Below are 57671 nucleotides of genomic sequence, written 5' to 3' on the forward strand. Positions count from 1 at the left end.
CGACGCTGCACTCGATCGTGCGAGACGCCTGGACCGCCATCCGGTCGTAAAAACCCTGCTTCACGGGGGGAATTGTGATGGGATCTCACGTGTGAGAGTGGACGGGCTTTCTCCGCTGGTCATCCGGGCCGCGTTGGTGGCTCTGGTCCTGCTCGGCAGCATGGCGGCGGCCGCCGGCGTGGTGTTCGCCACCGGTGGTCCCCCGGCGGGCGTCACCCCCGAGCGCATGGCCAGGACCGCCGATCCGATCTGCGTCACCCACTGACTCGGCGGAGACCGCGCCGAGGCCCGGGGAAGCGTCCGGGCCCACCTCCGGCGCCGCTTCCGGCGTCACAGCAGGCGTCACGGCGGGCGTCACAGCGGGCCTCGCGGCGGGCGTCGCGGCAGGCTTCACGGCGGGCGCCACGGCGATCCGGATGGACGCCGAGTTGTTGGCCGGCCGCGGATCGCCCACCTTTCCGGCGTAGACCGTGGCCCGGGCGCCGACCGTGTCGACGGCCCGCCGCGGCGCCTGGAACGTCAGCTCGATCAGGCTCCTCGTCCCCGCGCTCATCAGCGGAAGCGCGCATCCCACGAACCCGGCCGCCTCCTGGCAGCGCGCCCCCGCCGCGGAGACGAATCGGGCCCGCCGCGGCTCCAGGAACACGTACGCGTCGCGCACCGTCTTCGGCCCCAGATTGCTCACGGTCGCCGTTATGGCGAACCGCCCGCCGGGCGGCGCCGTACGCGCCGCGGAGGCGAGCCCGACGGCGAGGTCGGCCCCCGCGGCGACCGGGGTGACCACTTCCGCGGTGTTGTTCTCCGGGTGCGGGTCGGCGATCTGGGAGGTCAGCTCCGCCTGGGCGCGAAGGGGGCCGTGCGCGGTGGGCCTTACCAGGCCGGTGATGACGACCTGGCCGGTGCCGGACGCGTGCACGTCGCGGGGCGTGCGGCAGACGACCTCACCGGTGCCGCGTCCGCGGCCGCATTCCCCCACGTTGACGTTGATGATCTTCACGTCTCTCGGAAGGCGGACGGTGAGCACGGGGAGCACCGCGTCCCCCGGGCCGTTGTTGCGCACCCGTACGTCGTAGACCACCGGCTGGCCGGGCTGGGCGGTTCGCGGCGACGCGGTGATCTCGACGCCGAGATCCGCCCCTCCCCACCGGGCCTCCGCGCGTGCGGCGTGCGGCGCTCCCGCGGCGATCAGACAGACGAGACCCGCGACAACCATGACGACCAGACGACCCATGCGTGCTCCCCCAGAAACGTAGGAGATCAATTCAATGGGGTGTCGCAGAGGCGCGGCAGCCCGACACGCCGTCCCGGCCGGAGGTCGCCTACATCATCCCACCTGCGCCAACGCCGCCTCCCCCTCGTCGCGTACGGTCGCGCTGCGGGTGATCTTGCGGTCGGGCATCAAGGCGAGCACGACGAGGGCGACGATCGCGCCCGCGACGCCGAGCCAGGGGATGACCGTCGCGCTCGCGGCGGCGTGCGCGGCGGGCAGGCCGTGCAGCGGCGCCTCGCGGGCGATCACGGAGCCGTACGCGGTGCCGGCCACGGCGAGGGCGACGGAGCCGCCGATCTGGCGGAAGAAGGTCAGGTTGGCGCTCGCGGTGCCGACGAACCCCGGCGGCACGGCGTTCTGGGTGGCCACGGTGAGCCCGGACAGCATCGGGCCCACGCCGAGGCCGATGAGGGCCATCCAGCCGATGAGCGCGGGCGTCGAGGTGCCGACGGTCAGGTTCACGCAGAGCAGCGTCCCCGCGACGAGGAAGAACGGCGCGGCCACCAGCCACGGCTTGTAGCGGCCGCTGCGGGAGATGAGCGCACCGGTGATCGCGCTGCCCGCGACCATGGCCAGCATCAGCGGGTAGATGCGCAGGCCGGACGAGGTGGCGCTCTCGCCCTGGGCCTCCTGGAAGTAGCGCGGCAGGAAGACCACCCCGGCGTACATGCCGAACGCGGTGGCGAAGGACGCGACGTTGACCAGCGTGTACGTCCGGTTGGCGAACAGGTGCAGCGGCATGATCGGCTGCGCGGCCCGCCGCTCGACCAGCACGAACACGACAACGAGCACGGCGGACGCGGCGATCGGGCCGAGGACGGAGCCGCTGGTCCAGGAGTTGCCGTCCAGCCCCTTCTCGGTCAGGCCGATGAGCAGTGAGCTGATGGCGGCGGTGAAGACGGCGATGCCGAGGTAGTCGGGCCGGGCTCCTCCCGTGCCGCCGGGGCGGTGCGGCAGCCGGAGCCAGATGATGGCGAGCAGCGCGACGCCGATGGGGACGTTGACGTAGAACGCCCAGCGCCAGCTCGCGTGGTCGGTGAACAGTCCGCCGAGGAACGGCCCGGCGATGTAGCTCAACGCCATCACACTGCCGAGCGCGCCCTGCACCTTGCCGCCGCGCTCGCGTGGGAAGAGGTCGACGACCAGCGCGAGGGAGAGCGGCAGCAGCGCCCCCGCGCCGAGGCCCTGCAGGCCGCGGAACGCGATGAGCTGGCCCATGTCCTGCGCGACCCCGCTCAGCGCGGAGCCCACCAGGAAGATCGCCACGCCGACCAGCATGAGGGGCTTCCTGCCGTACGCGTCGGAGAGCCGGCCGTACAGGGGGACGGTCACGGTGGACGTGAGCAGGTACGCGGTCACGACCCACGTGTACAACCGGGCGCCGCCGAGTTCGGCGGTGATCCGGGGCAGCGCGGTGCCGACGATCGTCTGGTCGAGCATCGCGAGGAACATGCCGCCGAGAACGGCGAACAGCAGTAATCCGTTCTTGTTTGTGTCTGTCTTCACATGTTGAAGATGACATGTAAGGAGTAACATGTCAACGCGCAGATATAGTGAGCCCATGTCGCTGCGTATCGCGCTCCTCGGCCTGCTGTCCGTCTCCGGCCCGGCCAGCGGGTACGACCTGACCAAGCGATTCGAGACGTCGCTCGCCCACGTGTGGCAGGCCGGGCACAGTCAGATCTATCCGGAACTCGGCAAGATGGCGGCCGACGGGCTGATCACGGTCGAGGCCGAGGGCGCGCGCGGCCGGAAGATCTACACGATCACGCCCGACGGCCGGAGCGAGCTACACCGCTGGCTCACCGAATACACCCCGACGACCGCGCCACGCAGCGAGATCGCGCTCCAGGCGTTCCTGACCCCGCTGCTGGACGCCGAGGAGGCCGTCGCGCTGGTGGAGCGCCTGAAGGCGAACTTCGAGAACCGGCTCCAGGAACTGCTGGCCGTGCGGGGCCTCGGAAAAGAGCCTGGATACGGCCGGTACGCCCTGGATCTCGGCATCCGCCAGGCCCGGATGGCGGTGGGGTGGGCCGCCGACACGATCGCCGACCTCAAGAAATCCGCGCCGTCGGACGCGGACGCCGGCCACGCGACCCGCGCGCCGGAAACCCCGGAAACCCGGGAACTCTCGGAAATCCGGGGAAACCGGGAAAACCGGGAAAGCCCGGCCCCGTCGGACCGCCGGGAAAGCGGCGGAAAGACCGCGGCCGCGGAAGCGGAATAGCAGGAAAACGGCCGAAGCCGCGCCGGCCGGAACATTCGTGCTGTTCCAGTCGGCGCGGCCCGGATTTCACGCCGGGTTCTCCACTCGGAGATCAGCCGGTCGTCACTTCGGGTAGTGGCAGATGGTTCCCCCGCAGTTGGTGCTGCCCCCGCCACCGCCGACCGGCGGCACGAAGCTGCTGTACGGCATCACGGTGCCGTTGGGCATGACGATGTCGGTCGCGGCGGCGTCGTCGTTGCTGGAGGCGATGGCCTGGTAGATCTCCCAGACCTTCTTGGCGAACGCGAAGACCTGCCCCCAGTCGATGCCGTTGTTCCAGTGGACGATCTGCACGGCGTAGGTCCGCGACGCGATGTCCCGCGACACCTGGCCGCTCCAGTTCTCGGTGCGCTTGGAATAGCCGAAGGCGGTGCCGTTCACGCCCCAGCAGTCGCCTCCCACCTCGGCCAGCGCGCCGCCGTCGCGGTCCATGAGCACGGCCTTGGCGCACAGGCGCACGCCGGTCAGCCAGACCCCCGACTCCACGGTCGACGTGCCCTGGACGGTGCCGTCGTCATAGACGGCCACGGTGGTGTCGATGGTCTTGTTCTGGTTGTTGTTGTGCCAGGAGTGTTTGCTGTTCTGCGCGACGACGGTGGCCGCGTGCGCCGCCGGCGTCAGCACGCTCAGCCCGGCCAGCGCGGTCACGACCGCCACCAGGCCGCCGAGCAGCCTCCTGGTCAGGGCGCTCATGCCCGCACGAGATCTCGGGGCATTCTGGGGGGTGAGGGATCGCAAGGCATCCTCCCTAGGTATGGATCAACTCCCCCACTATCGAGTCTTCTATTTCATCCGCGCGATGGGGGAAATTGCGTATAGACCGCCCCTACTATGATCTTGTGGCTCTGGGCGCATCCGATGTCAAACGTCTGTTGGACGCGCTGCGCGAATGTGAGCGCGTGCCCGGCGAAGAGGCGTTCCCGCAGTTATTGACCGTCGTTTCCAGTGTGGTGGCCGCCGACATCGTCGCGATCAAAACCGTGAACCCGCGCGGCCGCCATTTCGACCATCACCTGCATCCCCGGGTGGACGTCGGCACCGACCTGGGAGGCGCGCTGGCCCGGCTCTTCTTCCAGCACCCGCTGCTCGGGCACGTACGCCAGGCCGTGGGAAACGGCGGCCCGATCCGGCTCAGCGACGTGGTGCCCCGCGGCGCCTGGCACGGCCACGCGCTTTATCAGGAGTTCTATCGGCCGCAGGGCATCGAGCATCAGATGATGTGCGTGCTGAACGTCTATCACGGCACGATCACCTGCCTCGGGCTCAACCGCACCGGCGGCGACTTCAGCGACACCGACCGGGAGCTCCTGGAGCTGGCCCAGCCCTATCTGGCCGCCTTCCTCCGTGCCAGGCACGCGACCTCCTGGCTGGAGGCGGCGCTGGCCACCCTGGACGGCGCCGACGGCAGCGCCCACGGACTGGTGCTCCTGGGCCCGCACGCGACGATCAGCGCCATCAATCGCGCCGCCCGCGTGCTTCTGGCCGCCTACTTCACCGGCCCGGCGAGCGAAGGCCGCGTGCTCCCCGGCGAACTCGCCGCCTGGCTGGCCGCGCGGCACCGGCCGTCCGACCCGACGGCGCCCTTCCTCGCCACCGACTACGTGACCGAGCGGGGCGGCCGGCGCCTGACGATCCGGCTCTTCCCCCACGGCGCGTGCGGGGCGCTGCTGCTCACCGAATCCGCGCCCCACCTCACCACGCCGCTGACCGCCCGCGAATCCGAGGTGTTCTGGCTCGTCGCGCACGGCCGTACCAACGTCCAGGCCGCGCGCACGCTGCGGATCAGCCCGCGGACCGTGGAGAAACACCTCACCAACATCTACGCGAAGCTCGGCGTCGCCAGCCGTACCGAGGCGGCCCTCCGCCTCTTCGGCCAGACCGGGGCCCCCGACGTGGCGGACACCCGCGTCCCCCCACCCTGATCGCCCGGCGAAGCCGCGGCGCACGGATCGACGCTCAGGAGCCGCAGGTGAGGGGCGCGGGAAGTTTGTCCTCGGCGTCGAAGTCGACGTCCCCGAAATGCCGCTCAAGCAGCTTCTTCAGCGTGCCGTCGGCGTACATGCGGGAGATCGCCGCCTGGACGGCCTCGCACGTGCGGGCGTCTCCCTTGGGCATGCCGACGACATAGCGCTGGTCGGTCAGCTTGAGACCCGCCACGGCGAGCCGGAGGCCGCGCACCCGGTTGGCGAACCCCGCCAGGATCAGGTCGTCTCCCGGTACGGCGTCCACCTGGCCGGTGACGAGCTTGTCCATGCAGGTCGCGTAGTTGTCGGCGGCGACCGGCTCCACGTCGACCCGGTCCTGGATGAGCGCGACCGACTGGCTGCCGCTCGGGGCGCACACGCGCTTGCCCGCCAGGTCCTCGATCCGCCGGATCGGCGAGCCCTTCGGCACCAGCACGTCGGTGTGCGCCACGTAGTACGGCCCGGCGAAGCCGACCGGATCCGCCCCGTTGTCGTCGTACGCGTAGGTCGCGACGACGAGGTCGACGTCCTGGCCGGTCAGCACCTTGGCCCGCTCGGCCCGGCCGATCCTCTTGAACGTGACCCCGCCGGCCCGTACCCCGAGCTCGGTCGCGATGTACTTCGCCACGTCCACGTCGAAGCCGGCGAAGGAGCCGTCGCTCCCGCCGAGTCCGACCCCGGGGAGGTCGCCCTTCACCCCGATGGTCAGCCTGCCCGTCTGCAGCGCCTTGTCCACGACGGAGGAGGAGGTTGCGGCGGCCGACGAGCCGCGCGCACCGCCCCCGCCCGTCGACGTCGGATCCGGCAGGCCGGAGTCGCCTCTCAGATACACGGCCGTCAGCGTCCCGCCCGCGACAAGTGCGGCGGCCGCCGCCAGGACCGCGACGATCAACCGCCCGCGGCGGCGACGCCGCCCCGCGCCGGCGGGGTGCGTTTCGCCGTCATTCCCCACATCCTGGCGACCGGCGTCGTGGCGTCCGGGGTCCGATGAGCCGGTCCGGTGGGTCGCCCAGGTCTCCGTGCTCCACGTGTGGACGTCCCGCACGTAGATGTCCTGGGCCAGCTCCCGCCCAGGAGGTAGGTCCGGGGCGTGCGGCTCCTCCATGTCCCGCCCCCGCGCGCCCCCCGCGGGGCCGTCCCCTGGCCCGGCCTCCCACGCCTGGGGCGCCGGTTCATCGGGGGCGTGTTCCCGGCTGATCCGGGATTCGCGCTCCGGCAACCGGCTTTCGCCGGATCGGGAGGCGCGAGACCGGGGCGCGCTCCCGGGGCTCTCCCCGGTCGCCGCCACCTGGGGCAGCCGCATCTCCCGGGTGATCTCGCCCGGCTCCGGGGCGGCCGCGGTGGCCCCCTCGGACAGCACGACGGTGGACGCGTCCCCCGACTCGGGACGGCCGAGCAGGCGCAGCAGGATGCTGTCCGCCGTCGGCCGGGCGGCGGGAAGCTTGTTCAGGCAGGAGCGCACCACGCCGCGCAGCGGCTCGGGCAGCATGCTCACGTCGATGTCGTGGTTGAGCACGCGGTTGAGCACGACCGCGATCGAGTCGCCGCCGAACGCCACCGCGCCCGTGGCCGCGTACGCGATGGTCGACGCCCAGGCGAAGACGTCGGAGGGCGGCCCCACCATGTCACCCGAGATCTGCTCCGGGGACATGTAGGCCGGTGTGCCGATGGCGCGACTGGTGATCGTCCCGGTCGAGTCGATGATCCGCGCGATGCCGAAGTCGACCACGCGTGGCCCGTCGGGGGCGAGCAGCACGTTGTCCGGCTTGAAGTCCCGGTGGACGATGCCCGCGTGGTGGATCGCCGTCAGCGCGGTCGCGGTGCCCACGGCGAGCCGCTCCAGCGCGGGCCCGCTGATCGGCCCGTTCTCCTCCACGACCTCACGCAGCGACCGCCCGTCGATGTACTCGCTCGCGATGTACGGCGTGTCGCCTTCGAGGTCGGCCGCGATCACACGGGCGGTGCAGAAGCTCGCGACCCGCTCGGCGGCCCGCAGCTCGCGGCCGAACCTGGAGCGCGCCATCGCGTCGCCGCTGAACTTGATGTGCAGCAGCTTGACCGCCACCGGCTCCCCGGACTCGCCGTGGCCCAGGTAGACCACGCCCTGTCCGCCCTCGCCGACGCGCCCGGACAGCACGAACGGCCCGAGCCGGAGCGGGTCCCCCGGGCCGAGCGGCGCGACGTTCGGCATCCAAAGCCCCCACGATTCGGCAAAGTTTCGACCAACAGAACTTTACGGCTCCCATGACCGTTTCCCAGCCCCCCGATACCGTGCCGTGACCAGGCCCGCGGCCCCCGCCCCACGACCACGCCGGCCACGCTCGGCGTGAAGGGCGTGCCGAGCCCCTTCACCACGCGGGCGGCAAGGGCGTGCCGAACGCGCCCCTGCGACAGCGAGGGACACGCCCACGCCCCGGAAACGACGAAGGGCCGCCCGCCAGAAAGGCGAGCGGCCCGTCACCGGGGCGGCATGGTCAGCCGGCCATCTTCTTCTTCAGGTTCTCGTCCAGAGCCGCGAGGAAGTCCTGGGTGGTCAGCCACTCGGCGTCGCCGCCCACCAGGAGCGCCAGGTCCTTGGTCATCTGGCCGCCCTCGACGGTCTCGACGCAGACCTGCTCCAGCTTCTCGGCGAAACCGATCACCTCGGGCTGGTTGTCCAGCTTGCCGCGGTGCGCCAGGCCACGGGTCCACGCGAAGATCGAGGCGATCGGGTTCGTGGAGGTCGGCTTGCCCTGCTGGTGCTGGCGGAAGTGGCGGGTCACCGTGCCGTGGGCGGCCTCGGCCTCGACCGTACGGCCGTCCGGGGTCATCAGCACGCTGGTCATCAGGCCGAGCGACCCGAAGCCCTGCGCCACGGTGTCCGACTGGACGTCACCGTCGTAGTTCTTGCACGCCCAGACGTAGCCGCCCTCCCACTTCAGCGCGGAGGCGACCATGTCGTCGATCAGGCGGTGCTCGTAGGTGATTCCGGCCTTCGCGAACTCCTCCTTGAACTCGGCCTCGTAGACCTCGGCGAAGATGTCCTTGAACCGGCCGTCGTACGCCTTGAGGATCGTGTTCTTGGTCGACAGGTAGACCGGGTAGTTCCGGGCCAGGCCGTACCGCATGGAGGCGCGGGCGAAGTCGCGGATCGAATCGTCCAGGTTGTACATCGCCATCGCGACGCCGCCGCCGGGGAAGTCGAAGACGTTGAGCTCGACCGGCTCGCTGCCGTCCTTCGGGGTGAAGGTCAGGGTCAGCGTGCCCTCGCCCGGCACCTTGATGTCGGTCGCGCGGTACTGGTCGCCGAACGCGTGACGGCCGACCACGATCGGCTTGGTCCAGCCGGGGACGAGCCGCGGCACGTTCGACATGATGATCGGCTCGCGGAAGATGACGCCGCCGAGGATGTTGCGGATCGTCCCGTTCGGGGACTTCCACATCTTCTTCAGGCCGAACTCCTCGACCCGGGCCTCGTCCGGCGTGATCGTCGCACACTTGACGCCGACACCGTGCTGCTTGATGGCGTTCGCGGCGTCGATCGTGACCTGGTCGTCGGTGGCGTCGCGGTGCTCGATGCCGAGGTCGTAGTACTTCAGGTCGACGTCGAGGTAGGGAAGGATCAGCTGGTCCTTGATGAACTGCCAGATGATCCGGGTCATCTCGTCGCCGTCAAGCTCGACGACCGGACCCGCTACCTTGATCTTGGGCATGCGTGTGGTTCCCCTTCTGAACTAACACTGGCCAGACGGTCCGTTTTGCGGCTCACTGGCCGTTGAGGCTATCGGACGGGCGGAACGCGCCCGTGGCTAGGTGCTGTGCAGACGCAGCAGCAGGCTCAGCGAGCCCGCCACCAGGGCCGCGCCGAACACCAGGAGCACGAGGGCGTCCGTCCGCCGCGTGCGGACGCCCAGCAGGCCGGCCCGGTCCTCCGGGACGATCAGCCGTAACGCCGCGCCCGCGATCAGCGCGAACCCGATGACCGCGCCGCCCACCCAGATGGCGACGCCGTAGGCGATCAGGCCCAGCCCGGCGACCGCACCCGCCACGACCAGCAGGTACGGCCCCAGGGGCTTACCGCTCACACTCACCAGCGCCTATGGTGACCCTCGCTCCTCGTCCGGTGCGGCGCCCGTTCGGTCGCCCACCGTTTGTGTTCGCACTCCCGCTCGCCGGGCAGGCTCGCGGGCACGTTCATGTGCGCTCGCCGCGCGTTCCGCCGCCGTGCGCCCGCTCGGGCTCGCCGCGGCGGTCGCGCCGCTCACCGCTCGTCGATCGGCTTCCACTTCTGGTCGCGCTCGCCGATGTACTCGCTGTCCGGACGGATCAGCCGGTTGTCGGCGTGCTGCTCGATCACGTGCGCGGTCCACCCGGACATTCTGCTGACCGAGAACACCGGGGTGAACAGGTCCGTCGGGATGCCCAGGTAGTGGTAGACCGTCGCCGCGTAGAAGTCCACGTTCGGATACAGGCCCTTCTCCGCGAAGACGACCTCCTCCATCTCCTTGGACATCCGGTAGTACGTGTCGTCGCCGGACGCCTCGCCCAGCTCCCGCGACATCTTCCGAAGATGTGTCGCCCGCGGGTCCTCCGTCTTGTAGACCCGGTGCCCGAAGCCCATGATCTTCTCACCCGCCGCGAGCTTGTCCCGTACCGTCTGCGCCACCCCGGAGGGGTCGATCGCTTCCAGCGTACGCATGACCTGCTCGTTCGCGCCTCCGTGCAGGGGGCCCTTCAGCGTGCCGATGGCCGCGACGATCGCCGAGTGCATGTCGGAGAGGGTCGCGGCGCAGACGCGGGCGGCGAACGTGGAGGCGTTCATCGTGTGGTCGGCGTGCAGCACCAGGCACGTGTCGAAGATCTCGACCTCGCGCTGGGACGGCGTCCTCCCGGTGATCTGCAGCAGGAAGTTCGCCGCGATGCTCAGTTCGGGGTCGGGGTCGGGGATCGTGGCGCCGGTGCGGGCCGCGTGGTAAAGAGCGACCAGGAGCGGCTGCTGCGCCGTGAGGCGGGCGGCCTTGCGCAGGTTGGCGTCGGCCGCGTTGGAATCCTTGTCCGCGTCGTCGGCGCCGGCGAGGGAGACGAGCGTGCGTAGCGCCTCCATCGGTTCCTGCTTCGCGGCGATCTCCGGGATGTTGCTCGCGACCAGCCCCCCGAGGGTCCGCCCCCGGACGAGTTCCGCCCCGTATGCGGCCAGCTGGTCGCGGGACGGCAGTGAGCCGTGCTGAAGCAGATGCGCGGTCTCTTCGAAGGTCGTGCGGCCGGCCAGATCGTGGATGTCGTAGCCGCGATAGAAAAGCCGGCCGGCCTTCCCGTCGATGTCGCTGAGCGCTGTCGACGCGGCGACGACATCGGCGAGGCCTTTCGTGGGCTTGTCCGCCATGAGTGTTTCCTCCGCTTATCTTCGCCCGAAGTCTACCCGTGAGCAGGCAAAGCGCCTCGCAGAGGTCCAGACCAATTTCAAGCGTGATTCTCCTTGCGGCAAAGGAGATTCCCGATCCCCACGTCTGGGTAAGCCGGATCTGTAGCGAAAGTAACGGCGGGCTACCTGGGGAGGAACTGCCGTGGAGGGGCCGTTCATTCGGATCGAGGACAGCGGCGAGGTCATCGCGCTGCGCCCCGAGATCACCACGATCGGTCGGGGCAAGGGCGTCGACATCCGGCTGACGGATCCGAGCGTTTCGCGGCTGCACGCCGAATTCGTCCGGCGCGGGCCCTATCTGTACGTCGTCGACCTGGGGCTGTCCCGCAACGGCACGCGGGTGAACGGCAGGCCGATCGCCCGGAGGGTGCTCGACGACGGCGACGTCGTCTCCTTCGGCGCCGCCAGGGCGCGGGTGGGCGGCATCCCCCGCGAGGACTTCACCCCCGAGGTCGAGCTGCGCCGGGCCGCCGCGCCCGAGCTGACCCGCCGCGAGGTCGACGTGCTGACCTCGCTGTGCCGTCCGGCACTGTCGGACGAGGCGTTCGTCGCCCCGGCGACCGCGCGGGAGATCGCCGACGACCTGGTGGTGACAGAGGCGGCGGTCAAGCAGCACCTGCTGCGGCTCTACCAGAAGTTCCGCATCCCGGAGGGGACGAACCGGCGCACCCGGCTGGCCAACGAGGTCGTGGCGCTCGGCCTGGTGCGGCCGACCCCGGTGATCCCGACCCAGCGGCCCACCGATCCGGCGCACCACCACACCCCGCCGACGTCGAGCCGCCGCGCGAGCTGACGCCGTACGCCCGCACGCGGCGTGGCGTGCGGGCCCGCCGTGTCGGCGCACCGCGCCGGTGAGCCCGCATGTCGTGCCGGCTCACCGGATCGCACCACCCACCTCGGCCCCCCTCCCCCGCGGGAACGGCAGGCCGCGCAGGTCCATGGTGAGGAACGCCTCGGCCTGCAGCACGGAGACGCCGATCCGCGGCAGGTCGCGGGCGTGCGGATACACCAGGAACCTCGGCTCCCAGATGGGCCGGAACTTGGCGTTGAACTTGTACAGCGACTCGATCTGAAACCAGCGGGAGAGGAAGACGAGGAGGCCGCGCCACGCGCGCAGCACCGGGCCCGCCCCGAGGCGCTCCCCCCTGGCCAGCGCCGCCCGGAACATGGCGAAGTTCAGGGAGACCCGGGCGATGCCGAGCTGCGGCGCCGCCTGCAGCGCCCGGACGATGAGCAGCTCGTTGAGCCCCGGGTCGGCCTCGCGGTCCCGGCGCATCAGGTCGAGCGAGATGCCGTCCGCACCCCACGGCACGAAGTGCAGGACGGCGCTGATGTCGCCGCCGGGCCGGTCGGCGCCCTCCCCACTTCCCGCGCCCTCACCACTGTCGCCGCTCGTCTTGTGCGCCGTCACCACGACACAGCCGGCGTCCGACGAATCGCCGAACCGGCCGAGGGCCATCGAGAAGCCGCGTTCGGTCTCGGTGCCGCGCCAGAAGTCGGCGGCGTCGCGGATGTGCGCCTTCTCCTCCTCCGACAGGTCCCCCACCCGCCGGACCCGGCAGGTGTAGCCGAGGCGCTCGACCCGGTTGACCATCTGCCGCACGTTGCGCATGGCCCGGCCCTCAAGCGTGAAGTCGGCGACCTCGACGACGGCCTCGTCGCCCAGTTCGAGCGCGTCCAGGTCGCCGACCCTGGTCCACACCTGACCTCCGGTCTCGCTGCATCCGATGACCGAGGGGACCCAGGCGTGCCGCCGCGCCTCCGCGAGGAAGCGGTTGATCGCGCCCGGCCACGCCTCGACGTCGCCGATCGGATCGCCGCTGGCCAGCATGACCCCCGCCACGACCCGGTACGCGATCGCGGCCTTCCCGCTCGGGGAGAAGATGACGCTCTTGTCGCGCCGCAACGCGAAGTAGCCCAGGGAGTCCTGCCCGCCGTACTTGCCGAGCAGGGCGCGGAGCCGGTCCTCGTCCTCGGGGCTGAGCGCGGCGACGGGCCGCTCGGGCCGTAGCACGAGATAGATCGTCGTGATGGCGGTGAGCGCGCCGAGCCCGGCCAGCGAGTAGTACACCAGGTCGGATACGTGCTCCGAGGAGTACTGCACCGGCCCTTCCAGGCCGAACAGACCGAGCACCACGTGCTCCATCTGGTCGGCCAGCGTGGGCGTGCCGATCACCGAATGGGTGTGCATGGCGACGAAGAGCCAGCCGATGACGAGGTTGAAGGCCCCGAGGATCAGGAAGTTCCACAGCGCGCGCCAGCGGGAGCGCGGATCCGAGAGCGCGTAGAACTCGCGCCGGTTGACCAGCAGCACCACGAAGAGGGCCAGGCTCACCGCCGCGGCGGCCGGATGGCGCCAGCGCAGGGCCTCGACGGCCGCGCCGACCGGCAGCAGCACCACCACGGCCCGCCAGGCGCGCACTTTGCGTCTTCGCAGCGCGTGCGCGAGCATGATCAGCAAGATGCCCACGAGGAGCGTTCCCGCCTGCGCCAGCGTGGTGACGCTGCCCGGCAGGACGCTGGCCACCTCGTTGAACCGGCTCGTCCGGACATGCGGCACGACCGCCTTGACGATGTCCAGGACGCCGATGACCAGCGCGGCGTATCCCGCCGCCGCCGGGACCCACGGCCGCGAGACCCCGCCCCGCAGAAGGCTCATCTGAGTAGCCACGAATGCACAATAGGTGATGAATCACAGTCTGTATCGGACTAACGACAGCCTTACCCAGAGTGAGTACCTTTAACGATGCGTGCCCCATGCCGGCGATGATCGAGCATCATGGCGGCGTGGGGCGACGCGAACCGCGCCCGGAGAAGCCTCCGGGTGGGGCGGAACCATGAGGGATCGGCGCGTCCGGGAAACCGCAGGGGGACGGTCTTGGCACTGACATCGATCACGCTGCAGGTGTTCGTCGCGGCGCTCGCCGTCGCCGCGCTCGCCGCCACGGTGTGGCTGTGGCCCCGGCTGAGCGGCCGGGGATGGCTTCCGGTCACGGGCCGGATCGGCGTCCTCGTCGCCGACCAGATCCTCACGCTGGCCGCGCTCGGGCTGGCACTCAACTCGTACTTCGCGTTCTACGCGTCCTGGAGCGACCTGCTGGGCACGGACACCTCGACCGCGCCCATCATCCCCGCGGCGGGCGCGGCGGCCGGCGCGGGCGAGGTCCAGGTGCTCAACAGCACGCCGGTGGCCTCGGCGCGCCCCGGCTCCGGCCGTTCGGGCGGACGCCTGGAAGAGGTGGTCGTGTCAGGACCGCGGAGCGGGCTCAGCGCCCCCGCGTACGTCTACCTGCCGCCGCAGTACTTCGAGAAGAAGTACGCCACCGCCCGCTTCCCGGTGATCGTGGGCCTGACCGGATATCCCGGGGACGCCAAGAACCTGGTCACGCGGCTGAACCTGCCGCAGCGCGCCGCCGGCCTCATCGCCGGGCACCAGATGCATCCGACGATCATGGTGCTCATGCGGCCCACCGTCGCGCCGCCCCGCGACACCGAGTGCGTGGACGTCCCGGGAGGGCCGAAGGCCGAGACCTTCCTCAGCACGGACCTGCAGCACGCGATCTCCACCGCCTTCAGGACCGGCACGGACGCCCAGAGCTGGGGCGTGCTCGGCGGCTCCACCGGCGGCTACTGCGCCCTGAAGCTCGCCATGAAGCACCCCGAGGTGTTCTCCGCCGCGGTGTCCCTGTCGGGCTACTACCACGGGCTCATCGACGTCACCACGGGCGACCTCTTCGGCGGCGACAAGCGGCTGCGGGACGAGCACGACCTGATGTGGCGGCTGGCCCACCTGCCCGCCCCGCCGGTCTCGGTACTCGTGACGAGCAGCGAGCACGGCGAGGCGAACTACAAGGCGACCAAGGCGTTCATCGCCGCGGTCAAGCCGCCCATGCAGGCGTCGTCGCTGATCCTGCCGAGCGGCGGGCACAACTTCGCCACCTGGAACCGGGAGGTGCCCCAGGCCCTGCCCTGGCTCGCGCAGCAACTGCACGACCCCGGGCGGGCCTGACCCCGGCTCAGCCGGCCGCGCGCTCGGCCGCCTCGACCACGTTGGTGAGCAGCATCGCCCGGGTCATCGGGCCGACGCCGCCCGGGTTGGGGGCGACGAACCCGGCCACGTCGCGGACGTCCGCCGCGACGTCACCCGCGATCTTGCCGTCCACCCGGGAGACGCCCACGTCGAGCACCGCCGCGCCGGGCTTGACCATCTCCGCCGTGATCAGGTTGGGCACGCCGGCCGCGGCGACGACCACGTCCGCCTTGCGGGTGTGCCAGGCCAGGTCCTGGGTGCCGGTGTGGCAGGTGGTCACCGTGGCGTTCTCGGAGCGGCGGGTCAGCAGCAGGCCGAGCGAGCGCCCGACCGTGATGCCGCGCCCGACCACGACGACCTCGGCGCCCTTGAGCGGCACGCCGTACTCCTGCAGCAGGTGGACGATGCCGCGCGGCGTGCACGGCAGCGGGGCGTCGACCATGTGGACGAGACGGCCGAGGTTGACCGGGTGCAGGCCGTCGGCGTCCTTGGCCGGGTCCATCCGCTCCAGCAGCGCCATCGTGTCGAGGTGGCGTGGCAGAGGGAGCTGCACGATGTACCCCGTGCACTCCGGGGACGCGTTGAGCTCGTCGATCGCCGCCTCGACCTCCGCCTGGGTCGCCGTCTCCGGCAGGTCCACGCGGATGGACGCGATGCCGACCTCGGCACAGTCCCGGTGCTTGCCCGCGACGTAGATCTGGCTGCCGGGGTCGGCGCCGACGAGGATCGTGCCGAGGCCCGGCGTGACGCCCTTGGCGGCCAGGGCCGACACCCGCTCGGCGAGGTCGGCCTTGATCTTGGTGGCGGTCGCCTTGCCGTCCAGAATCTGCGCGCTCATTGCTCTCCTAACGGTGATGACCGTGCCGATCAGTGGAAGAAGTGGCGGGTGCCGGTGAAGTAGAGGCTGATGCCGGCCGCCTCCGCGGCGGCGATGACCTCCTCGTCCCGGATCGAGCCGCCCGGCTCGACGATCGCCTTCACCCCCGCTTCCGCCAGCACCTGCAGGCCGTCGGCGAACGGGAAGAACGCGTCGGAGGCGCCCACCGAGCCCGCGGCGCGCTCGCCCGCGCGGGACACTGCGAGACGCGCGGAGTCGACCCGGTTGACCTGGCCCATGCCGACGCCCACGGTGGCGCCGTCGGCGGCCAGCAGGATCGCGTTCGACTTCACCGAACGGCACGCCCGCCAGGCGAAGGTGAGGTCGGCCAGCACCTCGTCCGGCACGGCCGGGCCCGCCTTGAGCTCCCACGTCGCCGGGTCGTCGCCGGGCGCGTCCACCCGGTCCGCGGTCTGCACCAGCAGGCCGCCGTCGATCCGGCGGAACTCCGCCGCGTTGGCCGGGCCGGACGGGCAGACGAGCAGCCGGAGGTTCTTCTTCCCCTTGAGGATGTCGAGCGCCTCGGGCGTGAACGACGGCGCGACCAGGACCTCGGTGAAGATCGGCGCGACCTGCTCCGCGAGCTCCCGGGTGACCTCGCGGTTCACCGCGATCACGCCGCCGTACGCGGAGACGGGGTCGCACGCGTGGGCCTTGCGGTGCGCCTCGGCGACGTCCGCGCCGACCGCCACGCCGCAGGGGTTGGCGTGCTTGATGATCGCCACGCAGGGCCGGTCGAAGTCCCACGCGGCCCGCCACGCGGCGTCGGCGTCCACGTAGTTGTTGTAGGACATCTCCTTGCCGTGGAGCTGCTCGGCGTTCGCCAGGCCGGCCTCCCGGCCGGAGTAGAGCGCGGCGCCCTGGTGCGGGTTCTCGCCGTAGCGCAGCGGCGTGCGCAGCTGCCACGCCGCGCCCATGAAGGACGGCCACTCGCCGTCGGGGGCGTACACGTTCGCGAACCAGGAGGCCACGGCCACGTCGTAGGCGGCGGTGTGCGCGTAGGCCGTGGCGGCGAGCCGCCGCCGCTCGGTGACGGTGAAACCGCCCTCGGCCACCGCCGCGAGCACGCTGGTGTACGCGCGGGGGTCGACCACGACCGCGACGGTGCTGTGGTTCTTGGCCGCGGCGCGGATCATCGCGGGGCCGCCGATGTCGATCTGCTCGACGCACTCGGCGTCCGAGGCGCCGGAGGCGACCGTCTCGGCGAACGGGTAGAGGTTGACCACCGCGAGCTGGAACGGCTCGATCTCCAGCTCGTCGAGCTGCTTGACGTGCGACGGGTTCGCGCCGTCGGCGAGCAGGCCCGCGTGGACCCTCGGGTGCAGTGTCTTGACCCGGCCGTCCAGGCACTCGGGGAAGCCGGTCAGCGACTCGACCTTGGTCACGGGAACGCCGAAGGACGCGATGGCGGCGGCGGTGCCGCCCGTTGAGACGATCTCGACGCCCGCCGCCTCAAGGCCCCGGGCCAGCTCTTCGAGCCCGGTCTTGTCGTATACGGCGATCAGCGCGCGCCGAATGGCGATGCGGGTCACTTCGTGATCCTCTCTGTTCCGTTTTCGCCCAGCTCATCTGCTGGGTCGTTCTGCCCGGAAACCGGGGTCAGGCACGCCCCAGGCGTACCCGCCGGCCGGAGACCGTCCAGCCTTCGCGTGCCATGCGCCCGACGACCTCGACGAGCAGCCTGCGCTCGACGGTCTTGATCCGCTCGTGCAGCGTCTCCTCGTCGTCGCCCTCGCGCACCGGCACCGCCTCCTGCGCGATCACCGGGCCGGTGTCCACCCCGGTGTCGACCAGGTGGACCGTGCAGCCGGTGACGCGGACGCCGTAGGCCAGGGCGTCCCGTACGGCGTGGGCCCCGGGAAAGGAGGGCAGCAGCGCCGGATGCGTGTTGACCACCGGGAAGGAGTCGAGGACGCGACGGCCGAGGATCTTCATGAAACCGGCGGACACCACGAGATCCGGCTTGTAGGCGGCGATCTTCCCGGCCAGCGCCTCGTCCCACTCGTCGCGGCCGGCGTGGTCGGCCACCCGCTCGACGAACGTGGGCACCCCGGCGCGCTCGGCCCGGGCCAGCCCCTCGATGCCGTCGCGGTCCGCCCCGACGGCGACGATCACAGCGCCGAACGACGGGGTCGCCGCGTCGAGAAGGGCTTGTAGGTTGGTTCCGGAACCGGAGACGAGCACCACGAGCCGGGCGGCCTCTGCGGAATGGTGAGGTCCGGATGGCACCGGGCTGACTCCTTCGGGACGGCTGGTGAGGAGGCGCAGGCAGCGGGCCCTCGCCGGTAGAAAGGGTATCGGGCTCCGGCCACAGGATTCGAAGGCGGCCCGGCGGAAAGCCGGGGCGCCGCGGCAAGGAATTGCGCGGAAGGCAAAGGTGGGGATCGTGACGGCACCACTGCAGACGCCGGCCTCCGATCTGGGGGGCCGCCGGGCGTTGTTGCTCGCCCTGGCGGCGCTGATCTGCACGTTCATGCTGCCCGCTGCCGGGGTCGTGCTGGCGGTCCTCGGTTTCACGGTCGCGATCCGCGACGTGCGCACGCTGAGCCGGGTCCGCCGTCCGGTCGGCGCGGCGGTCACGGCGCTGGTCGTGTCGGCCGTCGCGTTCATGTTCGGCGGCCTCCTTGTGGCCACCCAGCTCTTCTTCTCCACCGAGATCAACGCGTACGTGGAGTGCGGCAAGGGTGCGGGGACGGTCACCGCCGAGCACGACTGCATGAACGAGCTCAAGAACTCCGTGGCGCGCAAGCTCGGCGTCACCTGGCCGGCCGACCTCCCCTTCCCCGGCTAGCGACTCCCCCACAGGCGTGTCAGGAGTCGCGTTCCCAGGCGTAGGGATCGACGTAGATCACGTGGCCGCCGCGGTCGTCGGACTCGTCCACGATGTCGTTCCGCGGCGGCCGTACCGGCTCTGAGCGGGCGGCCCGGATCGCGGCGAACGTCTCCGCCGCCGCGGCGGCGTGCTCGTCGGTCCAGTCGTCCTTGATCACGGGGATGGGCTGGGTGTCGGCCTCGGTCGCGTCCAGCCAGTGGCCGGGAAGGGCGCGGGCCGCCTTGACCTTCTCGGCGCGCCGGACCTTCCCCGCCGCCTTGGCGATCACGGCGCTCGCCTTGCGTACCGGCTCGGGGGTCGCCGGGCGGCGCGAGATCAGCAGCCAGTTCGCGATGCCGGCCGAGATGCCGGCCGCCACACCCACCTCCAGCGCCACCGACAGCGCCACCTCCCACGGGGAGGGCCCGACGGCGGACAGGCGCGCCCCGCCGAGCGGGCCGCCCGAGAGCGCCGCGAACAGGCCCGCCGCCGCTCCCGAGGCAAGGCCGCAGCAGAACCCCCACAGCGGTGCCGCCTCGATCGTCGGGGTCGGGGCGACCCGGGCCACGACGACCCCGGCGACCGCCCCGGCGAGGAACGGCAGCGCGATCACGCCCATGATCCAGGTGGGGGCGACGCCGGACTCCGGCAGCGCGCCGAGCAGCGGCACGGTGGGGACGGCGCTCAGCTTCACCCCGGTCGGCGCGACGAGGGTGCCGGTGCCGATGGCGAACCCCGGCCCGGCGATGTACGCCATGCCCCAGATCGCGGCGTTGACGAGGTAGAGGGCCTCGACCAGCAGCAGGAGAAGCCCGCCGACGAACCCGGGGCTGAGCGTCTCCGAGAGCTGCCGGATCTCGGGGAACTTCACCGCGATCGCCACCAGGACCAGCAGCAGCCCGGTGGCGAGCATGATCGACAGAGCGACGGCCGTACCGGCGACGACCGAGCGGGTGCGGTCCGGGAGCAGGCGGAGCATCGACTTCCACGGGCCGATCGTGCGGGCGGTGGCCAGCGACCCGGCCAGGAACGCCAGCACGAAATGGCTGGCCAGCGCCTCACCGAGGAACGGCTGGGTGACCTCGTTCTGCGCGACGAGGGAGATCATCCCGGCGAGCAGCGCGTACGGCGCTGCCAGCGAGACGCCGGCCTGGGCGACGAGCGCGAGCTGGGCCCGGCGCCGGGCGTTCTCGACGTCGCGCGGCGTCCCCTTGGGCAGCCGGGCGGGCATCCGGAGCCGGAGGTCGGCGTCGCGGGCCATCCACAGACCGGCCCGGTAGAGCAGGACGCCCGGCAGGATGGTCAGGCCGAGCGGCAGCAACCCGACCCTGCCGCCGGGGATCGCGAACCCGGCGTGGTGGGCGGCCAGCCAGAGCTGGCAGGCGGCGCGGAAGACGCCGGGCAGCCCCTGCCCGAACGCGCCCCGTGGGGCGGCGGCCCAGCCGATCAGGGTGAGGGTCGTCAGCACCGCGAGGCCGACGCCGAGGGTGCCCGCCCCGGCGAGCATGCCCGACACGGGGAGCGGCCTGCGGGTCTCGTCGTCGTCGCCTTTGGGGAAGCGGCTGAGAACGGCACGGGGGGCTGTCCGCAGCTGATCGAGAAGAGCCGTCACAATAGTCGATGTTCTCAGGAAGGTACGGCTTCGCCGTGCTGCGCCGCCCGCGTGTCGCCCGTTTCGTCCGCCCGGGCGGGTGTTTCCGGTCCCGGACGCGAATCACCCCGCGGGATCCTCGGCTGAGGACCCCGCGGGGTGATTCGATCGCGACGCTACGGCGTCAGCGGGACTGCATGATCTCGCGCATGAGGCGCGCGGTCTCGCTGGGGGTCTTGCCGACGCGGACGCCGACCTTCTCCAGCGCTTCCTTCTTGGCCTGGGCCGTACCGGCGGAGCCGGAGACGATCGCGCCCGCGTGGCCCATGGTCTTGCCCTCGGGGGCGGTGAAGCCCGCGACGTAGGCGACGACCGGCTTGGTGACGTGCTCCTCGATGTAGGCCGCGGCCCGCTCCTCGGCGTCGCCGCCGATCTCGCCGATCATCACGATCGCCTCGGTGGCCGGGTCGTCCTGGAACGCCTGGAGAGCGTCGATGTGGGTGGTCCCGATGACCGGGTCGCCGCCGATGCCGACGCAGGTGGAGAAGCCGAAGTCACGCAGCTCGTACATGAGCTGGTAGGTCAGCGTGCCGGACTTCGACACCAGGCCGACGCGGCCGGGGGTGGTGATGTCCGCCGGGATGATGCCCGCGTTGGACGCGCCGGGCGAGGCGATGCCGGGGCAGTTCGGCCCGATGATGCGGGTCTTGTTGCCCTTGGCGCCGGCGTAGGCCCAGAACTCGGTGGTGTCGTGGACGGGCACGCCCTCGGTGATGACCACGCAGAGCGGGATCTCGGCGTCGATGGCCTCCTTGACGGCGTCCTTGGTGAACGCCGGGGGCACGAAGACGACCGACACGTCGGCGCCTGTCTGCTCCATGGCCTCCTTGACCGTGCCGAACACGGGCAGGCCCTCGTGGACGGTGCCGGCCTTGCGGGCGTTGACACCGCCGACGACCTTGGCGCCGGAGGCGAGCATGCGGCGGGTGTGCTTGGTGCCCTCACCGCCGGTCATGCCCTGCACGATGATCTTGCTGTTCTCGGTCAGCCAGATAGCCATTACGCACCTACCGCAGCAAGCTCGGCGGCGCGCTTGGCCGCGTCGTCCATGGTGTCCACCAGCTCGACGCGGGGCAGCCCGGCGTCGGCCAGAATCTGCCGCCCCAGAGTGGCGTTGTTGCCGTCCAGGCGCACCACCAGCGGGTGCGTCACGGCCTCGCCCCGGCTCTCCAGCAGCTGGAACGCGGAGACGATGCCGTTGGCGACCGCGTCGCACGCGGTGATGCCGCCGAAGACGTTCACGAAGACCGACTTCACCGACGGGTCGGAGAGGATGATCTCCAGGCCGTTGGCCATGACCTCGGCCGAGGCGCCGCCGCCGATGTCGAGGAAGTTGGCCGGCTTGGGCTGGCCGGGGAAGGCCTCGCCTGCGTAGGCGACGACGTCCAGCGTGGACATGACCAGGCCCGCGCCGTTGCCGATGATGCCGACCGTGCCGTCGAGCTTGACGTAGTTGAGGTGCTTCTCCTTGGCCCGCGCCTCGAGCGGGTCCTCGGCGGCCTTGTCGACGTACGACGCGTGCTCCGCCTGGCGGAAGTTCGCGTTCTCGTCGAGGGTGACCTTGCCGTCGAGGGCCTTAACCTGGCCGTCGGCCGACAGGATCATGGGGTTGACCTCGACGAGCGTGGCGTCCTCGTCGACGAAAACGGCCCAGAGCTTCTCGATGAGGGCGGCCGCGCCGTCCAGCGACTGCTCGGGCAGGCCGCCGGCCTGCGCGATCTCGCGCGCCCTGGCGAGATCGACACCCTCGATGGGGTTGACCGGAACCTTGGCCACCTTCTCGGGTGCGGTGTGCGCGACCTCTTCGATGTCCATGCCGCCCGCGGCCGAGCAGATGGCCAGGAACGTACGGTTCGCACGGTCGAGGAGGAAGGAGAAGTAGTACTCCTCGGCGATCTGGCTGGCTTCCTCGATCAGGACCTTGTGGACCGTGTGGCCCTTGATGTCCATCCCGAGAATCTGCTTCGCCTTTGCGTGAGCGTCGCTCGCGTCGTCGGCCACCTTCACGCCGCCGGCCTTGCCGCGGCCCCCGGTCTTGACCTGGGCCTTGACGACGACACGCCCGGTGAGCTGCTCGGCAGCCGCGCGCGCATCGTCTGCGGTGTGCGCCACGATGCCTCGCGGCACCGGGATGCCGTACTCCGCGAAGAGCTCCTTCGCCTGATGTTCGAACAGGTCCACGAGGGTCCGTCCTTCGGCTGATCTTCGTAATGTCGAGGGCCAGGCGGGGTGACCTGCCTGGCATTTCCGCGCATGAAGCCTAGCCCCAGCGAGGAGGTGAAGGCGTCATGGGGTACCGGTAAGTCCTTGCCAAGGACTGACGGATAGGGCAAAGTTACGCAAAAGATCCTAAATCCCTGTCGGGATGGCGGACCGTACCCAGCCGACGATCTCCTCTGTCGTCGCGCCCGGCGTGAAGATGGCGGCCACCCCCATTTCCCGGAGTTCGGGGATGTCGCCCTCGGGGATGATCCCCCCACCGAAAACCACGATGTCCTCGGCGTCCTGCTCCTTGAGGACCTCCAGCAGGCGGGCGAAGAGGGTCATGTGCGCGCCCGACAGGATCGACAGCCCGATCGCCGCGGCGTCCTCCTGGATCGCAGCCCGCACGATCTGCTCGGGGGTCTGGTGCAGGCCGGTGTAGACGACCTCCATGCCCGCGTCGCGCAGCGCCCGCGCCACCACCTTGATCCCGCGGTCGTGCCCGTCCAGTCCCGGCTTGGCAAGAACGATCCGAATTGCCCCCATCGCGACCTCCTCGCAACACGACCGCTTTCACATCCTCGCCGACTCGCGCCTGGCCGTCCACGCACGGAAGCGCCGGTCCACGGGGCCGCAACGGGGCCTGACGGCGTACGCGGACCGGGGGCGGGCCGTCACCCCGCCGCCGCCGCCACGGACGGGACGACGGGACGACGGGACGGCGCAGCGAGGAACGATCCACGACGCTCCCGGAAACCATTGCGGAAATCCACAGGAAATGTCGATTTTCGTGACTTTCCTGTGATCACCGCGCGGCAGGATGCAGCATGATCACCTAATCTTGATCACCTTCTCCGCGTCAGGGGAAGGCATCCAACAGGAGGACCCCCCTTATGAGGCGAATTATCGCCACTGTTGCCTGCGCGGGAACCGCGGCGCTGGTGGCCCCCGTGATCGCCGCCCCCGCGTACGCGCAGACGCCGCGTGCCGCGGACCCGGTCTCGGCCCTCGTGAAGCAGGTCAAGCCCAAGCAGGGTGTTCAGGTGACCTCCGCCGCGAAGGTCACCATGGAGGGCATGACCGCCTTCAAGTTCCGCTCCGAAGGCCAGCTTCAGTTCGGCAGGTCGGGCGTCGCCGCCTCCGACATGACGTCCAAGTCCGACTTCGGCGGTCTGTTCGGCAAGGACGACACCCTCGACGGGATGAAGAACCCGCTCCGTACGATCATCATCAACGGGACCTCCTACCTGTCCGGCGGCGTCTACGACGACCTGCTCCCCGACGGCAAGAGCTGGCTGCGCATGCCGGGCGGCAACGCGGCCAACCTCGACGGAAACCTCGGCATCAACACGTTCGACCCGGGCATCCTCAAGGCCGTGCTCGCGACCGCCAAGGGCAAGAACAACGGCGGCACGCTGGACGGCGTCCGCACCACGCGCTACCGCGGGTCGATCACGCTCCGCCAGCTCTACGCGGCGTCCCCGGCGACGAGGAAGCACCTCAAGGGCCTGAAGCCGGCCGACGCCAAGACCGTGATCAACTGGAACCTCTGGATCGGCGCCGACCAGCTCGTCCGCCGGCTGACGACCGCGACGACCATGTCGTACAAGGTCAAGAAGTCCAACTTCGAGGTGTCCATGACGGGCGACACCAAGTTCACCAAGTGGGGATCGAAGGTCTCCATCACCGCTCCCCCGGCCAGTGAAGTCGCCTCCGTGGGCGACATCGCCGGCGACGTCCCCGAGGTACCGGACGTCATCAACCTGGGCGACTGAGCGGCACGTTGTCCGGGCGCCGTGTCCGGGTCACGGTGTCCGGTCATCCCGCCGGGTCCGGCCGAAAGGCTCGTGACCCGGCGGGCCCCCTCACCCGGCGGGCCTTCCGTTCGGCTGGACGCGCTCGACCGGCCGCCTTCGCCGCGGCCCCGTGGTCAGAGCTTCTCGACCTTGGCGTAGGCCAGCATCAGGGTCTTCTCACCGTCGGAACCGAAGTCGATCTTCACGCGGGTCTTCTCCGCCTGGCCCTCCACCGCGACGACCGTGCCGAGACCGAAGCTGTCGTGGGTGACCCGGTCACCCGGGGTCAGGCTCGGGATCGGCCGGCCGGTCTTCTTGGGCGCGGACGCCGTACGGCTCTCGCGTGAGGTGGCCGCCCCCCACGCGGTCTTCGCCGGGTCGCCGCGCCACTCGACGAGCTCGTTCGGCACCTCGGACAGGAACCGCGACGCCGGGTTGAACGACGGCGCCCCCCACGCCGAACGCACCGCCGCGCGGGACAGGTAGAGCCGCCGCTGGGCGCGGGTGATGCCGACGTAGGCGAGGCGGCGCTCCTCCTCCAGCTCCTTGGGGTCGCCCATGGAACGCATGTGCGGGAAGACGCCGTCCTCCATCGCGGTGAGGAACACCACGGGGAACTCCAGCCCCTTCGCGGTGTGCAGGGTCATCAGGGTGACGACACCGCCGTGGTCCTCGCCCTCGGGGATCTGGTCGGCGTCGGCCACCAGCGAGACCTGCTCAAGGAAGTCGACCAGCGTGCCCTCGGGGTTGCCCTCCTCGAACTCCGCGGCCACCGCGATCAGCTCGTTGAGGTTCTCCAGGCGGCTCTCGTCCTGCGGGTCGCCCGACGTCTCCAGTTCGGTGCGGTAGCCGGTGGCGGCCAGCACCTCCTCGGCGAGATCGGACAGCGGCAGCTCCTTGGCCCGCAGATCGTCGAGCAGGGCGGTGAACTCCCTGATCGCGTTCAGCGAGCGGGTGGCCAGGCCGGGGGCCTCGTCGGCCCGGCGCAGGCCCTCCCAGAAGCTGATCCGCTCGCGGCTCGCGAACGCCTCGATCATCGCCTCGGCCCGGTCGCCGATGCCCCGCTTGGGCACGTTCAGCACGCGGCGCAGGGAGACCGTGTCGTACGGGTTGGCCAGGACCCGCAGGTAGGCGAGCAGGTCCTTGACCTCCTTGCGCTCGTAGAAGCGCACCCCGCCCACCACCTTGTACGGCAGGCCGGTCCGGATGAAGACCTCCTCGAAGACACGCGAGGCGGCGTTGGTGCGGTAGAACACGGCCACCTGGCCGGGGGTGGCCCCCTCCTCGTCACAGAGCCGGTCGACCTCCTGCGCGACGAACGTGGCCTCGTCGTGCTCGGTGTCCGCGACGTACCCGATGATCTTGGGACCGGCCCCCTGGTCGGACCAGAGGTTCTTGGGCTTGCGGCTCTCGTTGCGGGCGATGACCGCGTTGGCGGCGTTGAGGATGGTCTGGGTGGAGCGGTAGTTCTGCTCCAGCAGGATCGTCTTCGCGTCCGGGTAGTCGCGCTCGAACTCCAGGATGTTGCGGATCGACGCGCCGCGGAAGGCGTAGATCGACTGGTCGGCGTCGCCCACCACGACCAGCTCGGCGGGCTCGACCCGCTCGTCGCCCGCCTCGTCCGGGCGGACGAGGTCACCGTCGGCCGTCCGGAGCGCGGGCCGCCCCACCAGCTCGCGAACCAGCACGTACTGCGCGTGGTTGGTGTCCTGGTACTCGTCGACCATCACGTGCCGGAACCGGCGGCGGTAGTGCTCGGCGACCTCGGGGAAGAGCTGGAACAGCGCGACCGTGAGCATGATCAGGTCGTCGAAGTCCATCGCGCCGGCCTCGGTGAGCCGCGTCTGGTAGGTGCGGTACGCCTCGGCGAGCGTGCGCTCCAGATGCGTCTGCGCGTTCGCCGCCGCCGTCTCGTAGTCGATCAGCTCGTTCTTGAAGTTGCTGACCTGGGCGGAGAACGTCTTGGGCGGGTAGCGCTTGGGATCGAGGTCGAGCTCGCGGCAGACCAACGCCATGAGCCGCTGCGCGTCGGCCTGGTCGTAGATCGAGAAGTTGCTGGTGAAGCCGAGCCGCTTCGCCTCGCGCCGCAGGATGCGCACGCACGCGCTGTGGAAGGTCATCACCCACATGGCCTTGGACCGGGGACCGATGAGACGGTCGACCCGCTCCTTCATCTCCTTGGCGGCCTTGTTGGTGAAGGTGATCGCCAGGATCTCGCCCGGCTGGACGCTCCGCTCCGACAGCAGGTACGCGATGCGATGGGTGAGCACGCGCGTCTTTCCCGAGCCGGCCCCGGCGACGATGAGCAGGGGACCGCCCTGATGGAGCACGGCCTCACGCTGATGCGGGTTGAGACCGTCAAGCAAAGGATGGGTGATGGCTCGGGTGGACACGTCCCTAGCGTATGGCCGCCCACCGACATCCAGCACCCGGATCGGCCACTGGACGGGCCCGCCTCCCCGTACCCGCCGCACCGACCTGCGCGCCTCGTCTCCACCTGTGGGTGGAGATCGGTTTCTCCACCCGCGCGCCGATCCGCGACGGGGTGGCCGGTTTCTACGGTGTCGTGCATGGAATCCACGCAGATCGCCGCGCTGAGTGTCGCCGTCGTGCTGTTCGTCGTCTACCGCCAGATGATGACGCGCCGTACCGAGAGGCGAGGCCTCTTCGTCTTCGCCGGGGTGATGATGCTGGTCGGGCTCGCGGGCGGCGGCGTCGTGGACATCCGGCATCCGGCTCTCGGCGTGCTGATGCTGATCGTGGAACTGGCCGTCGCCGTGGGCTTCGGCTTCCTGCGCGCCGCGACCGTACGCGTGTGGCGGGACGAGGCGGGGGTGACCTGGTCCAGGGGCACCTGTTGGACCGCCGCGGCCTGGCTGGCCTCGCTCGCGTCGCGGGTCGCGCTCTTGGGCGCCGGGTACGCCCTGGGGCTCTCCCCCGCGCCCACGTCCGTGCTGCTCTTCGTCGGCCTGACCATCGCCGTCCAGTCCGTCGTGGTGACCCTGCGGGCCCGGACTCTGCCCCGCGTCCCCGCACGACCGGCGAGCAGCCCCCTGACGTCGTGAGGGCCACCACAGTGAAAAGGCCAACGGTGGGTCCGCGAGGGGCGCGGCGGTGTCTGGACTGAGGAACGAGCGGGCCCGCGCGAGCACCATCAATCTCTACGGCACCCAACCACCACGCTCGGGGCGCGGCGGTGTCTGGACTGAGGAACGAGTGGGGAGCGAGGGACGAGCGACCCCGAGTGACGAGGGAAGACATCGACTGAAGGCGCCCCGAGCCCGCGCGAGCGGAGCGAGCGCAATAGACACAGTAACGTCATGGCGTGACGACGCCCGGCAAGACGACACGTGCCCGCGCCGTCCTGCGGGTGGGGCTGATCGTGCTGTTCGTGATCGCGCAGGCCGCGTCCCGGCCCGGCTTCGGCCTGTCGGGCCTCGGGCTCGCGGTCGCGGGCCTCACGCTCGCCGTCGCCGTCACCGTGGCCGCCGGGGTCCTGCCGGCCGATCGAGAAGGGACGCCCCGGAGGGTGGTCCTCGGAATCCCCGTCAAGGTCCTGTCACTCTGCCTCGCCGCCGTGGCGTCGGTCGTCCTGATCGAGGCGGCGGATGCGAGCAGCCCGGCCATCGCCGCCCTGCTATTCGTCGTCGGGGCCGCCGCCGTCCGCCACCCGCCGCGGCACTCGGTGCCGGTGGCCGTCGTCGCGCTGGTGGGGCTGCTCGCCGGCGGCGCGGCGAGCGGTGACATGGCACAGGATCTGAGCCTGTGCCTGAGCGTCTGCTCGGCGTACCTCATCATGCACACGATCGCGCTGCGCCGGGCCACCAGGAAGGCCGAGGCGCGCGAGGCGGTGCTGGCCGAGCGTGCCCGCATCGCGCGCGAGATCCACGACATCCTGGCCCATTCGCTGTCGGCCCAGATCGTGCATCTGGAGGGCGCCCGGCTGCTGCTGCGCGCCGACCGGGCCGGCGAGGCTCTGGAACGCGTGGACCGCGCCAGGGAGCTGGCCAAGAACGGCCTCGAAGAGGCGCGCAGGGCCGTCGCCGCCCTGCGGGAGGATCTGCCGCCGCTGCCCGTCGCGCTGCGCGCCCTGGCCGGCGAGTTCGGTACGGCGACGGGCCGCGAGTGCGCGGTCGAGGTGTCCGGGCCGGAGCGGCGGCTGCCTCCGGAGACCGAGCTCGCGATCGTTCGCACCGCCCAGGAGGCGATCACGAACGTGCGCCGCCACGCGCCCGGCTCGCCGGCGCTCGTCCGGCTCGGGTTCCGGGACGGCGCCTGCGAGCTGGAGGTGGTGAACCCCGCCTCCGAGGTCTCCGGCACGCCTGGGGGAGGATACGGGCTCGTGGGGATGCGCGAGCGGGCCGAGCTTCTCGGCGGGACGCTGGAGGCGGGCGAGTCGGACGGCGGTTTCCGGGTGCGGCTGCGGGTGCCGGCGTGACCGCCCGCCTGCCCCTTCACCTGGCTGCGCGAGCGGGCGCGTTCTCGGTCGTCGCCCCGCGTACGGCGAAGGAGGGCGGCGCGTGACGGCGCGTGTTCTGGTGGCGGACGACCAGTCGGTGGTCCGCGAGGGGCTGGTGCTGCTGCTCGGCCTGCTGCCCGGGATCGAGGTCGTCGGGTCGGCGGGTGACGGCGAGGCCGCGCTGCGGCTGGTCGCCGCCGAACGCCCTGACGTGGTGCTCATGGACCTGCGGATGCCCCGCATGGACGGCGTCGAGGCCACCCGGCGGATCCGCGCCGAGTTCCCGGGCACCCAGGTCGTCGTCCTGACCACGTACGCGGACGACGAGTCGGTCTTCGCCGCGCTCCGGGCCGGCGCGCGCGGTTTCCTCACCAAAAGCGCCGACGCCGACGAGATCGCCCGGGCCGTGGAGGCGGTCATGAACGGCGACGCGCAGCTCGATCCGGGCGTGCAGCGCCGGCTGATCAGCACGGTGACGGCCCTTCGGGTCCCTCCCGACGCCTCCGCGCCCGCCGCCGCGCGTACTGCGGGTGGCCGGGGAGCGGCGCCCGCCGGGCTGACGCCGCGCGAGCTGGAGGTGCTGCGGCTCATCGCGCGCGGTCTGTCGAACGCGGAGATCGCGGCCGCGCTGTACGTCAGCGAGGCGACGGTGAAGACCCACATCAACAACCTCTTCGCGAAGACCGGCCTGCGGGACCGGGCGCAGGCGGTCGCCTACGCGTACCGGAACGGGCTCGCCGACCCGTCCTGACGCACCCGTGGGATGGGCCCGGCTACCTCCGGTCGCGGTCGAGGCGGCGGGCCAGGCGCGCCGCGACGTAGCCGAGGGAGTTGGTCCCCAGATGGGTCAGGGCCGGGGCGAGCAGGCCACCCCGGCGGCGCAGCTCCCCGAAGAGCAGACCGGCCACCGTGGTGGACGCCACGGTGGCCGCGACCAGACGGACGGCGGTCGCCGCCGGGGAGCCACCCGCCGGGGAGCCACCCGCCGGGGAGCCGGACGTCGGATGGCCGGGGGCCGCCGCGGAGGAGCCGGACGCCAGGTGGCCGAGCGCCGGGTTGGCCCGCGCCATGTCGATCGCCGGGAGGACGTGCCACAGCCCGAAGGACGCCGCCGCCGCGACGCCGGCCGTCCCCGCCGGGAGGGACCGGCCGAGCAGCGCGGGCAGGACGCCCCGGAAGGCGACCTCCTCCAGCAGGACCGTGCCGATCGGCACCTGGACCAGCGCCTCCTCCAGGAGCCGGGCGCGGGACAGCGCGAGCGCGCGCTCGTCGAGGAAGAGCGGGCGGGTCCGAGGGAGGACGACCCCGGCGGCGTACGCGGCGGCCACCCCGGCCGCGAGCGCCCCGCCGAGACGCGTCCCGCGGCCCGCGCCCGAGAAGCCCAGCTCCGCCCAGGTCAGGCCGTCGCGGCGGGCGATCGCGAGCAGGACGGCGGTGGCGGCCGCCGAGGTCACAGGCGCCCAGCGCCGCGCGATCCGGTTGTTCGACACGTTCGCCAGCGCCAGCACGCCGAGCGCCGCGGCCACCGGGCCGACGCGCGACCTCCCACGCCCCATCGGGGACTCCACCGCCCTCCCGAACGCGTCCCGGCGCCCCCCGGCGAGCCGTCCGGGAGACGGCCCCACTCTCTCAGCCGGTCAGTCCCACAGGTGGACCGGCTCGTTGGTGTGCATGTACTCGATGTAGCGCAGGGTCATCCGGCGCAGCGCCTCGTGGTCGCCGCCGAGCGCCCGCGCGGTGTCCACCTGCCAGGTCGCGCCGTTGCGCGCGGTCAGGCAGCGCTGCTCGATGATCCCGAGCAGCCGGTCCCGATACGGCGCGCCGACGCCCGAGAGTTCGAGCCCCTGGTCGGCGAGCGGCAGCAGGCGACGGCAGACGAGCTCGACGGCGGGCACCTCGCCGAGGTCCGGCCAGTACAGGTGGGCGTCGAGGCCGTACCTGGCGGCGTTGAGCAGGTTCTCCTCGGCGACGGCGAAGGACATCCGGGTCCACACGGGCCGCTCGGCCGCGGCCAGCATCCGCAGCAGACCGTAGTAGAAGGCGGCGTTGGCCGTGATGTCCGCGACCGAGGGCCCGGCGGGCAGCACCCGGTTCTCCACCCGCAGGTGCGGCATGCCGTCCACTACGGCGTAGACGGGGCGGTTCCAGCGGTAGATCGTGCCGTTGTGCAGGGTCAGCTCGCCCATCTCGGGTATGCCGCCGCTCTCCAGCACCTCGCGCGGGTCCTCCTGGTCGCAGATCGGCAGCAGCGCTGGAAAGTATCGGACGTTCTCCTCGAAAAGGTCGAAGGCCGAGGTGATCCAGCGCTCGCCGAACCACACCCGCGGCCGCACGCCCTGGGCCTTCAGCTCCTCGGACCTGGTGTCCGTCGACTGCTCGAACAGCCTGATCCGCGTCTCGCGCCACAGCTCCTTGCCGAAGAGGAACGGCGAGTTGGCCGCGATGGCGACCTGCGGCCCGGCGATGGCCTGCGCCGCGTTCCAGTGCGCCGCGAACTCGGACGGGCCCACCTCCAGGTGGAACTGCAGGCTGGTGCAGGCCGCCTCCGGCGTGACGCTCGCGGCGTACGTGTCGAGCCGCTCGACGCCCTCGATCTCGATGTGCAGGTCCTCACCGCGGGCGGCCAGGATCTGCTCGTTGAGCAGGCGGTAGCGGGCGTTCGTCGACAAAGACGACACTTCGACGTCACTCTCCCGCAGCGTCGGGAGGATGCCGACGAGCACCAGGTGCCCGCCGACGGTCGCCGCCCGCTCCTCCGCCCGGTTGAGCCGGTCGCGAATGCTCTCCTCCAGCCGCAGCGACCCGTCCCGGTAGAGCCCCTGCGGCTGGATATTCATCTCGACGTTGAACCGGCCCAGTTCGGGGCCCCAGTTGGGCTCGGCGATGGCGGCGAGGACCTCGTCGCTCTTCATCGTCGGCTCTCCCCGGTCGTCGACCAGGTTGAGCTCGATCTCCAGACCTGCTCGCGGCCGCCGCAGCTCGAACCGCGACTCGTGCAGCATCTGGGCGAAGACGTCGAGCGACCGCCGGATCTTGTCGCGGTACCGGCGACGATCCTCCCCGGTGAACACCATGGCGGGTACGTCACGCCCCATCAGACCAGCGTACGCACCCTCAAGCGGGTCAGACCAGCCTGCGGGCGGTGGCCCAGCGGGACAGCTCGTGCCGGTTGGAGAGCTGGAGCTTGCGCAACACGCTCGACACGTGCGTCTCCACGGTTTTCACCGAGATGAACAGCTCCTTGGCGATCTCCTTGTACGCGTACCCGCGCGCGATCAGCCGGAGCACCTCGCGCTCGCGCTGGGTGAGCGAGTCCAGCTCGGGATCGATGGGCGGGGCCTCGGAGGAGGCGAACGCGTCCAGCACGAACCCGGCGAGGCGCGGCGAGAAGACCGCGTCGCCGTCCGACACCCGGATGATCGCGTCGGTCAGCTCGGCGCCGCTGATCGTCTTGGTGACGTAGCCGCGCGCGCCGCCGCGGATGACGCCGATCACGTCCTCGGCCGCGTCGGACACCGACAGCGCCAGGAACCGCACCTGCGCCCCGGACCCGAGGACCCGCCTGAGGACCTCCTGGCCGCCGCCCCCGGGCATGTGCACGTCGAGCAGCACGACATCCGGCTTCAGCTCGGCGATGGACGCGACCGCGCTCTCGACGTCCTCGGCCTCGCCGAGCACCTGGATGGACGGCCCCAGCTCCGCGCGGACGCCGGACCGGAACAACCGATGGTCGTCGACGATCAGCACGCGTACGGTCTTCATTGCTCTTCACCATTCCTTGCTCGTCCCGCGCGGCCCGGCACCGCGCGGGTTCGTCCGCCGCCTTCGCGACGCCCGATCAGGACTCCCTCTTCATCGTCAGCATGACCTCGGTCCCGTCGCCGGGCTCGGTCCTGACCCGGGCGCTTCCGCCGTTGCGCTCCATCCTGCCGATGATCGACTGCCGGATGCCCATCCGGTCGGCGGGGACGTCGTCCATATCGAACCCCTTGCCCCGGTCCCGGACAAACACGGTGACCTCGTCGGGCTCCACCTCGGCGTACACCGAGATCACCGAGGCGCCGGAATACCGGGCCGCGTTGACCATCGCCTGCCGGGCGGCCTGCAACAGTGCGCCCAGTCTCTCGTCCAGGTCGCAGTCGCCGACGCAGACGATCTCGATCGGGACGCCGTGGGCGTCCTCCTCCTCGGCGGCGACCCGGCGTACGGCCGCGGCCAGCGTGGCGTCGGCGTCCTGCTTGGGCTGATAGAGCCAGTTGCGCAACTCCCGCTCCTGGGAGCGGGCCAGCCGCGTCACCTCGCGGGCGTCGTGCGCGTTGCGCTGGATCAGCGTCAGCGTGTGCAGCACGGAGTCGTGGACGTGCGCGGCGACCTCGGCCCGCTCCTCCTGGCGGATGCGCTCGGTGCGCTCCCGCTGCAGTTCCTTGACCAGGGAGGCGAGCCACGGGGCGGCGATCAGCAGCATGCCGCCCACGACCACGGCGGTGAACACCAGACCGGTCTTGGCCTTGGCCAGTTCGCCGCTCGCGGCGAGGAAGCCGAAGGCACCGACCACGACGAGCAACGCGCCGATGAGGGTCCGGACCCAGCCCGTGTTGACCTGGCGCACCGCTCCGGACATCCAGCGCTGTCGCCGGCTCGGGTCGGCCTGCTGCCAGAGGATCAGCGCGCCGATGCCTCCGGCGGCGATCGGCCACGTGCCGATGCCTCCGTCGAAGGCCCCGGTGATCCAGCCGAACCCGGCGACGGCCACCCAGAGCACGCCGTACGCGGCGAACTGCCCCCAGTCGCGAGCCGGTTCGGGGCCTTTGGCCTCTTCCTTGGGCGTGAACATCCACAGCGCCGCGTAGGCGACGACGCCGAGGCCGTTGACAACGGTGAGCAGCAGGAAACCCAGGCGGAGCACGACAGGATCGAGCCGCAACTGGGCGGCGGCACCCTGCGCGACGCCCGCGACGACACGGCCGGAGGCGGGCCGGACAAGGCGGGGCCCGGCATCGGGAACAGTAGGCGTTTCAGACATCTCGCGAAGCATCGTCACACGATGTGCACCATGGTCGCATCAGGGCGTGCCCTGATACGCCCCCTGAGGGGTCGGGGGCGAGTCAGGGGTTCCCCCGATGGCCGACGCCGGTGGCGAACCGCCACGATGGGACCATGACCGAAGCACCGCCCACCTCCACCGAAGACCCCGCACCCGCTGACGAGCGGGTGCTGCGGCGGTCCGCCGAGGGCCGCATGATCACCGGTGTGTGCGCGGGCCTCGGACGCTACGCCGGCATCGACCCCGTCCTGCTCCGCGTGGGTTTCGCCGTACTCGTCCTCGGATCCGGCATCGGCATCATTCTCTATATAGCCGCCTTCCTGCTGATGAAGGACAGCGCGGGCCGGCCCGGATACGTGGAGCAGTGGACCCGCCGCATCTTCGACACCGAGACCGTGCTGGCGCTGCTCGCCACGGTCTTCGCGTTCGGCCTGATCATCAACGTGGCGTCGGGCGGGATCGACATGGGCACGATCGTCGTCGGCACGCTGCTCGCGATCGCGCTGCTCGCCGCGCACGCGCGCGGCGTCGACCTGCTGCCGCTGGCCAAGTCGCTGCCCGACCGGATCTTCGGCCGCCGCGGCACGACCCCCGCCCATGAGAACGCCTTCCCCTGGCCCGGCGCCCACGCCACCCCGTCCGGCCCGTACGGCATGCCGCCCCAGGCGCCGTACGAGGGCGGCCCGTACCCGCCCGGTCAGTACCCGCCCGGCTCTTACGGCCATGGCTCGTACGCGCCCGGCTCCTACGACCGGCCGCCACACCCGCAGGCACCGTACGCGCAGGCGCCGTACCAGCCGTACGGGCAGGCGCCGCAGGGCCAGGCCGCGTACCGGCAGGAGCCGAACGGGCAGGGGCCGCATGCCGCGGCTGGTACTGCGGCGTTCGCCGGGCCGCCGCAGGCCCCGGGCGCCCCGGTGCCGCCCGTCACGGAGCCGACCTGGGCCGCCGAGCCCGCCGCCGGCGCATCCGTGGGAGGCGCGCCCGACGGCAAGGCGGGCGGAGACGGCGCGCCCGACGCGACCAAGCTCCTGACGTCGCCGGTTCCCCCGGCCGCTTCGCAGGCGGAGCCCCTGAACGCTTCGGACCCGGACTCTTCGAACACGCGCGTGGCGGAGGTGCCGTCGGCCGACTCGGCCGCGCCCGACGCACACCAGGCGGAAGCTCCATCGGTGGCCGCGGCGGCGGCCCAGGCTTCGCCGACCGCCCACCTGACGGACGTCCCAGCGGGGCCGGAGGCGTCGGTCCCGTCCTCGGCTGAGGCGCCCCTGAGCTCCCCGGTCGCGGCGACGCCACCCACGCCTGGTACCCCACCGCCCGCCGGGACCGGTTTCCGGCGGCTGTCCGACCTGGCCAGGGAGGCCGGGCGCGGCCCGTACGACTACGGGGCGAGCGAGCCGTTCGCGCCGCACGGTCCCTACGCGGGATCCGGGCGCACGCCCTACCCGCCCGTCGACCCCCCGTACCTGCGGGACGTGGAAAGAAGCGCCGCCCGGCAACCGGCCCGGCAACCGAAACCGAAATCTTTCATCGGCGGATTGACCATCTGCCTCGCCCTGATCGTTGGAGGGATCATGGTGGCGGTGCAGCAGAGCACCGGTTCTCCCAGCATGCCGGTGATCGGCGGGGCTGTCCTCGCCACGATCGGGACCGGTCTGCTGATCGCGACGTGGTTCGGGCGGGGAGCGGGTCTGGTCGCCGCCGGGGTCATCGTGTCGCTGGCCCTCGTCGCGGGATCGACGCTGGGCGGCATTCCCAAGAACATCGGCTCCTTCTCCTGGCACCCCAGCGAGGTCACCCAGCCCGGCAGGGAGTACGCCGTCGGCGTGGGCGACGGCACGCTCAACCTGACCGATCTCCCGCTGGCCACCGGCTCGCGCGTCCGCTTCGACGCGTCCGTCTCGATCGGGCGGATCACGGTGATCGTGCCGACCACCGCCCGGGTCGAGGTCCACGGGTACGCAAAGGTGGGCGAGGTCATGATCGGCAACAAGGTCGAGGACGGCATGGACGTCCAGTTCAGCCGGGTCCTGGAGCCCGACAAGGCCACCGGCGACGCGCCGACGATCGAGCTGCACGTGAAGGCCGGCATCGGCGATGTGGAGGTTCTCCGGGGCGACGACGCGACGGCGCCCGAGCCTGTCGTGCCCAGCAGGGTCGGCGGCGGGGATCCGCACCGCCCCACCGACCCGCCGACGGCGCCACCGCGCATGCCCAACGGGGTCGACGGCGTGCCGGCGCCCCGCGGCGCCGACGCGCCCGCGATGGCACCGCTTCTGCCCGCGCTGGTCGGCAACGCGGAGGTGCGCGGTGGCGCGTGACCCCGAGCGGCGTCCCGGACGGACCCACCCGACCGACTGGCTCGCCCTCCTGTGCGGCCTGCTGTTCATCGGGGTCGGCGTCCGCTACATGATCACGCCCGCCCCCGACTCGGTCATGATGCTGCTGCTCCTCATCGTCGGCATGGGGTTCTCCGCCTTCGTCGCGATCCTCTCGAAGGTCGCGCGCAAGCGCTGAGCAGCGCGCTCGTCTCACGGAACATCCTGCGATCACCCGTTAGACTGGAACGATGTTGGCCCTGGAGTTCGTCAGCACCGTCCGTGCGAACCGTACCGGCCGGGTGGACGACCTGACCGACACCGACGGCACGACGGCGTGGGTACGAGAGCACGCCGAGCCGCTCGGGATCGACGCGGCCTCCTTCGTCGCCGACGAGGCTCTGCGGGCCGAGGTGGTCGAGCTGCGCCAGGCGGTGCGCGCCCTGTTCGCCCGCGCCGTCTCCCCGGAGCAGCCCAGCAGCGCCGACGCGCACCTCCTGCCCTCGTTCGCGGAGGCGCTCCACCTGGTGAACGCCACGGCGGCGGCGGTGTCGCTCGCGCCCCGGCTCGACTGGCCCGCCGACGGCGCGCCGAACATCGCGATCGTCCCGGCGAAGCCGGCGAGCGTGTCCGCGCGGGTCCGCGCCGCCCTCGCCGCCTCCGCCATCGAGTTGCTCGCCGGTCCCTGCCGCGAGCGGCTGCGGACCTGCCACGCGCCACGCTGCGTGCTCTACTTCCTCAAGGAGCACGTCCGGCAGGAATGGTGCTCCGTCGGCTGCGGCAACCGCGCTCGTGCCGCACGGCACTATCGGCAGCACAAGGCCCAGTGAATCCACCGCACATCGCGCGGCGACGCTCTACCTGAACGCCGCACGCCGCCCCCCGCACGGGACGCACCACCACCAACGCCCTCGCCTGGGTTGCCCTCGCCGAGCACCCCGTGCCGGCGCCCGGCCTGAACACTCCTAGAGGTCGTGTCCGACCCGCGCGCCACGCGCGGGCGCCCTGACGCGCCGCCGGCCTGCTCCCCGGCGGCTCCTCCACGCTTCCCGGTGATCCGCGTCCGAAGAACGACGCCCACAGTTACCGCTCACCGGTTGTGTGATCCATATCACTCATGACATAACGGACCTAGGCCATTAGTTCCGTTATATTTCTAACGGAACAACCCGTTAGAACTGTGAGGAGAAACCCCCATGACCTTCAAGACCGGCCACGTCGGGCTCAACGTCTCCGACCTCGACGCGTCCACGGCGTTCTACGTCAAGGTGTTCGGCTTCGACATCGTGGGCGAGTCCCGCGAGGAGGGGCGCCGCTTCGCCTTCCTCGGGCTCGACGGCACGCTGGTGCTGACCCTCTGGGAGCAGAGCGAGGGCAGGTTCGGCACCGGGACCCCCGGCCTGCACCACCTGTCCTTCGAGGTCCCGGACATCGAGGCGGTGCACCGGGCCGAGGCCGCCATCCGGGAGACCGGCGTCACCGTGTTCCACGACGGCGTCGTGCCGCACGGCGAAGGCGCGTCCTCGGGCGGCGTCTTCTTCGAGGACCCCGACGGCATCCGCCTGGAGATCTACACGACCACCGGCGCCGACGAGCGGCCCGCCCCCACGTCGGGCGCCCCGACCTGCGGTTTCTTCTAAACAACCGGTATCCGGGCAACGGACATCGAACAGCCGTCGGGGAAGGAAGACGAGGATGCGGCACATCGGAGAGGTCGCGGTCCAGCGCCGTGCGGGCGTCCAGGCCGAGAACTGGGGGTCGGCGAACGCGCGGCCGAACATCCCTGAGGTGGCGGCGGGCTTCCTGACCGCCCAGCGCATGCTCGTCATCGGTACGGCCGGCCCCGACGGCCGCGTCTGGGCCGGCCCGCTGACCGGGCCCGCCGGTTTCGCCAGGGCGTCGGGGACGCAAACGATCGTGATCGACGCGCTGCCCGGCTCGCAAGACCCGCTTTCCGGCGTGTTCGACAGCGGGCACGCCATCGGCATGCTCGCCATCGAGCCGAAGACCCGGCGACGGATGCGGATCAACGGCCGGGCCCGGCGAGAGGGGGACGGCCTCCTCCTCACCACCGATCAGGTCTACGCGAACTGCCCCAAGTACCTGCAGACTCGCGAAATCGCCGATGAGCCCGCCGTCTCGACAGCCGCCACGTACCGGACCGCGGCGCTCAGCCCCGAGCACCGGGAGTGGATCGAGAAGGCGGACACGTTCTTCGTCGCCACGCACGTGGACGAGTTCGGCTCGGACGTGTCCCACCGGGGCGGCAACCCCGGCTTCATCCAGGTCGTGGACGAGCGCCGGCTGGTCTGGCCCGACTACGTCGGCAACTCGATGTACATGACGCTCGGCAACCTGCAGCTGAGCCCCGCCGCCGGGCTGCTCTTCCTCGACTGGACCACCGGCGACGCGCTGCACCTGACCGGCCGGGCCCGGGTCGACTGGGACCCGGGCGACGTCCCCGGCGCGCAGCGCCTGGTCGAGTTCGACGTCGACGAGGTGATCCAGGTCGGCGGCGCGAGCCCGCTGCGCTGGACCTTCGGAAATTACTCCCGTTTCAACCCACAGCCAAGGAATCAATGATGCGCGTCTACGTCGACAGGGAACTCTGCCAGACACACGCCCAGTGCGTCTTCGCGGCGCCCGACGTGTTCGAGCTCGACGAGAACGACGAGCTGCACTACGTCGCCGAACCGGACGAGTCGCAGTTCGCGGCCGTCGAGGAGGCCGCCCTGCTCTGCCCGGTGCAGGCGATCTCCTTCCGGGACTGACCAGGGCCGAGAACAGCGCCACGCAGAAAGCCGCGCAGAAAGGACATTCGCCATGAAACCACCGGTTCCTCCCTTCACCGAGGAGACCGCGCGCCAGAAGGTGCAGGCCGCCGAGGACGCCTGGAACACCCGCGATCCGAAGGTCGTCGCCCTCGCGTACACGCCCGACTCGGTCTGGCGCAACCGGGACGAGTTCGTCACGGGCCGCGAGGAGATCGAGCGGTTCCTCACCCGCAAGTGGGAGCGGGAGCTCGACTACGCGCTCCGCAAGGACCTGTGGGCCTTCACCGGTGACCGCATCGCGGTGCGCTTCCAGTACGAGTGCCGCGACGCCGACGGACGGTGGTGGCGCAGTTACGGCAACGAGCTGTGGGAGTTCGACGCCGACGGGCTGATGCGCCGCAGGGAGGCGAGCATCAACGACCTGCGCATCGACGAGGGCGAGCGGCGGATATTCGGCCCGCGGCCCGCCGAAGAGCGGGGCCTATCTTTCCCCCTGGCCTGACTTTTGGGGGTTGACCGGCCGAAACAGGGGCGTACGTTCGCAACTATCCGGTCTCGCCTCTTGTCCGGGAGGGATTGCATGCCCCGAATCTCCGTCACCGTCGACGGCATCCGCTACGACGAGGAGGTGGAGCCGCGCCTTCTCCTCGTCCATCTCCTGAGAGATCGACTGGGGAAGACGGGCACGCCGATCGGCTGCGACACGAGCAACTGCGGCGCGTGCACGGTGCTCCTCGACGGCAGGAGCGCCAAGAGCTGCTCGATCCTCGCCGTACAGGCGGACGGGTGCGACATCGTCACGATCGAGGGCCTGTCCACGGACGGCACGTGGCATCCGATGCAGCGGGCGTTCCACGAGGAGCACGCGCTCCAGTGCGGCTACTGCACCCCGGGCATGATCCTGGCGGCGATCGACCTGCTGCACGACGACCCCGACCCCTCCGAGGAGACCATCCGCGAGGGGCTGGAGGGCAACCTCTGCCGCTGCACCGGCTACTGCACCATCGTCCGCGCCGTACGGCGGGGCGCGCGGGAGATGTCGCGGGATCAGGAAGGGGCGGCGACGTCATGACCGAGCAGCTCGACGCCGGCGTGGCGGCCTGGCAGATCAAGGAGAGCGACGTCCTCGACGGCCGGGAGGTCGGCCGGGCCCGCCGGCGCAAGGAGGACGCCCGCCTGGTCACGGGACGCACCCAGTGGACCGACAACATCCAGCTCCCCGGCATGCTGCACGTGGCGTTCCTGCGCAGCCCGATGGCGCACGCGCGGATCACCCGGGTGGACACGTCGGTGGCGCGCACCCAGCCGGGGGTGGTCGCGGTGTTCAGCGGCGCCGACTTCGCCGCCGAGCAGGGCAGCCTGCCGTGCGTGTGGCCGGTCAGCGAGGACATCGTGATCCCCGACCACCCGCCGATGGCGGTGACCGAGGTCCGCTACGTCGGCGAGGCCGTCGCCTGCGTGGTCGCCACCGACCGCTACAAGGCCGCCGACGCGCTGGACGCCATCGAGGTCGACTACGAGCCTCTCGACGCGGTGACCGACATGACCAGCGCGCTCGACGAGGGCGGCCCCAAGGTCCACGAGGCCGGGAACAAGGCGTTCACCTGGACCTTCGCCCAGGGCGACATCGAGGCGGCCTTCCGCGACGCGGCCGTGCGGGTGGAGCGCACGTTCGTCCAGCAGCGGTTGATCCCGTCGGCGATGGAGCCGCGCGCGGTCGTGGCGCAGACCGACGGCGACGCGTTCACGCTGCACTCCTCGACGCAGATCCCGCACATCCTGCGGGTGATGCTGGCGCTGACCACCGGGATCCCCGAGCACAAGCTGCGCGTCGTCGCCCCGGACGTGGGCGGCGGCTTCGGCTCCAAGCTCCAGGTGACCGCCGAGGAGGTGCTCTGCCTGCTGATCACCCGCCGCCTCGGCAGGCCGGTCAAGTGGACGGAGTCGCGTTCCGAGGGCAACCTGACCGTCCACCACGGCCGCGACCAGCTCCAGCGGATCAGTGTGGCCGCCGACGCCGACGGCCGGATCCGGGGCGTCAAGGTGGACCTGCTGGCCGACATGGGCGCGTACCTCATGCTGGTCACGCCGGGCGTGCCGCTGCTCGGCGCGTTCATGTACTCCGGCGTCTACAAGATGGACGCCTACGACTTCACCTGCACGGGCGTCTTCACCACCAAGGTGCCGACCGACGCCTACCGCGGGGCGGGCCGGCCGGAGGCCACGTTCGCGATCGAGCGGATGGTGGACGAGCTGGCCGCCGAGCTGGGCATGGACCCGATCGAGCTCAGGCGGCGCAACTGGATCCGGCACGGCGAGTTCCCGTACACAACGGTCTGCGGCCTGACGTACGACTCCGGCAACTACGAGGCGGCCACCGACCGGGCGCTCGCGCTGTTCGGCTACGACAGGCTGCGCGCCGAGCAGGCCGACCGCAGGGCGCGCGAGGATCCGGTCCAGCTCGGCATCGGCGTCTCGACGTACACCGAGATGTGCGGACTCGCGCCGAGCCGCGTCCTCGGCAGCCTCTCGTACGGCGCGGGCGGCTGGGAGCACGCCTCGGTCCGGGTGCTGCCCACCGGCAAGGTCGAGGTGGTCACCGGCACCAGCCCGCACGGCCAGGGCCACGAGACGGCGTGGAGCCAGATCGTCGCCGACGCCCTCGGCGTGCCGTTCGAGGACGTGGCGGTGCTCCACGGCGACACGTCCTCCTCGTACAAGGGCATGGACACCTACGGCTCACGCTCGCTCGTCGTGGGCGGCGTCGCGGTCGTCCAGGCGTGCGAGAAGGTGAAGGAGAAGGCCCGCCAGGTGGCGGCGCACCTCATGGAGGCGTCGCCGGACGACATCGAGTTCTCCCGGGGCGAGTTCCGGGTGCGCGGCACGGGCACGTCGCGGACCATCCAGGAGATCGCGCTGGCCACCTTCGCCGCGCACGACCTGCCGGACGGCTTCGAGCCGCGCCTGGACGCCGACGCGACCTTCGACCCGGACAACTTCTCGTTCCCGCACGGCACGCATCTGTGCGCGGTCGAGGTGGACACCGAGACGGGCGCGACCAGGATCAGGTCCTACGTCGCGGTGGACGACGTCGGCAACGTCGTCAACCCGCTCATCGTGGAGGGCCAGGTCCACGGGGGGATCGCGCAGGGCATCGCCCAGGCGCTCTTCGAGGAGGCGGTCCACGACGCGGACGGCAACCTGCTGACGACCACCATGGCCGACTACCTGCTGCCGTCGGCGGCCGATCTGCCCGCGTACACGACCGACCGCACCGAGACCCCGGCCACGACCAACCCGCTCGGCGTCAAGGGCGTCGGCGAGGCGGGCACGATCGCCTCGACCCCCGCCGTCGTCAACGCCGTCGTCGACGCGCTGCGCCCGTACGGGGTGCGTGACGTGCCGATGCCCTGCACCCCCGAGCGCGTCTGGCGCGCCCTCGGCCAGGCCCGTACGCCCCAGCGCACGGACGGAGGTCTGTCATGATCCCGGCGTCGTTCGACTACGTCCGGGCGTCGTCGCTGGACGAGGCCCTGGCGACGCTCCGTGAGCACGGCGAGGAGGCGAAGGTCCTCGCCGGGGGGCAGTCCCTGCTGCCCCTGCTGCGGCTGCGGCTCGCCTACCCCGGCACGCTGGTGGACCTCGGCCGCGTCGAGGAACTGCGCGGCGTCGCCGACCGGGGTGATCACGTGCTGATCGGGGCGATGACGACGCACTACGAGGTAGTCACCTCGCCGGTCGTGCGGGAGCACTGCCCGCTGGTCGCGCTCGCCACGGCGACCGTCGCCGACCCCGCCGTACGGCACCGCGGCACGTTCGGCGGCTCGCTGGCGCACGCCGACCCGGCCGGGGACCTGCCCGCGGTGGCCCGCGCGCTGGACATGGAGTTCGTGGCCAGGTCGCCGGAGGGAGAACGGGTGATCCCGGCGGCGGACTTCTTCCTCGACTACCTGGAGACCGCGCTCGATCCCGGGGAGATCCTCACCGGGGTCCGGGTGCCCAAGCTCGGCCCGGGCTGGGGCTTCCACTACGAGAAGTTCCACCGTACGGCCCAGGCGTGGGCGATCGTGGGCGTCGCGGCGGCGGTGCGCCGGTCCGGCGGCGCCGTCGAGGAGGCCCGGGTGGCGTTGACCAACATGGGGCCGGTCCCGGTCCGCGCCATCGGCGTCGAGCAGGCGGTACGCGGCGCCGATCCGGGCGCGAACGGAGCGCTCCGCGCGGCGGCGGAACGGGCGGACGAGGACACCGATCCGCCCTCCGACCTGCACGCGCGGCCGGACTACCGCAGGCACCTGGCCCGGGTTCTCACCCGCCGCGCGCTGCTCGCGGCCGCCGGGGCCGCCTGATCCGGAGAGGTACGCGACCCGGGCGCGGTGGCGTCGTCCGGCGCCCCGCGGCCGGTGGCGGCGACGGGCGCCCGGGTCGTACTGTCACATGAAGAGACCGGCGCAGCCGACGGAACGGAGTCGTTCATGGCAATGCGGTTCGAGCACGAGTTCACGGTGCCGGTCCCGGTCGAGCGGGCGTGGTCGGTGCTGCTGGACGTCGAGCGGGTCGCGCCGTGCCTGCCGGGGGCGACGCTGGACTCGGTGGAGGGCGACGCCTACATCGGTGGCATGAAGGTCAAGGTGGGCCCGATCACGGTGACCTACCGGGGTAGGGCCTCGTTCGAAGCGGTCGACGAGGCGGCGCGCGCCCTGACGCTCAAGGCGTCCGGCAAGGAGGCGCGCGGCCCGGGCACGGCCGGGGCCACCGTGCACGCCCGCCTGGTCCCCGAAAGGGACCACACCCGGGTGCGGGTCGAGACGTCGTTCAACGTCACCGGGCGGCCCGCGCAGTTCGGCCGGGGCGTCATGGCCGAGGTCGGAGCCAAGCTGATCGACCGCTTCGCCGGCAACCTCGCCGCCCTCCTCGCCGAGGAGCAGGGTGCGGCCGCCGTACCGCGGCAGGGCACGGGCGGCACCGCGACGCTCCGTCCGGCGACGACCGGCGAACCGCGGCCGGCCGAACCCGCCGGGGAGCCGAGGACGGCGGAGGAGGCGCGGGAGACGGGCGCGCCGGCGCCGCACCGGCATCTGGCGGCGGTGCCGTCCCCGGCGGAGCCTGCGGCCGGCACCGCCAGGGCGGCCAGGGCGACCAAGGTGGCCGAGGTCGCCGAGATCCGCCCCACGGGTACGCCGGCGCCCGCGCGCGCCGAGGGCGGGGAGACCCTGGACCTGCTGCGCATAGCCGGGGTCCCGGCGCTCAAGCGGCTCGCCACGGTCGCGGGCGCGCTGGCCACGATCGCGCTCATCGTCCATCTGATCCGGCGACGTTCCGCCCGATAAACCAGCAAAAATCCCGCCAAATCAGGACGAGTCGCCAGGGGTGGGGGAAGACCCCCGAGTGTCGAGACCGGCATTCGGGGGGTTCGCATGGCGGTGCGGCCGGACGTGACCGTGGTGGTGATCGCCTACAACGACGCCGCCCGGCTGCCGAGGGCGGTCGGCTCGCTCCTCCGCCAGTCCCTGCACAACCTGGAGATCGTCGTCGTGGACGACGGGAGCACCGACGACACCGCCCGGGTCGTCCGCGACCTGCCGGGGGTCCGTTACATCCGGCGCGGAACCAACAGCGGCGGCTGCGGCGCGCCGCGCAACGCGGGGATGGACGCCGCCCGCGCGCCGTACGTGATGTTCCTGGACAGCGACGACGAGCTGCCGCGGCACGCCTGCAAGAGCCTGCTGACCGAGATCGAGCGGACCGGCGCCGACTTCGTCACCGGCCAGATCTCGCGGCTGTTCGAGAGAAGCGGCAGCATGTCGCCCTACTACCCCTCGCTCTTCCGCCGCCGCCGGGTGGTCCCGGGCATCGCCGCCGACCCCGCGATGTTCCTGGACGGGTTCTCCACGAACAAGCTCTACCGCCTCGACTTCCTGCGCGAGCACGGCCTGCGGTTCCGCGAGGACCTGTTCTACGAGGACCACGTCTTCACCGCCGAGCTCTACCGCGCCGCGCGGCGGTTCGCGGTCGTGCCGTGGCCGGTCTACCTGTGGCACCGCTCGGACGGCGGGGACCCGTCCATCTCGCTGCGCCTCGGCGCCGTCGAGAACATCCGGCACCGGGTGGCCGCGGCGGAGGCCGCCGACCGGGTGCTGCGGCAGGGCGGCCTGCCCGAGCTCGTCCCCAAGCGGCAGCACCGGTTCGTCGTCCAGGATCTGCGGGTCTACCTCAACGCGCTGCCCCGCTTCGACGCGACGTGGGCCGGGGAGTTCGCCACCGTGGTCCGGCCGTACCTGGCGGCGCTCGAACCCGGCGTCCTCGACCGCGCGGACCCGATGGTCCGGGTGTGCGCGCGGCTCGTCCTCGCCGACCGGCTCGCGGACCTGCGGGTGGCGGCCCGCTCGCTCACCGGGGCCAGAGCCGCGCCACGCGCGGCGGTCGTCCGGGACGGCCGCACCTACTGGGGCTCCGACGCCGACCCCGCCTTCGACATCACGGCCATGCGGCTGGCCGAGCTGCCGTTCGCCGCCGCCCGGATCAGGCACGAGGTCGTCGAGGCGTCCCTGTCCGGGACCGTGCTCTCCCTCACCGTCCGCACCTACGACCCGTTCGCGGTGCTCGACCACCACCCGCCCGAGGCGGCCCACCTCGTCCTCGGCGGCCATCGCGTACGGCTCTCGCCCCGGCGGCTCCCCGAGGGCGGCTACACCGTACGGGCCGAGGTGGACCTGGCCGAGGCGAACCCCGGCCCCTTCTGGTGGGCCGGGTACCACGATCCGAGGATCACCTTCACCCGCGCGGACGGGCACGCCACGGGCGACCGCCTCCTCGCCGACCCCTCCCTGCCGCCCCTCGTCGCGTCCACGCCCGCCCACCGGGTGACCGTACGGCCCGAAGGCGACAGCGCCACGCTGCGCACGGTGTGGGAGCGGCGCGGCCCGTCCCGGCACGTGGTGCCCCCGCTGCTCGCCCTGCGCCGGCGGATCATCAGGCACCCGAGGTACCGGAACCTCAAACTCCGGGCCTACAAGGGCCTGATCAGGGTCGTGCCCCGGCGGCGCGATCTCGTGCTGTTCGAGGCCGACTGCGGCCGGGGCTACACCGGGCACCCCCGGTACATCCACGAGGAGATCCGCCGCCGGGGGCTGCCGCTGCGCGCGGTCTGGTCGGTGTCCGCGCACCGGAAGAACTTCCCCGCCGACGTCACCAAGGTCCGCAGGATGAGCTGGCGCTACCTGTGGACGATGGCGCGGGCCGGATGGTGGGTGGACAGCCACGGCATGCCGCTCGGCTTCCCCAAGCCGCCCGGCACCCGCTACCTGCAGACCTGGCACGGCCAGGGGTCCAAGTCGGTCGGGCTCGACTCCCCCGACCTGCGCGGCGACTTCCCCGGCCCCCGCGAGCAGTGGCGCGCGAACGTGGCCCGCTGGGACGCCCTGGTCGCGCCCAGCGCCGAGTTCGAGCGGATCTTCGTACCCGCCAACGAGTACGCCGGGCCGCTGCTGCGCTTCGGCTCCCCCCGCTGCGACGTGCTCGTCCGCGGGGACGCCGGGGCGGCGGCGCGGGTCAGGAGCCGCCTGGAGATCGACGAGGGCGTCCGGATCCTGCTGTACGCGCCGACCTACCGGGACCGCGCGAAACACTCCGGCAGGTCGGTGCGGGTGGACCTCGACCGGCTGGCGGCCGAGCTGCACCCGGAATGGGCGCTCGTCCTGCGCACCCACCCGGTGGAGCGGTTCGCGGTGCCCGAGCGGCTGCGCCACTTCGTCCGGGCCGCGGGCGGCTACCCGGAGATCAACGACCTGATCCTCGCCGCGGACGCGCTGCTCACCGACTACTCGTCCGTCATGTGCGACTTCGCGGTCACCGGCAAGCCGATCGTGCTTTACACGGACGACTGGGAGGAATACCGCCAGGTCGAGCGCGGCCTCCACCACGACCTCACCGAGATCGCCCCCGGCCCGTGCGTCACCACCACCGATGAGCTGGTCCGGGTGCTCCGCGACCTTCCCGCTCCCCTCCACGACGAGCGGTACGCGGCCTTCCGCGAGATGTGGTGCGCCAGAGAGACGGGAGAGGCGGCGGCCCGCGTGGTGGACGCGTTCTTCGCGGAGGTCGCGGCGCCGCGCCCCTCGCTCGCCCGATCCCTCGCCGCCGCCGTCGCCGGGGTCGTCGCCCCCGCCCTCCCCGCGCGCAGGCGCCGGGTCCGCGAGGCGCCCCTCCCCGAACGGCCGGCGTGATGCGGACCGTCCTGTTCGCGTGCCTGGACGCCGACACGCTGGGCGGCATCCAGCGGGTCACGCACACCGTCGCCCAGGGGCTCGCCGAGCGCGGCTACGAGGTCCACGTGGCCGGGCTGCACGCCTCCGCGAACCCCGTCCGCTACGTCGAGCGCCCCGCCTACACCCGCCACGTCGTGAGCGCGGCGCCGCCGGACCGCCGCTGGGGCCGGTCCGGCCGCCGGGCGGTCGCCCGGCTGCTCGCCGGGATCGGGCCCTGCTACGTCGTGATGACCTCGCCCGCGGTGGTCACCAGGATGCGGGACCTGCTGGACCCGCACCGCCACCTCGGCATCGGCCAGTACCACGGGTCGTTCGACCACGCCCTCGGCTCGTGGCACTTCCGGTCCGTACGGGCGCACTACGGCGCCCTCGACCAGGCCGTCTTCCTCAGCGCGGACGACGCCCTGCGCTTCGCCGAGGAGGCGCCGCTGCCGAACGCCTACCACCTGCCGAACCCGCTGCCCGGCTGGCCGTCGTCGGTGTCACCGGTCGACGGCCGCCGGATCCTGGGCGTGGGAAGGCTGGCCGCGGTCAAGCGCTTCGACCGGCTGATCTCCGCGTTCGCCCTGGCCCGCCGTACGGCGGCGGACCGGGGCTGGGAGCTGCACCTGATCGGGGACGGGCCGGAGGAGGGGCGGCTACGGCTGCACGCCGCGAAGGAGGGCGTGGCGAGCAGCGTGGTGTTCCGGGGACGGGTACCGGCGGCGGGGATGCCGCGGGAGTACCTCAAGGCGTCCGTGGTGGGGTTGTCGAGCGAGCACGAGGGACTGCCGCTGGTCATCGGGGAGGCGGCGTCGTACGGGGTGCCGTGCGCGGCGTTCGACGTCTCCGGGGGCGTCCGGTCGCTGGTGCTGCCCGAGCGGACCGGCCTGCTCGTCCCGCCGGGGGACGTCCCCGGGCTCGCCGCCGCGCTGTCCCGGCTGATGGGCGCCGCGGACGAGCGGCGGCGGCTGGGCGCCGCCGCCCGCCGGCACGCGGAGCGGTTCCGGCTGGAACACGTGCTCGACCGGTGGACGGCGCTGTTCGCGCACGTCAGCCGTTGACGAGCTCGCGGGGGCGCTGCACGGGGAGGCCGGCGCGCGTGCGCTGACCGTCGGTCAGGAGCGCCGGCAGCGGGCCGGGCTCGCGCAGGCGGACCAGCAGGTCGCGGTTGCGCTTGCGCCACCGGGCGGCCCTGCGCTTGCCCGCCGCGGCCTTGTACGCGGAGAGGTGCTGGCGCTCGGCCTTCGGCGCGCCGCTCAGCTCGTACCCGCAGGACACGAGCCGGTCGCCGAGCACCTCCTCGCAGAGCGCGATCTCCCACGGCTCCAGCCGGGCCGCCCAGCTCCCGGAGCGCGCGGTGGTGACCTCGCCGTGCGTGTTGCGGTGCCAGACCTTGTGCGCGGGCACCGCCACGCGGGCCACATGCCGCGGCTCGCACATCGCCGGGTCGTAGTCCTCGCCGATGAACGCGCACAGCTTCCTGAGCTCGCTCTCCGGGTCGGCCGTCAGGTCCTCGTACCGCAACTGGAAGAAGGTGTCCGCGGGGAGCCTGCGGGCGTTGCGGGTGCCGAAATCGATGGCCTCCGCCCAGTTGGACACGGCGTGGAAGCTGTCCAGCGTGTACCAGGGCATCTCCTTCAGGGAGGCGACGCAGTCACGGCCGTCCCTGATGAGGTGGATGAACTGGGCGTCGGGGAACATGCGCATCAGCATGTCCACGTGCTTGAAGTAGCTGGGCCGCTTGTCGCCCCAGCGCGACTTGCCGAACCGCTCGGCGTAGCTCTTGAAGACGGTCCCGATGACCGAGCCGAAACTGCCCGGCCCCATCATCGCCGTCTGGACGAACTCCGCCTTGTCCAGGCCCAGCTCGCGGAACTTGGTGTTCCTGCCGTTCGCGATCCACTCCGCGAGCCTGCGACGGTTCTCCGCCTGCCGCATGTCCCCGTACGACTTGCGTGAGAAGTAGGCCGGGACCAGGAACCGTGTCTCCGGCGGAACCGCGATGCGCGGGTGAGAATGCAGCATGAGCTGCAGCATCGTCGTGCCCGAGCGCGGGCAGCCGACGACGAAGATCGGCCTGTCCGACTGCATGGAAATCAATCCCCCTGTGTTGGAAACTCAGCGTGTGACGGCGCAGAAGGCCGGTGGCTCAGCGCGCGGCGACGTGGTGCTCGGGCCGGCGGGCCGGCCGCGCGGGGAGCCCCGCGAGCCCGCGCTGTCCCTCGGTCAGCAGCGCGGCCACCGGGCCGGGCTCGCGGAACCGGTCGATCCGCTCGGTGATGCCCTTGCGCCAGCGCCTCCTGCGGAAGCGCGCCTCCACCTTCCGGTAGGCCGCCAGGTGCTCACGGGCCGGCTGCGGCGCTCCGCTGAGCGTGTAGCCCTGGTCGAGGAGGCGCTCCCCAAGCACCGCCTCGACCAGCCCGATCTCCCACGGCTCAAGCCGCTCGGCCCAGGTGCCCGACCGATCCGTCGTCACCTCCGAGCGGGTGTTCACGTGCCAGGTCTTGCGCTCCGGCACGACGTCCGCGACCCGGTACGGCTCACGCATCGCGGGGTGGTACTCCTCGCCGATGAACGCGCACAGCCGGGACAGCGCGTGCTCCGGATCGGCGGTCAGCTCCTCGTACCGCAGCTCGTAATAGCTGTCGGGCGCGAACTTCCGCGCCGCCCGCCGCCCGAGGTCGATCGCCTCGGCCCAGCGGTGCGCCGCGTGGTAGACGTCCTCGCCGAACCACGGCATCTCCTTGAGCGAGGCCACGCAGTCCCGGCCGTCCCTGATCAGGTGGATGATCTGGGCGTCGGGGAACATGGCCAGGATCTCGTCGAGATGGCGGATGTACGGCGGCCGCTTGTCACCCCAGCGGGGCTTGCCGAACCGCTCGGCGAACATCTGGTAGACGAGGCCGACGACCGAGCCGAGGCTGCCCGGCCCCTCCACGGCCCGCGTGACATACGCGTCGCGGTCGACGTCCAGGTCTTCGAACTGGGTGCGGTTCCCGTCGGCGATCCACTCGGCGAGCTTGCGCCTGTTGGCGGCCTGGCGCATGTCGCCGTACTTGTGGCGCCGGTTGTAGGCGTGGACGACGATGCGGGTCTCCGGCGGCACCGCCAGCCGGGGATGAGCGTGCAACATGAGTTGGAGGAGGGTGGTGCCCGACCTCGGGCACCCTACGACGAAGATCGGCCGGTCAGACAAGAACCTTCTCCCTTTCATTCACCGGCACGGCCCGGGCCACCTCTCTGGTCGCCAGCCAGGCGCGGTAGACGAGGACGGATTCGAACGCCAGCAGCAGCGCGCCGCTGACGGCGGACGTCCAGAGCCAGGCCACGGCGCCGAGGAGCGGCCCGACCACGAAAACGGCGGCGTGGAACTCGATGCCGCTGATCAGGTGCGAGCGGACGCGGTGCGCGACGAGGAACATGCGGACGCGGTCGTACCAGGGGAACTGCGCGCGGAAGCCCCGCTGCAGGTCGACCAGCTCCCGGCCGTCCTCGTCACCGGCCCGTTCGAACTCGCGGCGCACCTCCTCGGTGCTGCTTCCGGGGGCGGAGGCGCCGAGCAGTTCGTCCATGAAGACGCACTCGGCGCCCGAGTTCTCCCTGGCGACGGCTCGCGTGGTGTCCCTGACCCGCTTGAGCTGCGGGCCGTTGATGTAGCGGAACAGGTCGAGGACGACGACCCCGGCCCCGGCCACGATGTAGATGACATCACCGGTACGCGCGTACAGGGCGGAGGCGATGCCGAACGCGCAGCAGAGCACCCGGAGACGGTCGCCCACGTAGTCCAGCCACAGCCCGAACGGGGTTCCGGTGCCCTTGAGGCGCGCGATTTTCCCGTCCATGCAGTCGACGGTGAAGCTCACGAAGAACAGGACCGCCCCCGCGATCAGCAGTTCCTGGGCGAAGCACACCGCGGAAGTGAGACCGAGCACCATGGAGAGCCGGGTGAGCCCGTTCGGCGTGATCGAGGTGTGATTGGCCACCAGGAGCGCGAGCCGGCAGGCGATCGGATCGACCAGGAAGACGGTCCACCACGAGTCCCTGCGCTTTCGCACGGCGAGCACATCGTCCAACGTGAAGCTTCCCATGGACGTAAGCATGACTACAGGGAGTAGCCGGTCACGTGCGAATCGGTGCTAGGGAGGTCAACTCGTTGCCAGTTCTTGACTCTCCCCCCGACCTCGCCAAAGGGTCCGGCGATCGGGGCCTTCATCCGTTACAGTCCGTTACAGTCCTGTTCCGGGGGGAGATCATGCAGGTCGGAATGTTGTATCAACGGCTGCGCAAGCGCTTGGCGGCCGGGGGGACCACACCGGGAACGGCGCTGGTCAGGAAGGACGCGGGCCCGTTACAAGCCCAGCGCGAGACCTTCGGGCTGGTGTGCTCGGTGCTCGCGGGCGCGGGAGTGCCGTACTTCTGCGTGCGCCCGCCGCTCGGCAGACCGCCGGCCGTGGCCGTCCCGGCCACCCATCAGTCGGAGGCGCTGTCGGCCCTGGCCCGCTGCGAGCAGCCGCTGCTCGCCGGGCGGCAGCCGTACGGCAGGCGGGGCGAGCGATCGGCGGAGGTGGGCGAGATGCGCCCGCTGCGCCGCGCCGGCGATCTGGGGGGCGCCCGCGTGCTGCGGCTCGCGCTCTACTTCACCAGCCCGTCGCGCACCCTCACCCTCGGCTCCGAGTACGGCTGCGACCTGGAGTTCTGGGCGGCCGAGGGGGACACGCTGGTGGCGCCGCGCCCCAACCGCTCGTGCGACATCGTGCCGCTGCACGGGCGCACCGTCCAGGGCGGCGAGGAGCTGTTCAACAACCTCGTCTCGCCGTCGCGGAGCATCGGGACCTATCCCACGCGGCCGGAGTTCACCCACCGCCTGATCGACGACATCGACTTCCCGATCGACGCGGTCTACACCTGGGTGGACGGCTCCGACCCCGCCTGGCGGGCCCGCAGGGACCTCGCGCTGACCGGCGGGCTCAGCGAGCAGGCCACCACGGACGCCCGCTTCACCAGCCGGGACGAGCTGCGCTACTCGCTGCGCTCGCTGCTGACGTACGCGCCGTGGGTGAACCGGGTGTGGGTGGTGACCGACGGGCAGCAGCCCTCCTGGCTGGACGCCTCCGACCCGCTCATCTCGATGGTGGACCACAAGGAGATCTTCACGGACTCGTCCGTGCTGCCGGTCTTCAACTCGCACGCGATCGAGACGCAGCTCCACCACATCGACGGGCTTTCCGAGCATTTCCTCTACCTGAACGACGACTTCTTCCTCGGGCGGCCCCTGCCGGCGCACACCTTCTTCGAGGGGAACGGCATGCCGCACTTCTTCCCCAGCGTGGTGCACGTGCCGTTCGGCTCGCCGGCGGACGAGGAGTCGCCGGTCCACGCGGCCGGGATGAACAACCGGCGCATCCTGGAGACGCTGTCCGGCCGGACGATCACCCAGAAGATGAAGCACGTGCCCTACGCCCTGCGCCGCTCCCTGATGTACGAGATCGAGGAGCGGCTCGCCGACGATTTCGCGGCGACGGCGCGCGGGGCCTTCCGCAAGTCCAGCGACATCTCGGTCGTGTCGTCGCTCGCCCACTACTACGGCTACCTGACCGGCCGCGCGATGCCCGGTCTGGTCGAGTACACGTACGTCGACCTGGCGCTGGAGGAGACCCCGGTCAAGCTGCGCCGGATGCTCGCCAAGCGCAAGCACGACGCCTTCTGCCTCAACGACACCGCGCCGACGACGGAGGATCAGGACGCGCTGCTGATGCGCTTCCTGGAGGCGTACTATCCGACGCCGAACCCGTTCGAGCTCTCCTGACTCCGGTGCCCCGCGCGATCAGGCGACGGCGCTGCGGAAACGGGCCACGGCCACCCCACCGGAGACCCAGTGCCCGGTGCACGTGAAGGGCTCGGGGAGCAGGTCGTCGCCCCATCCGGTGGCCTCCATCTTCCTGGTGTAGCCGACCACCCAGAGCGTCCGCACGCCGTCCAGCCGGGCCGCGGCGACCCGGCGGCCCACGTCCAGCCCGGAGAAGCTGCCATCCGTTTCGGGTGATCTGCGGAGCAGCACGTCGTCGAGGCGGTCGAAGACGCCCGGGTAGACGGCGGTGTACTTGCGCACCAGCCCCGGCGCGAAGGCGACCGCGTCGCCCGGCCGCGCCGCCCGCTCCAGCACCGCCATGAGCGGCTCCGGGTTGTCCATCCGGCCGTCAGGCCCCCGGGTCGCCAGGTGGCCGGGCGCCGCCAGGCCGAACCCCACCGCGAGGAGCGGGACCACGAGGGCGCGCGGCAGTGCGGCGAGCCCGGCCCCGGCCAGCAGTGCGGCGGCGGGCACGCAGCACAACACGTAGCGGAAGACGAAGTACGGGTGGACCGCCCACGACACCGTCAGCAACGCGAGCGGGGCCAGCAGCAGCCAGGGCAGCGCCACCCGCGCCACGGCTCCGCATCGGGCCGCGCCGTACAGCGCGAGCCCGAGGACCAGCGGCGCGAGACCCGGCCACGCCGAGCCGGTCACCCCCAGGTCGCCGAAGAGCCTGATCGCGAGCAGGCGCACGTCCTCGGGGCCGGGTGAGCGGATCCAGCCGACCTGCGCGCTCTGTCCGGACGCGAACCAGGCCAGCGGCAGCACCGCCGCCAGCGCCGCACCCGCCGCCGCGCACCAGGGCGCGAGGATCCGCCGCGGCGCGGCCCGGCCCCGCCGCGCTTCCATGAGGGCGTACACCCCGTGGCCGCCGGCGACCAGGAAGGCGAACAGGTTCAGGTAGGCCAGCCCGGCCAGGGCGGCGCCGTACAGGAGGAAGCGCCGCCGGGAAGGGGCGCGGACCGCGCGCACCAGCAGCAGGGTCACCCCGACCGTCGCGGCCATGGTGAGCGCGTACGGCCGGGCCTCCTGGACGTAGCGGGAGAGGATCGGCGTCACCGCGAGGAGCAGCCCGCCGTACAGACCGGCTCGGGGATGGCCCAGTTCGCGCCCCAGGACGGCGAGGCCGCTCGCGGCCAGCGCCCCGGCGAGCACCGAGGGCAGGCGCAGCGCCACGTCGCCGGTGCCGAACAGGGCGCTCACCACGTGCATGAACGCGTAGTAGACGCCGTGGACGGCGTCCACCTGGCGCAGCAGGTCCAGCATCTCGGCGGGCGTGCGGGTGACCGCGCTGACCGTGGCCGCCTCGTCCCGCCAGACGGGCGGCCGGTCCAGACCCCACAGCCCGGCGATCAGGGCGGTCAGCGCGGGCAGCCCGGGGAGCAGCAGGCCGGCGCGGCGCGCCCGGGACGGCGCGAGGGGGCGCGTGAGCGCGCCGGTCGAGAGCAGGCTCATTCGGGCTCCATCAGCATCCGGTCCACGACGCGCTGGGACGCCTGGCCGTCGTCGTAGGGGCAGAACCGCACCACGAAGTCCCGGTATCCCGCGGAGGCGCGACCGTGGGGGTCCCCGTAGAGGTCCCGGTCCTCGCACTCGGTCCCGGACTCCACGGGATCCGCCCGGTGCCTGCCGCGCCCGCCTCCGGGGATCCCGTGGGCCGCGAGGTGCGTGCCCCGGCCTCCGAGCGCCGCGCGGACCGCGTCGACCACCCCGTCGGAGGTACGGACGATCGGGCCGGGGGCCTCCTTCTCGAAGTCGAAGTAGAAGCCCCGGACCTGGTCGCGGTACCGCTCCAGGTCGTAGGCGAAGAAGACCATGGGCCGTCCGGTGCAGGCGAAGTCGAACATCGCCGACGAGTAGTCGGTGACGAGCACGTCCGTGACGGCCAGCAGGTCCGCCATGTCGGGAAATCTGGAGACATCGAAGGCCCGCCCGCCCAGCACCGGCGGGCCGGCCTCCGCGATCGCGCGCCCTCGGGCCGTGCCGCCGACGTCCCCAAGGCCGCCAAGGCCACCAACGTCCGCGGCGCCCCCGGCGTACGCGAGCGGCGGCGGTGTCGCCATCCGGCCGGCCATCAGGTAGTGGGGCCGGACCAGCAGGACCGTGTCCTCACCCAGAGCCCGGGCGACCCGTTCCACGTCCAGCGCCAGCCCGGTCCGCCCCCGGCGCGCGTGCTCGTCGTCGCGCCAGGTCGGCGCGTAGAGGACGACGCGCGTGCCGTCGGGAACGCCGAGCGCCCGCCGCACCCGCTCGCCGTGGCCGGGGCGCAACAGCACGTCGTTGCGCGGGTAGCCCGACTCCTGCACCTCGCCGTCGTACCCGAACGCGCCGCGCAGGATCGGCGTGGAGAACGGGTTCGGCGACAGCAGCAGGTCCCACATCGCGGCGTAGCGGTCGAGCCCCTCGTAGATGTCGCGGCTGGCCAGCGGCTTTCCCCTGACGTCGCGGCCCAGTCGCTTGAGCGGGGTGCCGTGCCAGGTCTGCACGAACATCTGGTCCGGCCGCTTCTCGTACCAGGACGGCTGGGTGCGCCGGTTGGCGACGACGAACCGGGCGGTGCCGAGCGCCTCCTCGTGCTCGCGGGAGCCGTACAGCACCGTGCGGACGCCGTCGGGGATGGTGAACTGGCCGTCCCTGGTGGCCCAGACGAGGTCCAGGTCGAGGTCGCGCCGCAGCAGTTCCTCGCACACGGCGCGCGGGTTGCAGGAGTACTGGCCGCCGCCGTAGCTGTCGAACAGCACCGCGTCCCTGATCCGCGAGCGGTGGTGGCGGCGCGCGCCGCGCAGCCTGCACAGGGCGTACCTGCCGCGCTCGTCCGGGCGCAGCGCGGGCCTGACCAGCAGCCGCAGCTCCCCGCCCGGTCCGGGCAGGATGGAGATCTGGTGCACGGCGGTCGTGTGCGGCTCCGGCGGCGCGGCGACCAGTTCGGCGGCGAGCGTGAGCGGCCTGTCGCCGAGGAGGACGCGCCACCGCCCGCTGCGCGGCGGCAGGCCGTCCGCCGTGACGCCGACGGTCGCGCTGAACCGCGAGCCGGACCAGTCGACCGGCCACTCGTGCCGCTCGCCCGAGTCAACCGAGTCGCCCGAGTCGCCGGAGTCGCCGAGCCGGAGCACCACCCGGTCCGTACGGCTTCCGCCCTCACCGCTCAGGACCAGCTCGTGCGCCTCGGTCCAGCGGACGCCGGTGATCAGGGGGATCGAGTCGGCGGCGCCGGACGCGGGGTCCTCGGCGAGATGACGCCCGGGGACACGCGCCCCCGGCACATCCCCGGACGCGTGAGTGGAGGCGGCGGCCGTGAGGACGAGCCCCTCCTGCGGGGTGAGGGACACGTGGAGGTCGCCGATCCGGAAGGAGCGCTCCCCCGCGTCCCGGTGTCCGCGGGCGCGCTCCGCGCGCTCGACGCCGCGCGTGGACACCTGAGCGCGCAGCGTCCACGTCCCCTCCGGCAGCCGGGCCGGATCGACGTCGGCGACGAACCCGGACCTGTCGTGGGAGACCGCGGACTGGCGGGAGTCAGCGGTCGCGTCGGGCCGCTCCGCGCCGCGCGCCCTGAGCGGGATCCGCCGGGCGCCCGATTCGAGCCAGACCTCGATGTCGCAGAGCTTGCTGTCCACCAGGCGCAGGTAGGCGTGCCCGGTGACGCGCAGCCGCTCCCCGGCCGGCCGTACGTCGTCGACCACGACGTGGGCGCGCAGCTCGGGCCCGGCCTCGTAGATCTCGTCCGGCACCCGGGGGTCGTCGAGGAGGGGGTAGTCGAAATACCAGGCCGAGCCGCGCCGGACCAGGCCGTGATCGTCGATCTCGGTGCGGGTGAACCGTCGGACGGCGGCCAGCTCCTTGACCATGCCGGTCCGTACGAGATGGATCTGGAGCCGCTGGATCGCGGGCAGCCCGGCGGCCGCGGCCGGGTGGAACGCGTCGAGGGACGCGCGGGCGCTGTCGAACAGCAGCCGCGCGACCCCGGCCCGCGCCGTGGCGAGCATCTCGATGAGGAGGGGGAACTCGGTCTCGGCGATGTGCTGGTCGTGCCGCCGCCACAGCTTACGCGCGTGCTCGGCCAGGAAGGCCGAGACGGTCGCGGCCGAGGCGAGCGACCGGGCGACGCGCTCGGGGTCGCCCCGGCGGTCCCGGGCCGAACCGGGCCGGGCGCGCCAGAGGTAGACGGGGTCGGCGAGTACGTCGGTCGCGGAGGACAGGACGTGCGCCGGGATCGCGACCGGCGCGTCCTCGTACGGCCCCTCCGGGAAGGTGAAGCCGTGCGCGTCCCAGAAGGAGCGGCGGAACACCTTGTTGACGACGTGCCGGTCCTGGATCAGCTCGCGGTGCGCGCGGATGTGCGTGCGCGGCACGGTCGCGCCGAATCCGGGGACCACGGAGCGGGCCTTGACCGTGCCGTCGCGGCGGATCCGGGTCACCGCGCCGCAGGCCAGGTCGGACCCGGTCTCGTCGAGCGTCTCGACCATGAGGCGGTAGGCGTCCGGCGGGACCAGGTCGTCACCGTCGGCGAACGCGAGGTAGTCGCCGGAGGCATGGGCGATCCCCGCCTCCCGCGCCGGGCCCGGCCCACGGTTCGGCCCGTGGACGACCGTGAATCTGGAGTCGGCGGCGGCGAGCGCCGCGGCGACCGACGGCCCGCCGTCGGTGGAGCCGTCGTCCACGAGGATGTACTCGACGTCCGTGAGCGTCTGCGCGCGCAGCGAGGCGAGGCAC

General features: G+C 71.8%; 49 protein-coding genes (2 of these 49 running past the window's edge). 24 read left to right on the forward strand and 25 right to left on the reverse strand.

Features of this window, described 5'->3' with window-relative positions:
- On the forward strand, window positions 1–50 hold the end of the coding sequence (gene galE / locus AWQ71_RS09235) for a UDP-glucose 4-epimerase GalE (RefSeq protein WP_067129758.1). It extends 898 nt beyond the left edge of the window; only the last 50 of its 948 coding nucleotides appear in the window; its start codon lies off the left edge, out of view; its stop codon occupies window positions 48–50.
- Window positions 51–85: 35 nt separating this feature from the next.
- On the opposite strand, the gene AWQ71_RS09240 is transcribed toward galE, so the two are convergent.
- Both AWQ71_RS09240 and AWQ71_RS09245 read right to left on the reverse strand, forming a co-directional pair.
- The gene (locus AWQ71_RS09240) at window positions 86–1231 is read right to left on the reverse strand and encodes a DUF11 domain-containing protein (RefSeq protein ID WP_067129761.1); all 1146 of its coding nucleotides are present in this window, start codon (window positions 1229–1231) and stop codon (window positions 86–88) included.
- A 93-nt stretch (window positions 1232–1324) separates the two neighbouring features.
- Complete coding sequence (locus AWQ71_RS09245; protein ID WP_245658191.1) at window positions 1325–2776, reverse strand: MDR family MFS transporter; 1452 nt, start codon at window positions 2774–2776, stop codon at window positions 1325–1327.
- Between the two features lie 28 nt (window positions 2777–2804).
- Here AWQ71_RS09245 and AWQ71_RS09250 point away from each other — a divergent pair, with 28 nt between their 5' ends.
- On the forward strand, window positions 2805–3497 hold the full coding sequence (locus tag AWQ71_RS09250) for a PadR family transcriptional regulator (protein ID WP_245658192.1): 693 nt from the start codon (window positions 2805–2807) through the stop codon (window positions 3495–3497).
- A 102-nt stretch (window positions 3498–3599) separates the two neighbouring features.
- On the opposite strand, the gene AWQ71_RS09255 is transcribed toward AWQ71_RS09250, so the two are convergent.
- On the reverse strand, window positions 3600–4229 hold the full coding sequence (locus AWQ71_RS09255) for a hypothetical protein (protein WP_067129775.1): 630 nt from the start codon (window positions 4227–4229) through the stop codon (window positions 3600–3602).
- A 146-nt stretch (window positions 4230–4375) separates the two neighbouring features.
- Here AWQ71_RS09255 and AWQ71_RS09260 point away from each other — a divergent pair, with 146 nt between their 5' ends.
- Window positions 4376–5458 (forward strand): helix-turn-helix transcriptional regulator, encoded by a 1083-nt coding sequence (locus tag AWQ71_RS09260; protein ID WP_245658193.1) that lies wholly within the window; start codon window positions 4376–4378, stop codon window positions 5456–5458.
- Between the two features lie 34 nt (window positions 5459–5492).
- On the opposite strand, the gene AWQ71_RS09265 is transcribed toward AWQ71_RS09260, so the two are convergent.
- The 4 genes from AWQ71_RS09265 to AWQ71_RS09280 form a co-directional block, all read right to left on the reverse strand.
- The gene (locus tag AWQ71_RS09265) at window positions 5493–7691 is read right to left on the reverse strand and encodes a bifunctional serine/threonine-protein kinase/glutamate ABC transporter substrate-binding protein (RefSeq protein WP_067129781.1); all 2199 of its coding nucleotides are present in this window, start codon (window positions 7689–7691) and stop codon (window positions 5493–5495) included.
- Between the two features lie 283 nt (window positions 7692–7974).
- Window positions 7975–9192 (reverse strand): NADP-dependent isocitrate dehydrogenase, encoded by a 1218-nt coding sequence (locus AWQ71_RS09270; protein ID WP_067129784.1) that lies wholly within the window; start codon window positions 9190–9192, stop codon window positions 7975–7977.
- A gap of 96 nt (window positions 9193–9288) precedes the next feature.
- Window positions 9289–9570 (reverse strand): DUF3017 domain-containing protein, encoded by a 282-nt coding sequence (locus AWQ71_RS09275; RefSeq protein WP_169806530.1) that lies wholly within the window; start codon window positions 9568–9570, stop codon window positions 9289–9291.
- 170 nt (window positions 9571–9740) lie between these two features.
- Entirely contained in the window at window positions 9741–10862 is a 1122-nt protein-coding gene (locus AWQ71_RS09280) for a citrate/2-methylcitrate synthase (RefSeq protein WP_067129788.1), read from the reverse strand.
- A gap of 181 nt (window positions 10863–11043) precedes the next feature.
- Here AWQ71_RS09280 and AWQ71_RS09285 point away from each other — a divergent pair, with 181 nt between their 5' ends.
- Window positions 11044–11694, forward strand: coding sequence for an FHA domain-containing protein (locus AWQ71_RS09285; RefSeq protein WP_067129791.1), 651 nt, complete (start codon window positions 11044–11046; stop codon window positions 11692–11694).
- 81 nt (window positions 11695–11775) lie between these two features.
- Here the strand turns inward: AWQ71_RS09285 and AWQ71_RS09290 are convergent, their stop codons facing one another.
- Complete coding sequence (locus tag AWQ71_RS09290; RefSeq protein ID WP_218001711.1) at window positions 11776–13572, reverse strand: phosphatidylglycerol lysyltransferase domain-containing protein; 1797 nt, start codon at window positions 13570–13572, stop codon at window positions 11776–11778.
- Window positions 13573–13779: 207 nt separating this feature from the next.
- Here AWQ71_RS09290 and AWQ71_RS09295 point away from each other — a divergent pair, with 207 nt between their 5' ends.
- Complete coding sequence (locus tag AWQ71_RS09295; protein WP_067129798.1) at window positions 13780–14910, forward strand: alpha/beta hydrolase; 1131 nt, start codon at window positions 13780–13782, stop codon at window positions 14908–14910.
- Between the two features lie 7 nt (window positions 14911–14917).
- Here AWQ71_RS09295 and AWQ71_RS09300 read toward each other — a convergent pair whose 3' ends face one another.
- The 3 genes from AWQ71_RS09300 to purN all read right to left on the reverse strand — a co-directional run bounded on the left by AWQ71_RS09300 (window position 14918) and on the right by purN (window position 18037).
- Window positions 14918–15769: a bifunctional methylenetetrahydrofolate dehydrogenase/methenyltetrahydrofolate cyclohydrolase gene (locus AWQ71_RS09300; RefSeq protein ID WP_067129802.1), complete on the reverse strand. Its 852-nt coding sequence runs from the start codon at window positions 15767–15769 to the stop codon at window positions 14918–14920.
- Between the two features lie 29 nt (window positions 15770–15798).
- Window positions 15799–17340 carry a bifunctional phosphoribosylaminoimidazolecarboxamide formyltransferase/IMP cyclohydrolase gene (gene purH, locus AWQ71_RS09305; RefSeq protein ID WP_067129804.1) on the reverse strand — a complete coding sequence of 514 codons (1542 nt, stop codon included), beginning with the start codon at window positions 17338–17340 and terminating at the stop codon, window positions 15799–15801.
- 67 nt (window positions 17341–17407) lie between these two features.
- Entirely contained in the window at window positions 17408–18037 is a 630-nt protein-coding gene (purN, locus tag AWQ71_RS09310) for a phosphoribosylglycinamide formyltransferase (protein ID WP_067129808.1), read from the reverse strand.
- A gap of 157 nt (window positions 18038–18194) precedes the next feature.
- On the opposite strand from purN, the gene AWQ71_RS09315 reads away from it, so the two are divergent.
- Window positions 18195–18599 (forward strand): hypothetical protein, encoded by a 405-nt coding sequence (locus AWQ71_RS09315; RefSeq protein ID WP_067130426.1) that lies wholly within the window; start codon window positions 18195–18197, stop codon window positions 18597–18599.
- Between the two features lie 19 nt (window positions 18600–18618).
- Here the strand turns inward: AWQ71_RS09315 and AWQ71_RS09320 are convergent, their stop codons facing one another.
- From AWQ71_RS09320 to icmB, 4 genes are all read right to left on the reverse strand, one after another.
- Window positions 18619–20232 (reverse strand): cell division protein PerM, encoded by a 1614-nt coding sequence (locus AWQ71_RS09320; RefSeq protein ID WP_067129811.1) that lies wholly within the window; start codon window positions 20230–20232, stop codon window positions 18619–18621.
- A gap of 163 nt (window positions 20233–20395) precedes the next feature.
- Window positions 20396–21271 (reverse strand): succinate--CoA ligase subunit alpha, encoded by an 876-nt coding sequence (sucD, locus tag AWQ71_RS09325; protein ID WP_061253308.1) that lies wholly within the window; start codon window positions 21269–21271, stop codon window positions 20396–20398.
- Window positions 21271–22452: an ADP-forming succinate--CoA ligase subunit beta gene (gene sucC / locus AWQ71_RS09330; protein WP_067129814.1), complete on the reverse strand. Its 1182-nt coding sequence runs from the start codon at window positions 22450–22452 to the stop codon at window positions 21271–21273. Before sucC ends, sucD begins: the two co-directional genes overlap by 1 nt.
- A gap of 168 nt (window positions 22453–22620) precedes the next feature.
- Window positions 22621–23019 carry a coenzyme B12-dependent isobutyryl CoA mutase small subunit gene (gene icmB / locus AWQ71_RS09335; protein ID WP_067129817.1) on the reverse strand — a complete coding sequence of 133 codons (399 nt, stop codon included), beginning with the start codon at window positions 23017–23019 and terminating at the stop codon, window positions 22621–22623.
- A gap of 347 nt (window positions 23020–23366) precedes the next feature.
- Between icmB and AWQ71_RS09340 the strand changes: the two genes are divergently transcribed.
- Window positions 23367–24248 (forward strand): SCO4651 family lipoprotein, encoded by an 882-nt coding sequence (locus tag AWQ71_RS09340; protein WP_157570256.1) that lies wholly within the window; start codon window positions 23367–23369, stop codon window positions 24246–24248.
- A gap of 155 nt (window positions 24249–24403) precedes the next feature.
- On the opposite strand, the gene pcrA is transcribed toward AWQ71_RS09340, so the two are convergent.
- Entirely contained in the window at window positions 24404–26662 is a 2259-nt protein-coding gene (gene pcrA, locus AWQ71_RS09345; protein ID WP_500778563.1) for a DNA helicase PcrA, read from the reverse strand.
- Window positions 26663–26839: 177 nt separating this feature from the next.
- Between pcrA and AWQ71_RS09350 the strand changes: the two genes are divergently transcribed.
- From AWQ71_RS09350 to AWQ71_RS09360, 3 genes are all read left to right on the forward strand, one after another.
- The gene (locus AWQ71_RS09350) at window positions 26840–27334 is read left to right on the forward strand and encodes a hypothetical protein (RefSeq protein WP_067129827.1); all 495 of its coding nucleotides are present in this window, start codon (window positions 26840–26842) and stop codon (window positions 27332–27334) included.
- Window positions 27335–27594: 260 nt separating this feature from the next.
- Window positions 27595–28707, forward strand: coding sequence for a sensor histidine kinase (locus AWQ71_RS09355; RefSeq protein ID WP_067129830.1), 1113 nt, complete (start codon window positions 27595–27597; stop codon window positions 28705–28707).
- A gap of 82 nt (window positions 28708–28789) precedes the next feature.
- The gene (locus tag AWQ71_RS09360) at window positions 28790–29479 is read left to right on the forward strand and encodes a response regulator transcription factor (protein ID WP_067129833.1); all 690 of its coding nucleotides are present in this window, start codon (window positions 28790–28792) and stop codon (window positions 29477–29479) included.
- 22 nt (window positions 29480–29501) lie between these two features.
- On the opposite strand, the gene AWQ71_RS09365 is transcribed toward AWQ71_RS09360, so the two are convergent.
- The 4 genes from AWQ71_RS09365 to AWQ71_RS09380 all read right to left on the reverse strand — a co-directional run bounded on the left by AWQ71_RS09365 (window position 29502) and on the right by AWQ71_RS09380 (window position 33751).
- Window positions 29502–30284, reverse strand: a complete 783-nt coding sequence (locus AWQ71_RS09365; RefSeq protein ID WP_067129836.1) for a CPBP family glutamic-type intramembrane protease — start codon at window positions 30282–30284, stop codon at window positions 29502–29504.
- 81 nt (window positions 30285–30365) lie between these two features.
- On the reverse strand, window positions 30366–31823 hold the full coding sequence (locus AWQ71_RS09370; protein WP_067129839.1) for a glutamate-cysteine ligase family protein: 1458 nt from the start codon (window positions 31821–31823) through the stop codon (window positions 30366–30368).
- Between the two features lie 28 nt (window positions 31824–31851).
- Window positions 31852–32490 (reverse strand): response regulator, encoded by a 639-nt coding sequence (locus tag AWQ71_RS09375; protein ID WP_067129841.1) that lies wholly within the window; start codon window positions 32488–32490, stop codon window positions 31852–31854.
- A 76-nt stretch (window positions 32491–32566) separates the two neighbouring features.
- Complete coding sequence (locus AWQ71_RS09380; protein WP_067129844.1) at window positions 32567–33751, reverse strand: ATP-binding protein; 1185 nt, start codon at window positions 33749–33751, stop codon at window positions 32567–32569.
- Window positions 33752–33885: 134 nt separating this feature from the next.
- Between AWQ71_RS09380 and AWQ71_RS09385 the strand changes: the two genes are divergently transcribed.
- The 13 genes from AWQ71_RS09385 to AWQ71_RS09445 all read left to right on the forward strand — a co-directional run bounded on the left by AWQ71_RS09385 (window position 33886) and on the right by AWQ71_RS09445 (window position 48171).
- On the forward strand, window positions 33886–36093 hold the full coding sequence (locus tag AWQ71_RS09385; protein ID WP_067129848.1) for a PspC domain-containing protein: 2208 nt from the start codon (window positions 33886–33888) through the stop codon (window positions 36091–36093).
- Window positions 36083–36289, forward strand: a complete 207-nt coding sequence (locus AWQ71_RS09390; protein WP_067129851.1) for a hypothetical protein — start codon at window positions 36083–36085, stop codon at window positions 36287–36289. Before AWQ71_RS09385 ends, AWQ71_RS09390 begins: the two co-directional genes overlap by 11 nt.
- 52 nt (window positions 36290–36341) lie before the next feature.
- Window positions 36342–36920, forward strand: coding sequence for a CGNR zinc finger domain-containing protein (locus AWQ71_RS09395; RefSeq protein WP_067129854.1), 579 nt, complete (start codon window positions 36342–36344; stop codon window positions 36918–36920).
- Window positions 36921–37286: 366 nt separating this feature from the next.
- Window positions 37287–37730, forward strand: coding sequence for a VOC family protein (locus AWQ71_RS09400; RefSeq protein WP_067129857.1), 444 nt, complete (start codon window positions 37287–37289; stop codon window positions 37728–37730).
- A gap of 55 nt (window positions 37731–37785) precedes the next feature.
- The gene (locus AWQ71_RS09405) at window positions 37786–38673 is read left to right on the forward strand and encodes a pyridoxamine 5'-phosphate oxidase family protein (RefSeq protein ID WP_067129860.1); all 888 of its coding nucleotides are present in this window, start codon (window positions 37786–37788) and stop codon (window positions 38671–38673) included.
- Complete coding sequence (locus tag AWQ71_RS09410; RefSeq protein WP_067129863.1) at window positions 38673–38861, forward strand: ferredoxin; 189 nt, start codon at window positions 38673–38675, stop codon at window positions 38859–38861. Before AWQ71_RS09405 ends, AWQ71_RS09410 begins: the two co-directional genes overlap by 1 nt.
- Window positions 38862–38913: 52 nt before the next feature.
- Window positions 38914–39366 carry a nuclear transport factor 2 family protein gene (locus AWQ71_RS09415; protein ID WP_067129865.1) on the forward strand — a complete coding sequence of 151 codons (453 nt, stop codon included), beginning with the start codon at window positions 38914–38916 and terminating at the stop codon, window positions 39364–39366.
- A 78-nt stretch (window positions 39367–39444) separates the two neighbouring features.
- The gene (locus AWQ71_RS09420) at window positions 39445–39936 is read left to right on the forward strand and encodes a (2Fe-2S)-binding protein (protein WP_067129868.1); all 492 of its coding nucleotides are present in this window, start codon (window positions 39445–39447) and stop codon (window positions 39934–39936) included.
- Entirely contained in the window at window positions 39933–42350 is a 2418-nt protein-coding gene (locus AWQ71_RS09425) for a xanthine dehydrogenase family protein molybdopterin-binding subunit (protein ID WP_084258728.1), read from the forward strand. The genes AWQ71_RS09420 and AWQ71_RS09425 overlap by 4 nt, the downstream gene beginning before the upstream one ends.
- Window positions 42347–43210 carry an FAD binding domain-containing protein gene (locus AWQ71_RS09430; protein WP_067129872.1) on the forward strand — a complete coding sequence of 288 codons (864 nt, stop codon included), beginning with the start codon at window positions 42347–42349 and terminating at the stop codon, window positions 43208–43210. Before AWQ71_RS09425 ends, AWQ71_RS09430 begins: the two co-directional genes overlap by 4 nt.
- A 126-nt stretch (window positions 43211–43336) precedes the next feature.
- Window positions 43337–44191, forward strand: a complete 855-nt coding sequence (locus AWQ71_RS09435; RefSeq protein WP_174550691.1) for an SRPBCC family protein — start codon at window positions 43337–43339, stop codon at window positions 44189–44191.
- Between the two features lie 87 nt (window positions 44192–44278).
- Window positions 44279–47086, forward strand: a complete 2808-nt coding sequence (locus AWQ71_RS09440) for a bifunctional glycosyltransferase/CDP-glycerol:glycerophosphate glycerophosphotransferase (RefSeq protein ID WP_067129875.1) — start codon at window positions 44279–44281, stop codon at window positions 47084–47086.
- Entirely contained in the window at window positions 47086–48171 is a 1086-nt protein-coding gene (locus tag AWQ71_RS09445) for a glycosyltransferase (RefSeq protein WP_067129878.1), read from the forward strand. The genes AWQ71_RS09440 and AWQ71_RS09445 overlap by 1 nt, the downstream gene beginning before the upstream one ends.
- On the opposite strand, the gene AWQ71_RS09450 is transcribed toward AWQ71_RS09445, so the two are convergent.
- From AWQ71_RS09450 to AWQ71_RS09460, 3 genes are read right to left on the reverse strand one after another with little or no spacing between them, the layout of a single operon-like run.
- Window positions 48161–49201 (reverse strand): sulfotransferase family protein, encoded by a 1041-nt coding sequence (locus AWQ71_RS09450; RefSeq protein WP_067129881.1) that lies wholly within the window; start codon window positions 49199–49201, stop codon window positions 48161–48163. The genes AWQ71_RS09445 and AWQ71_RS09450 overlap by 11 nt on opposite strands.
- A 58-nt stretch (window positions 49202–49259) precedes the next feature.
- Window positions 49260–50324 (reverse strand): sulfotransferase family protein, encoded by a 1065-nt coding sequence (locus AWQ71_RS09455; protein WP_067129884.1) that lies wholly within the window; start codon window positions 50322–50324, stop codon window positions 49260–49262.
- Window positions 50299–51198 (reverse strand): CDP-alcohol phosphatidyltransferase family protein, encoded by a 900-nt coding sequence (locus tag AWQ71_RS09460; protein WP_245658195.1) that lies wholly within the window; start codon window positions 51196–51198, stop codon window positions 50299–50301. The genes AWQ71_RS09455 and AWQ71_RS09460 overlap by 26 nt, the downstream gene beginning before the upstream one ends.
- 176 nt (window positions 51199–51374) lie before the next feature.
- Here AWQ71_RS09460 and AWQ71_RS09465 point away from each other — a divergent pair, with 176 nt between their 5' ends.
- Window positions 51375–52916, forward strand: a complete 1542-nt coding sequence (locus AWQ71_RS09465) for a stealth family protein (RefSeq protein WP_169806531.1) — start codon at window positions 51375–51377, stop codon at window positions 52914–52916.
- Window positions 52917–52934: 18 nt separating this feature from the next.
- On the opposite strand, the gene AWQ71_RS09470 is transcribed toward AWQ71_RS09465, so the two are convergent.
- Both AWQ71_RS09470 and AWQ71_RS09475 read right to left on the reverse strand, forming a co-directional pair.
- Window positions 52935–54416 carry a glycosyltransferase family 39 protein gene (locus AWQ71_RS09470; protein WP_067129893.1) on the reverse strand — a complete coding sequence of 494 codons (1482 nt, stop codon included), beginning with the start codon at window positions 54414–54416 and terminating at the stop codon, window positions 52935–52937.
- Window positions 54413–57671, reverse strand: the 3' portion of a protein-coding gene (locus tag AWQ71_RS09475; protein WP_067129896.1) for a bifunctional glycosyltransferase/CDP-glycerol:glycerophosphate glycerophosphotransferase. Its footprint extends 65 nt past the window's final position; only the last 3259 of its 3324 coding nucleotides appear in the window; its start codon lies off the right edge, out of view — the gene reads right to left on this strand; it ends in the stop codon at window positions 54413–54415. Before AWQ71_RS09475 ends, AWQ71_RS09470 begins: the two co-directional genes overlap by 4 nt.

Origin of the sequence: Microtetraspora malaysiensis, from assembly GCF_001528665.1 — a bacterium.
Lineage (GTDB): Bacteria > Actinomycetota > Actinomycetes > Streptosporangiales > Streptosporangiaceae > Microtetraspora_A > Microtetraspora_A malaysiensis.

Coding starts and splice junctions, on each gene's coding strand:
- AWQ71_RS09240 (WP_067129761.1), bottom strand. CDS start 1,231: ATGGGTCGTCTGGTCGTCATGGTTGTCGCGGGTCTCGTCTGTCTGATC.
- AWQ71_RS09250 (WP_245658192.1), top strand. CDS start 2,805: ATGTCAACGCGCAGATATAGTGAGCCCATGTCGCTGCGTATCGCGCTC.
- AWQ71_RS09255 (WP_067129775.1), bottom strand. CDS start 4,229: ATGAGCGCCCTGACCAGGAGGCTGCTCGGCGGCCTGGTGGCGGTCGTG.
- AWQ71_RS09265 (WP_067129781.1), bottom strand. CDS start 7,691: ATGCCGAACGTCGCGCCGCTCGGCCCGGGGGACCCGCTCCGGCTCGGG.
- AWQ71_RS09270 (WP_067129784.1), bottom strand. CDS start 9,192: ATGCCCAAGATCAAGGTAGCGGGTCCGGTCGTCGAGCTTGACGGCGAC.
- AWQ71_RS09280 (WP_067129788.1), bottom strand. CDS start 10,862: ATGGCGGACAAGCCCACGAAAGGCCTCGCCGATGTCGTCGCCGCGTCG.
- AWQ71_RS09300 (WP_067129802.1), bottom strand. CDS start 15,769: ATGAGCGCGCAGATTCTGGACGGCAAGGCGACCGCCACCAAGATCAAG.
- sucD (WP_061253308.1), bottom strand. CDS start 21,271: ATGGCTATCTGGCTGACCGAGAACAGCAAGATCATCGTGCAGGGCATG.
- icmB (WP_067129817.1), bottom strand. CDS start 23,019: ATGGGGGCAATTCGGATCGTTCTTGCCAAGCCGGGACTGGACGGGCAC.
- AWQ71_RS09340 (WP_157570256.1), top strand. CDS start 23,367: ATGAGGCGAATTATCGCCACTGTTGCCTGCGCGGGAACCGCGGCGCTG.
- AWQ71_RS09350 (WP_067129827.1), top strand. CDS start 26,840: ATGGAATCCACGCAGATCGCCGCGCTGAGTGTCGCCGTCGTGCTGTTC.
- AWQ71_RS09365 (WP_067129836.1), bottom strand. CDS start 30,284: ATGGGGCGTGGGAGGTCGCGCGTCGGCCCGGTGGCCGCGGCGCTCGGC.
- AWQ71_RS09370 (WP_067129839.1), bottom strand. CDS start 31,823: ATGGGGCGTGACGTACCCGCCATGGTGTTCACCGGGGAGGATCGTCGC.
- AWQ71_RS09375 (WP_067129841.1), bottom strand. CDS start 32,490: ATGAAGACCGTACGCGTGCTGATCGTCGACGACCATCGGTTGTTCCGG.
- AWQ71_RS09380 (WP_067129844.1), bottom strand. CDS start 33,751: ATGTCTGAAACGCCTACTGTTCCCGATGCCGGGCCCCGCCTTGTCCGG.
- AWQ71_RS09385 (WP_067129848.1), top strand. CDS start 33,886: ATGACCGAAGCACCGCCCACCTCCACCGAAGACCCCGCACCCGCTGAC.
- AWQ71_RS09395 (WP_067129854.1), top strand. CDS start 36,342: ATGTTGGCCCTGGAGTTCGTCAGCACCGTCCGTGCGAACCGTACCGGC.
- AWQ71_RS09400 (WP_067129857.1), top strand. CDS start 37,287: ATGACCTTCAAGACCGGCCACGTCGGGCTCAACGTCTCCGACCTCGAC.
- AWQ71_RS09405 (WP_067129860.1), top strand. CDS start 37,786: ATGCGGCACATCGGAGAGGTCGCGGTCCAGCGCCGTGCGGGCGTCCAG.
- AWQ71_RS09410 (WP_067129863.1), top strand. CDS start 38,673: ATGCGCGTCTACGTCGACAGGGAACTCTGCCAGACACACGCCCAGTGC.
- AWQ71_RS09415 (WP_067129865.1), top strand. CDS start 38,914: ATGAAACCACCGGTTCCTCCCTTCACCGAGGAGACCGCGCGCCAGAAG.
- AWQ71_RS09420 (WP_067129868.1), top strand. CDS start 39,445: ATGCCCCGAATCTCCGTCACCGTCGACGGCATCCGCTACGACGAGGAG.
- AWQ71_RS09425 (WP_084258728.1), top strand. CDS start 39,933: ATGACCGAGCAGCTCGACGCCGGCGTGGCGGCCTGGCAGATCAAGGAG.
- AWQ71_RS09430 (WP_067129872.1), top strand. CDS start 42,347: ATGATCCCGGCGTCGTTCGACTACGTCCGGGCGTCGTCGCTGGACGAG.
- AWQ71_RS09435 (WP_174550691.1), top strand. CDS start 43,337: ATGGCAATGCGGTTCGAGCACGAGTTCACGGTGCCGGTCCCGGTCGAG.
- AWQ71_RS09440 (WP_067129875.1), top strand. CDS start 44,279: ATGGCGGTGCGGCCGGACGTGACCGTGGTGGTGATCGCCTACAACGAC.
- AWQ71_RS09445 (WP_067129878.1), top strand. CDS start 47,086: ATGCGGACCGTCCTGTTCGCGTGCCTGGACGCCGACACGCTGGGCGGC.
- AWQ71_RS09450 (WP_067129881.1), bottom strand. CDS start 49,201: ATGCAGTCGGACAGGCCGATCTTCGTCGTCGGCTGCCCGCGCTCGGGC.
- AWQ71_RS09455 (WP_067129884.1), bottom strand. CDS start 50,324: ATGAAAGGGAGAAGGTTCTTGTCTGACCGGCCGATCTTCGTCGTAGGG.
- AWQ71_RS09460 (WP_245658195.1), bottom strand. CDS start 51,198: ATGGGAAGCTTCACGTTGGACGATGTGCTCGCCGTGCGAAAGCGCAGG.
- AWQ71_RS09465 (WP_169806531.1), top strand. CDS start 51,375: ATGTTGTATCAACGGCTGCGCAAGCGCTTGGCGGCCGGGGGGACCACA.
- AWQ71_RS09470 (WP_067129893.1), bottom strand. CDS start 54,416: ATGAGCCTGCTCTCGACCGGCGCGCTCACGCGCCCCCTCGCGCCGTCC.